Consider the following 57,012-nt stretch of genomic DNA (forward strand, 5'->3'; position numbering starts at 1 on the left):
GATGGCGGTGATCGGGACCACCTGCCGGTCGCGCGAGTAGACGGAGGCGATCACGCCACCCTCGGAGTCCAGGATCGTGGTGCGCTGACTCAGCGGCGGGGTCTTGAGATTGGCCGGGATCTCGTCGAACCCCTCGACCGTGCCCTTCGCCGCCAGACCGAGGGCGCCGGCACCCGGGATCGCGATGCCGGCCAGTACAACTCCGGACAGAACGGACACACCGAGGAACTTGGCGGCCTGCTGACTCCCCGAGAGCCCTCCGCCCGAGCGCTTCTTTGCCATGGGGGCAGCCTACGTTCTCATTCGCCGGACACACACGAATGCCTTGGCCTAAGCTGCTCTCAACTGTCACAGCAGTGTGGTGCCGTATCAACCCCTCGGCTTGATTTTCACCCTTCCCGAATGGGGTGGACTGATGTCCGAATCTCGCGCCTCCCTCTGTTGGCCCCCCGGGGATTCCACCCGAATTGCCGGATAGGTCGGGCATGTCGCTCGATCACTCCGTCGGGTGATCTGCCGCTTACCCATAGTCCGTTCGGACCATTCAAGATTGGGCCCGTCGGGGGTGTTGCACTCTGTCGACCTTCCGTAACGTCCTCAACTGGCAGCGGTGAATATGCCGCTACCGCCGTGGGGGAGCCTCGATTCGGGAGAGGACGGCGCCGGCATGGGCTGGGTTACCGACTGGAGTGCGCAGGCAGCCTGCCGCACTACCGATCCGGATGAACTGTTCGTTCAAGGAGCAGCACAGAACAGGGCCAAGGCGGTGTGCACCGGATGTCCGGTGCGGACCGAATGCCTGGCCGACGCACTCGACAACCGCGTCGAGTTCGGCGTGTGGGGCGGAATGACCGAGCGGGAACGGCGTGCGCTGCTGCGCAGGCGTCCCACCGTCACCTCCTGGCGACGGCTGCTCGAAACCGCGCGCACGGAATACGAGCGCAGCACCGGCATCCTCACCGTGGATGTCGACGCTGACGTGGACATCGCGTACGAAACCTACGCCGCGGCCGGATAGCCGCGGACGTACGCCTACCGATTACCGACCCTCGGCCGGCCGTGATCCGGCAGCCGCGAGTCGTTCACCGATGGCCCGCAGCCCGGCGAGGTCGTGCACATCGCCGGGCAGGGCGGCCACCTCGGCCACCGCCACTTCGGGATGCAGCGAGGTGAAGCGGTCCCGCGTGCGCCGCTCGCGCGCGATCACCTGCATCCGCTCGGCGTGCAGACGCAGAAGTCCCGCGGTCAGCTCGTCCACCGTGGGCCCGTCCGCGTCAGGGGGAGTGTCCGCGTCCGAGCCACGATCTCCAGCTTTCCCGGACTCCTGATCGACAATGCCGCCTTCTTCAAGATTCTCCGCGGCGGTCAGGGCCCGCTCCGCGGACAGCCCCGCGGCACCGCTGCCGTGCACCCGGTTCAGCACCAGGCCCGCCAGCGGCATCCGCTCCGCGGCCAGCCGTTCCACGAAGTACGCCGCCTCGCGCACCGCGTCCGGCTCCGGCGCCGCCACCACCAGGAAGGCCGTGCCGGGAGCCTGCAACAGCCGGTACGTGGCGTCCGCGCGGGTCCGGAACCCGCCGAACATGGTGTCCATCGCCGCCACGAAGGTCTGCACGTCCTTCAGCAGCGAAGCGCCCATCAGCTTGCTGAGCGTCCCCGTCATCAGCGACATGCCGACGTTCAGGAACTTCATCCCGGCCCGGCCGCCCACCTTCGCCGGGGCCATCAGCACCCGGATGAACTTCCCGTCCAGGAAGGACCCCAGCCGCTTCGGCGCGTCCAGGAAGTCCAGCGCGGACCGGCTCGGCGGGGTGTCCACGACGATCAGGTCCCAGTCGTCCCGGGCCCGCAGCTGCCCCAGCTTCTCCATCGCCATGTACTCCTGCGTGCCGGCGAAACCGGCCGACAGGGACTGGTAGAAGGGGTTGTCCAGGATCGCCCGGGCCCGCTCCGCGTCCGCGTGCGCCTCGACGATCTCGTCGAAGGTCCGCTTCATGTCCAGCATCATGGCGTGCAGCTCGCCCCCGGCGTCCCCGCCGCCCACCCCGGCCACCCGCCGGGGGGTGTTGTCCAGCGAGTCGATCCCCATCGACTGGGCCAGCCGCCGCGCCGGATCGATGGTCAGCACCACCACCCGCCGCCCGCGCTCCGCCGCCCGCACCCCCAGCGCCGCGGCCGTGGTGGTCTTCCCCACCCCGCCCGCCCCGCAGCACACCACGATCCGGGTCTTCGGATCGTCCAGCAGCGCGTCCACCGCCAGCACCGGCGGGGTGTCCATGTCCGCCGCCGCCGTCACGACCTCGGCCATCATTCCTCCCCCACCTGCTTGCGCAGCTCGGTCGCCAGCTCGTACAGCCCGGCCAGGTCCATGCCCCGCCCCAGCAGGGGCAGTTCGTACGCCGCCACGTCCAGCCCGGCCAGCACGCCGCGCTGCGCGCGCTCCAGCTCCACCCGCTCGGCGTGCTCCGCCGCCTGCTCCAGCAGCGGACCCACCAGACGCTCGGCCGGCCCACCGTGCCGGGAGCCGGTCAGCCCCGCCCGGGCCAGCGCCGCCGCCACCGCGGCCCGCCGCTCCCCGGACGCGGCCCGCAGCGCACCGCCGTCCAGATGGTGCGGCCGGACCATGTTGACCACCACCCGGCCCAGCGGGAGCCCGGCCTCCCGCAGCTCCGCCATCCCGTCCACGGTCTCCTGCACCGGCATCTCCTCCAGCAGCGTCACCAGGTGCACCGCGGTCTCCGGGGACTTCAGCACCCCCATCACCGCCTGCGCCTGGTTGTGGATCGGCCCGAACCGGGCCAGCCCCGCCACCTCGTCGTTGACGTTCAGGAACCGGGTGATCCGGCCGGTCGGCGGCGCGTCCATCACCACGTGGTCGTAGACGAACCGGCCCGCCTTGTCCTTCCGGCGCACCGCCTCGCAGGCCTTGCCGGTCAGCAGGACGTCCCGCAGCCCCGGCGCGATCGTGGTGGCGAAGTCGATCGCCCCGAGCTTCTTCAGGGCCCGCCCGGCGGAGCCCAGCTTGTAGAACATCTGGAGGTAGTCCAGCAGCGCCCGCTCGGCGTCGATGGCCAGCGCGTGGACCTCCCCGCCGCCCGGAACCACGGCGATCTTCCGCTCCTCGTACGGGAGCGCCTCCGCCCCGAAGAGCTGCGCGATGCCCTGCCTGCCCTCCACCTCCACCAGAAGTGTCCGCCTGCCCTCGCGCGCGAGGGCCAGCGCGAGTGCCGCGGCGACCGTGGTCTTCCCGGTTCCGCCCTTGCCGCTGACCACCTGGAGCCTGCTCACAGCCCACGAGCCTAATTCCTTCCCCCCGCCGATGTTCGGGCGGGCGGGCGGCACCGGCCACAGGCACTACGCTCGGCCCCATGACCAAGAAGTTCGAATACGCGACCGTTCCCCTGCTGGTCCACGCCACCAAGCAGATCCTGGACACCTGGGGCGAGGACGGCTGGGAGCTCGTCCAGGTCGTGCCCGGCCCGAACAACCCCGAGCAGCTCGTGGCCTACCTCAAGCGGGAGAAGGCATGAGCGCGGTCGAGGCGAAGCTCGCCGAGCTCGGGCTGACCCTGCCCGAGGTCGTCCCGCCGCTGGCCGCCTACCAGCCGGCCGTGCGCTCCGGGAACTACGTCTACACCGCGGGCCAGCTCCCGATGGTGAAGGGCTCCCTGCCGGTCACCGGCAAGGTCGGCGCCGAGGTCTCCGCGGAGCAGGCCAAGGAACTGGCCGCGGTCTGCGCGCTGAACGGCCTGGCCGCCGTCAAGTCCGTGGTCGGTGACCTCGACAGGATCGTGCGGATCGTCAAGGTCGTCGGCTTCGTCGCCTCGGCCCCCGACTTCACCGGTCAGCCGGGCGTCCTGAACGGGGCGAGCGAGCTGCTCGGCGAGGTCCTCGGCGAGAAGGGCGTGCACGCCCGCAGCGCGGTCGGCGTGGCCGTCCTCCCGCTGGACGCCCCGGTCGAGGTGGAGTTCCAGGTCGAGGTCTCCGGCTGACGGCCGTCCCCCCTCGTTCTCCCTCGTCCCACCTCGTACCCCCGGTTTTTCCGAGGCGCCCGAACCTCCCCCGTGCGGCAGGCCCGCACCGGAGGTGCCGGGCGCCTCGGCGTTCGCGCACCGCCCGGCCGCGGGCCCGTACCGCGGCCCGCGGCCGGCCCTCGAACATCGGGCCGGATGGCCGTAGCATCCCGCCATGTCCAATGGTCAGCACGGTCCCTCCGCCCAGCCGCCCGGCCGGCCCGCCGGAGGCCAGTGGTACCCGCCCGAGTGGCCCGACCGGATCCGCGCCCTCGCGGACGGCTCGCTCACCCCGGTGGCCCCCAGACGCGCCGCCACCGTGATGCTGCTCCGCGACACCCCCGACGGCCCCGCCGTCCACATGCTGCGCCGCCGCAGCTCCATGGCCTTCGCCGGAGGGGCGTACGCCTACCCCGGCGGCGGAGTCGACCCGCGCGACGAGGACCACCGGATCGGCTGGGCCGGACCCTCCCTCCAGGACTGGGCCGACCGGCTGGGCACCGACCCGGCCACCGCCCAGGCCATCGTCTGCGGAGCCGTCCGGGAGACCTTCGAGGAGGCCGGGGTGCTGCTCGCCGGCCCCGCCGACGGCACCCTGATCCCCGACCTCACCGGGGACGACTGGGAGGCCGACCGGCAGGCGCTGGTCGCCCGGGAGCTGTCCTTCGCCGAGTTCCTCGACCGGCGCGGCCTGCTGCTCCGCTCCGACCTGCTCGGCGCCTGGGCCCGCTGGATCACCCCCGAGTTCGAACCGCGCCGCTACGACACCTGGTTCTTCGTCGCCGTGCTCCCCGAGGGCCAGCGCACCCGCAACGCCTCCACCGAGGCCGACCGGACCGTGTGGACCCGGCCCGGGGACGCGGCCGCCGGCTACGACAAGGGCGAGCTGCTGATGATGCCGCCCACCATCTCCACCCTGCGCTCCCTCCAGCCGTACGCCACGGCCGCCGCCGCCCTGGCCGCCGCCCCCGGACAGGACCTGGCCCCGGTGCTGGCCCGCGCCGCGTTCGAGAACGGCGAGCTGGTCCTCAGCTGGCCCGGCCACGAGGAGTTCACCAAGCGGGTCCGGACGGACGGTGAGCCCCGGTGACCGATGCCGCCGCCCTGCCCGGCCAGCCCCGCGGAGTCGTCGAGTCCGGGCCGGCCACCGCGCGCGCGGTCAACGTGCTGGCGCCCAACGCCTCGGCGATGACCCTCGACGGCACCAACACCTGGCTGGTCTCCGAACCGGACTCCGAGCTCGCCGTGGTCATCGACCCCGGACCGCTGGACGAAGGGCACCTGCGCGCGGTCGTGGCCGCCGCGGAGGCGGCCGGCAAGCGGATCGCGCTGACCCTGCTCACCCACGGCCACCCGGACCACGCGGAGGGCGCCGGCCGCTTCGCGGAACTCACCGGCACCAAGGTCCGGGCCCTGGACCCGGCGCTGCGGCTCGGTGACGAGGGACTGGCCGCCGGACAGGCCGTCCGGGTGGGCGGACTGGAACTGAGGGTGGTCGCCACCCCCGGCCACACCTCCGACTCGCTCTGCTTCCATCTGCCCGCCGACCGGGCGGTGCTGACCGGGGACACCATCCTGGGCCGGGGCACCACCGTGGTCGCCCACCCCGACGGCCGGCTGGGCGACTATCTGGACTCGCTGCGCCGGCTGCGCTCGCTGACCGTGGACGACGGGGTGCACACGGTGCTGCCGGGGCACGGCCCGGTCCTCCAGGACGCGCAGGGGGCGGTGGAGTACTACCTCGCGCACCGGGCGCACCGGCTGGCCCAGGTGGAGACGGCCGTGGAGAACGGGCTCACCACCGCCGCGGCCGTGGTCGCCCGGGTGTACGCGGACGTGGACCGCTCGCTGTGGCCGGCCGCCGAATGGTCCGTCCGGGCCCAGCTGGAGTACCTGCGCGAGCACGGGCTGATCCCGGGGCGCCCCGACTAGACCGCTCAGACCGTGGGACCGGCCGTCTCCGGGGTGTCGCGGGGGCTCCTGGTGCCGTAGCGGGCGCTGTGCTCGTCCGCGAGCCAGGGGCCGAGGTCCTCGACGTAGCCCCGCAGGACCGCCGGGTCCCCGACGGGGTCCAGGGCCTGGGCCGCCGCGGCCCGCATCTGGGCGGCCCGCTCCGGGTGGTAGCGGCCGAAGACCTCGGCGGACTCCACCGGGTCGCTGGTCCAGCCGCCCCAGCGGGGCATCACCAGGGTGAAGCCGGTACGGACCAGCCGGCGGGCGCACCGCCGGACCAGCCGGCGCCGCTCGGCGTCGGTGCGGGCGGCCTCGGCCCGGGCCCGCCAGACGGGCAGCACAGCGGCGAGGTCCCCGTTGCTCTCCCGGGCCAGCAGGGCGTCCGGCCGGTAGCGGGGGAGGTGCTCGGCGAGGTCGGGGCCGAGCAGCGGGGTGCACAGGCAGGCCAGGAACCAGCCCGTGTCGTAACGTTCCTGCTCGCTCAGCAGGCTCTCCCGGGAGCGCAGCAGCAGTTCGGCTCCGTCGATGACCTCGAAGTCCTGGTCGAGGCCCCGGGAGAGGACCTCGGCGATGTCCCGGTCCCGCTGGTCCGGCTGCTGCCGCAGGGCGAGCAGCAGGTTCAGGTCGGAGCGGCCGGGCCGGGCGGTGCCGCGCGGCACGGATCCGTAGAGGTAGGCGCTGTGCAGTCGGCGGCCGTACGCCTCGGCGATCCGGGTGCGGGCCGCGGCGACCGGCGGCCGGAACCCGGCGGGCACCCGGCCCAGGTCGCCCTCGCGCTCGATGAACCCCTGTCCGTCCAGTCCTCGGTGCTCCATGCGGTCCACTGTGCCCGGGTGCGGCCGGCCCGCCCGGGCACCGGCGCCGGAGCCGCCGGAAATCCGGCCCGCGTGGCGGAGCGGGCCGGGCGTGTCGCGGGCGTGTCGGGCCGGTGCAGGGGGCCGGTGCCGGGGCAGGGGGCCGGGGCAGGGGGAGTGCGGGGGTGCGTGCGGGTCCCGGGTACGCGGAAGGGGCCCCGCCGTTCCGGCGGGGCCCCTTCTCCGCTGTTCCGCGCCTCGGCGCGGGCCGGCGTCAGCGCGAGCGCTTCGCCAGCCGCTCCACGTCCAGCAGGATCACGGCGCGGGCCTCCAGCCGGAGCCAGCCGCGACCGGCGAAGTCGGCCAGGGCCTTGTTCACCGTCTCGCGGGAGGCGCCGACGAGCTGCGCCAGCTCTTCCTGGGTCAGGTCGTGGACGACGTGGATGCCTTCCTCGGACTGCACGCCGAAGCGGCGGGACAGGTCCAGGAGGGCGCGGGCCACCCGGCCCGGCACATCGGAGAAGACCAGGTCGGACATCTGGTCGTTGGTCTTGCGCAGCCGGCGCGCGACGGCGCGCAGCAGGGCGGTGGCCACCTCGGGCCGGGCGTTGAGCCAGGGCTGGAGGTCGCCGTGGCCCAGGCCGAGGAGCTTGACCTCGGTCAGCGCGGTGGCGGTGGCGGTGCGCGGGCCCGGGTCGAAGAGCGACAGCTCGCCGATCAGCTCACCGGGGCCGAGGACGGCCAGCATGTTCTCGCGGCCGTCGGGGGAGGTGCGGTGCAGCTTCACCTTGCCCTCGGTCACCACGTAGAGCCGGTCGCCGGGGTCGCCCTCGTGGAACAGGGCGTCACCGCGTGCGAGGGTCACCTCGCCCATGGAGGCGCGGAGCTCCGCGGCCTGCTCGTCATCGAGCGCCGCGAAGAGCGGGGCGCGCCGCAGAACGTCGTCCACGAGTCTCTCTCCTATGTCGACCGGCTCTGGGGACCGTGCTCCCCTATTTTGCCGGACGCTACAAACAGTGCGATCAATCACAAGGATGCCGGACGCGCGAGTGTGCTGTGCGGTGTTACCGGAGGTCCGGCCGGGTGTCATGGCCCGCGCGTGGGCCGATGGAGTGTCCAAGAGGCCTGTGGGACCACAGGCCAAGGGGTTTGCGGGAGTGACCATCCTCGGTGATTCAGCTGTGGGCGAACAGGGGGTTGGTGCCCCCCGAAGCGGCTCCCGAGGTAAAGATTCGGCCAAGAGGGCTGTGCGAAAGCCCAAGCGGGTGACCGGGCGTCAGCCGGCGGGGGTGGCTCCTGGACGACCTCGGCCTCGGTGGCAGGCGGGGCGGGCGGGATCGAGGCCCCTCACGCCAGGCGAATTCGCCCGGTGGCACGGCGCGGCCGCGATCACGCGGCGTAGCCTTCGGTCATGGCAGACAGCAAGGGCCGCAAGGCGGCGCCGAAGCCCGAGACCCATCTGGCGATGGTGCGGCGCGCCCGGAAGATCAACCGTGAACTGGCCGAGATCTATCCCTATGCCCATCCGGAGCTCGACTTCCGGAACTCCTTCGAACTGCTGGTCGCGACCGTGCTGTCGGCGCAGACCACCGACCTGAGGGTGAACCAGACCACCCCCGCGCTGTTCGCGAAGTACCCGACCCCCGAGGACATGGCGGCGGCCGTTCCGGAGGAGCTGGAGGAACTGATCCGGCCGACCGGGTTCTTCCGGATGAAGGCGAAGTCCCTGCTGGGGCTGTCGGCGGCGCTCCGGGACCGGTTCGACGGCGAGGTGCCGGGACGGCTGGAGGACCTGGTCACGCTGCCCGGGGTGGGCCGCAAGACCGCCAACGTGGTGTTGGGCAACGCCTTCGGGGTCCCCGGGATCACCGTGGACACCCACTTCGGGCGGTTGGTCCGGCGGTGGAAGTGGACCGAGCAGGAGGACCCGGAGAAGGTCGAGGCGGAGATCTGCGCGATCTTCCCCAAGAGCGAGTGGACCATGCTCTCCCACCGGGTGGTCTTCCACGGCCGCCGGATCTGCCACTCCCGCAAACCCGCCTGCGGGGCCTGCCCGATCGCCCCGCTGTGCCCGGCCTACGGCGAGGGCGAGACCGACCCGGAGAAGGCGAAGAAGCTCCTCAAGTACGAGATGGGCGGACACCCGGGCCAGCGGCTGAGCCCGCCCGCCGACTACCCGGGCCGGCCGGCCGCCCCGCTGGGCGCGGCCGCCGACTGAGACACGCGCGGGCCGGGGCCCGCCGGAACGAAATGGGCCCCGGCCCGCGTTGCTGCGGGTACGGGCGGTACGAGCGGCACGGCGGTACGAACGGGGTGCGCATGACAGGAGCCGAGCGGAGCGGTCTGACCGCCGAGACGGGCACGGGCGGGACGTACGGGACGGCGGCGGGCGAGCCCTACGGGACGGGGGCCGGCGAGCCCCACGCGACGCCCCGGCCGGACCCGGTGCCGGGCCCCGGGCCGGTACCGGCGCCGGTGCGCGTCAGTGCCCAGGGGCTGCCCGGCTGGCTGGAGCCCGTGGAGCGGGCCGCCCGGACCGTGCGCCCCCGGGAGCTCAGCCGGTTCCTGCCCCCGGCCGACGGCCGCGGCCGGCAGTCCGCCGTACTGATCCTCTTCGGCGAGGGCGCCGACGGCCGGCCCGAGCTGCTGCTGATGGAACGTGCCGGCACCCTCCGCTCGCACGCCGGCCAGCCCTCCTTCCCCGGCGGTGCCCTCGACCCCGAGGACGGGGACCCGGCCACCACCGGCCCGCTGCGGGCCGCCCTGCGCGAGGCGGAGGAGGAGACCGGCCTGGACCCGGCCGGGGTCCAGCTCTTCGGGGTGCTGCCCAGCCTCTACATCCCGGTCAGCGAGTTCGTGGTGACCCCGGTGCTGGGCTGGTGGCACACCCCCAGCCCGGTCGGCGCCGTGGACCCGGCCGAGACCGCCCGCGTGTTCACCGTGCCCGTGGCGGACCTCACGGACCCGGCGCACCGGGTCACCGTGGTCCATCCGGGCGGCCACCAGGGACCGGCCTTCACCGTGGCATCCGCCCTGGTCTGGGGTTTCACCGCCGGGGTGATCGACCGGCTGCTGCACTTCGCCGGGTGGGAACTGCCGTGGGACCGATCACGTGAGGTCCCGTTGGACTGGCGCGCATGAGACGGTGGCCCACGTGAACGTGCTGGACATCCTGTTGCTGGTCGCCGCCGTGTGGTTCGCGATCGTCGGCTACCGCCAGGGGTTCGTCGTCGGCATCCTGTCGGTGATCGGCTTCCTCGGCGGTGGCCTCGTCGCCGTGTCCCTGCTCCCGCTGGTCTGGGACAAGGTGACCGACAACGGGAACCAGGTGTCCACCCCCGTGGTGATCGCCGCCGTGGTCGTGATCATCGTCTGCGCCTCGGTGGGCCAGGCCCTCACCACCCATCTGGGCAACCGGGTCCGACGCCACATCACCTGGTCACCGGCCCGGGTGGTGGACGCCACCGGCGGCGCCCTGGTGAACGTGGTGGCCATGCTGTTGGTGGCGTGGCTGATCGGTTCCGCCCTGGCCGGGACCTCGCTGCCCACCCTCGGCAAGGAGGTCCGCAACTCCAAGGTGCTGCTGGGGGTCTCCCGGATCCTGCCGAACCAGGCCGACACCTGGTTCTCGGACTTCAGCTCCACCCTGGCCCGCAACGGCTTCCCCCAGGTGTTCAGCCCGTTCTCCAACGAGCCCATCACCGAGGTCCGGCCGCCCGATCCGGCCCTGGCCAACAGCCGGGTGGCCGAGCGCGCCAAACGCTCCATCGTCAAGGTGGTCGGCACCGCCCCCGGTTGCAGCAAGGTCCTCGAAGGCACCGGCTTCGTCTTCGCCCCCGGCAAGGTCATGACCAACGCCCATGTGGTCGGCGGGGTCGGCGAACCGACCGTCCAGGTCGGCGGCGAGGGCCGGCTCTACGACGGCCGGGTGGTGCTCTACGACTGGGAGCGCGACATCGCCGTCCTGGACGTGCCCCGACTGAAGGCCGAACCGCTGGAGTTCACCGAGGAGGACGCCACCGGTGGCAGCGACGCGATCGTGGCCGGCTTCCCGGAGAACGGCGCCTACGACGTCCGGGCCGCCCGGGTCCGCGGCCGGATCAACGCCAACGGACCGGACATCTACCACCGGGGCACCGTGCGCCGCGACGTCTACTCGCTGTACGCGACGGTCCGTCAGGGCAACTCCGGCGGACCGCTGCTCACCCCCGAGGGCAAGGTGTACGGAGTGGTGTTCGCCAAGTCGCTCGACGACCCGGACACCGGCTACGCCCTCACGGTCGACGAGATCCGGGACGACATCCGGATCGGCTCGACGGCCCGTCAGCGGGTGGACAGCCAGGGCTGCGCCCTCTGACCGGCCGGCCTCCGCCGGCTCTTCGCCGGACCGTGTTCGGGGCTGCTCGCCGGATCCCCCGCCGCCGGACCCCGGGCCCGGGACGGAGCGCGCACGCCGGGCGTACCGGGTGCGCCCCTGGGGTCATGTGCGCTGATGCCGGATGCGGGCCGAGACCCAGCGGGCCCGGCGGCGCAGGATGAGGGGGATCCCGAGACGGGGGTCGTGCCCCCGTCGGACCGCCCTGTCGCGGGTGCCCGGCGTCGTGGCCGAGCGGGTTTCGCGTGCGGATTCACCGTAGTCGTGCGTCCAGCCCATACTTCGACCTCTGCCCGGGCCCCAAGGTCGGTAACCGCGTTCCGGAGGGCCAATTGGCCTATGCGCCGGGCAATTGATCGATCCTCGTGCGCGTGTGCGAGCCGTCGGGCGGGGTTCTGCCGGACCGTCAGCGGTCGGGTTCGGGGTCCTTCAGCCAGTTCACCAGCTCGGTGGAGAAGGCCTCCGGGTCCTCCTCGTGCGGGAAGTGCCCGAGGCCGTCGAACAGCCGCCAGCGGTAAGGGGCTTCGACGTACTCCCCGGAGCCGGCGGAGCTCCGGGTGCGCATCACCGGGTCCAGCGAGCCGTGCAGATGGAGGGTGGGCACCCGCACCGGGCGCTTCATCCGCCGGTTGAACTGGATGCCGTCCGGCCGGGCCAGCGAGCGGACCATCCACCGGTAGGGCTCGATCGAGCAGTGCGCGGTGGAGGGGATGCAGATGGCCCTCCGGTAGACCTCCAGGTCCTCCTCCACGGGCTGCCGGGGGCCGGACCAGTCCCGGATCAGCTCGCCGGCCAGCGCGCCGCCGTCCGCCTGCAGTTGGCGCTCCGGGATCCAGGGCCGCTGGAACCCCCACACATGGGAGCCGGCCCTGCTCTGCGCCGGGTCCGAGAGCATGGCCGAGCGCCAGCGGCGCGGATGGGGCATGGAGGAGACCACCAGCCGGCGGACCAGCTTGGGCCGCATCACGGCCGCGGTCCAGGCCAGGTAGCCGCCCAGGTCGTGGCCGACGAGCGCGGCGTCCGGCTCGCCGAGGGACCGTACGACCCCGGTGATGTCCAGGGCCAGGTTGGCCGGGTCGTAGCCGCGGGGGGTGCGGTCGCTGCCGCCGACCCCGCGCAGGTCCATGGCCACCGCGCGGAACCCGGCGTCCGCGAGGGCGGTCAGCTGGTGCCGCCAGGTCCACCAGAACTGCGGGAAGCCGTGCAGCAGCAGCACCAGCGGTCCGTCGCCCAGTTCGGCGACATGGAACCGGGCGCCGTTGGCGGCCACGTCCCGGTGGATGACCTGGCGCCCGCCGGGGATCGCGATCCGTACGGCCGACGAGGCGGTCGGCGGGCTGCTGGGGTCCGGGGCGGTCGCTGTCATGACGACGAGCGTGCCACACCCACGGCCTTGTCACTGACCGGCCTCGGGTGCGGCTTCACGGTTCCCACCACGGCCGCGGTCCGCTTGACGGAGGCGATGCTCTTCTCCGGCGGCTTGACCTTCTTGAACTTGGCGACCGCCAGCAGCCCCAGCAGGGTGGCGAGGAGCAGGAAGGCCACGCCCACGATGAGGAAGGACCAGGCCAGGCCCAGCCCCAGGTTGTGGATGCCGTAGGCGGCGGCGAAGCTCAGCACCGGCAGGGAGAACAGCGCCAGCACCCCGGCGACGCCGAGGGCGGTGCCGCCGATGCCGACCCGGCGCACGTCCTGGCGGATCTCCGCCTTGGCGAGGGCGATCTCGTCGTGCACCAGGGCGGACATCTCGGCGGTGGCCGAGGAGACCAGCTGGCCGAGTGTGCGCTCGGCTCCTTGCAGCCCCTGGTCCTCGTTGCTCATCGCGCTCTCCCTCTGTCGTCCTGTCCTGTGCGTCAGTCAGATGATGCCGGACGCGCGGGGCCGGTGCCGGACCCGGTGCCGGAGCCGATGCCCGAACCGGTGCCTGAACCAGTGCTCGGCCGGGCGGCCGCTTCGGCCCTGCGCCGGTGCTCGGCGGCCTTCGCCTCGTGGATGGCGGCCATCCGGAGGTGGTACTCCGGGTTGTGCTCCTCGTAGATGTCCGGGATGCCGTCCCCGTCCTCGTCGCGCTCCTCGGCGCTGGTCAGCGCGCGGTACTTGCGGTCCCGGAGCTTGAGCAGGACGCAGGCGACCAGGGCGGCGATCAGCGAGCCGATGAGCACGGCCGCCTTGATCTCGCTGGTGAGGGCCGGATCCTCGGCGAAGGCGAGTTCGCCGATCAGCAGGGAGACGGTGAAGCCGATGCCGGCCAGCGAGGCCACCGCGAACACGTCCGGCCAGGCCAGGTCCTCGTTCAGCTCGGCCTTGGTGAAGCGGGCGGCCAGCCAGGTGCCGCCGAAGATGCCGAGGGTCTTGCCGAGGACCAGACCGAGGACCACACCGAGGGTCTCGGGGCGGGTGAAGACCTCGGCGACCGCCTTGTCGGAGAGCGAGACCCCGGCCGAGAACAGGGCGAACAGCGGGACGGCGAGTCCGGCGGACACGGGCCGGACCAGGTGCTCGATGTGCTCGCCCGGGGAGTGCTCCTCGCCCTCCCGGCGGGTGCAGCGGAGCATCAGGCCCATGGCCACGCCGGCGATGGTGGCGTGCACCCCGCTGTTGTACATCAGGCCCCAGACGACCAGGGCCAGCGGGACGTAGACGTACCAGCCGCGGACCCCCCGGCGGAGCAGGAACCAGAACAGGGCGAGGCCGACGAGGGCGCCGCCGAGGGCGGCGAAGTCGATCTCGCTGGTGAAGAACACCGCGATGATCATGATGGCGAATAGGTCGTCCACCACGGCCAGGGTGAGCAGGAAGGCGCGCAGGGCGGAGGGCAGCGAGGTGCCGATGACCGCGAGCACGGCGAGGGCGAAGGCGATGTCGGTGGCGGTGGGCACGGCCCAGCCGTCCATGGAGCCGCCGCCGGTGAGGTTGACGACCGCGTAGACCAGGGCGGGGACGGCCATGCCGCAGAGCGCGGCGATCACCGGGAGGGCGGCCGCCTTGGGGTCCTTGAGGTCCCCGGCCACCAGCTCGCGCTTGAGCTCGATACCGGCCACGAAGAAGAAGATCGCCAGCAGTCCGTCGGCGGCCCAGTGCTGGAGCGAGAGGTCCAGGCCCAGGGCGGAGGGGCCGATGTGGAAGCCGATGACGGAGCGGTAGCTGTCGCTGATGGCGGGGACGTTCGCCCAGACCACGGCGGCGATGGCGGCGATCAGCAGCAGGACGCCGCCGACGGTCTCGGTGCGCAGGGCGTTGGCCACGAACCGACGCTCGGGGAGCGAGAGGCGTCCGAGGAGCTTGCGGCTCTGGGGGTCGGTGGGGCTGGGCGTGGCCACGGCGGGCACCTCCGGGTCGGTCGGCGGGTACGACAAACGATCTTGCCGACCAGACTTCCCGGCGCACCTGTGGTTCTTGACGTTTTCCCTACGCTACAGGGTGGGCCACGAGGGGGCGCCGCTTGGTGCGGTGATCACACTTTATGCGCGAAAGGGACATCCGGCGCGCCCGCCCGGATGTCCCCCTCGTCTCCGCCCCGCCTCCGGCGGGGCCGGTCAGTCCTCGCTGGAAGCGCTCGGCAGCTTCGTCTGGATCAGGTCCATGACCGAGGAGTCGGCCAGCGTGGTGACGTCACCGACCGCCCGGTTCTCCGCCACATCGCGCAGCAGCCGGCGCATGATCTTGCCGGAGCGGGTCTTCGGCAGTTCCGCCACCGGCAGGACCCGCTTGGGCTTGGCGATCGGGCCCAGGGTGGCGCCCACGTGGTTGCGCAGCTCCGCGACCAGCGAGTCGTCCTCCGAGGCGGTGCCGCGCAGGATGACGAAGGCGACGATGGCCTGGCCGGTGGTCTCGTCGGCGGCGCCGACCACCGCCGCCTCGGCGACCGCGGGGTGCGAGACCAGGGCGGACTCGACCTCGGTGGTCGAGATGTTGTGGCCCGACACCAGCATGACGTCGTCCACCCGGCCCAGCAGCCAGATGTCCCCGTCCTCGTCCTTCTTGGCGCCGTCGCCGGCGAAGTACTTGCCCTCGAAACGGGACCAGTAGGTGTCGACGAACCGCTGGTCGTCGCCCCAGATGGTGCGCAGCATGGAGGGCCACGGCTCGGTCAGGACCAGGTAGCCGCCACCGCCGTTCGGGACCTCGTTCGCCTCGTCGTCCACCACGGTGGCGGAGATGCCCGGCAGGGCGCGCTGGGCGGAGCCCGGCTTGGTCTCGGTCACCCCCGGCAGCGGGGAGATCATCATCGCGCCGGTCTCGGTCTGCCACCAGGTGTCCACGATCGGGCAGCGGTCGCCGCCGATGTGCTTGCGGTACCAGACCCAGGCCTCGGGGTTGATCGGCTCGCCGACCGACCCGAGGACCCGCAGCGAGGACAGGTCGAACTTCGCGGGGATGTCGTCGCCCCACTTCATGAACGTCCGGATGGCCGTCGGCGCGGTGTACAGGATGGTGACCCCGTACTTCTGGACGACCTCCCAGAACCGGCCCTGGTGCGGGGTGTCCGGGGTGCCCTCGTACATGACCTGGGTGGCGCCGTTGGCGAGCGGCCCGTAGACGATGTAGGAGTGCCCGGTGACCCAGCCGATGTCGGCCGTGCACCAGTAGACGTCGGTCTCCGGCTTGAGGTCGAAGACCGCGTGGTGGGTGTAGGCCGCCTGGGTGAGGTAGCCGCCGGAGGTGTGCAGGATGCCCTTGGGCTTACCCGTGGTCCCCGAGGTGTAGAGGATGAACAGCGGGTGCTCGGCGTCGAAGGCCTGCGGGGTGTGCTCGGTGGACTGGCGTCCGACCAGCTCGTGCCACCAGACGTCGCGGCCCTCGGTGAAGGCGGTGTCCTGGCCGGTGCGCTGGACCACCAGGACGTTCTTGACCTGCGGACACTTGGCGACGGCCTCGTCGATGGCCGGCTTGAGGGCGCTGGGCTTGCCGCGCCGGTAGCCGCCGTCGGCGGTGATGACCAGCTTGGCGTCGGCGTCCTGGATGCGGGAGGCGACGGCGTCGGCGGAGAAGCCGCCGAAGACCACCGAGTGGGCCGCGCCGACCCGGGCGCACGCCAGCATGGCGACGACGGCCTCGGGGATCATCGGCAGGTAGACGGCGACCCGGTCGCCGGCCTGCACGCCGAGCTCGGTGAGGGCGTTCGCGGCCCGCGACACCTCGTCCTTGAGCTGGGCGTAGGTGATCGTCCGGCTGTCGCCGGGCTCGCCCTCGAAGTGGATGGCGACGCGGTCGCCGTGTCCGGCCTCCACATGGCGGTCCACGCAGTTGTAGGCGACGTTCAGCTTGCCGTCCGCGAACCACTTCGCGAAGGGCGGGTTGGTCCAGTCGAGCGTCTCGGTCGGCTCGGTGGCCCAGTGCAGCCGCCGGGCCTGGTCGGCCCAGAAGCCCAGCCGGTCGCTGTCCGCCTGCTCGTACGCCTGCGCCGTGACGTTCGCGGCGGCGGCCAGCGCGGCGGGCGGCGCGAATCGCCGCTCCTCCTTGAGCAGGTTGGCCAGGCTTTCGTTGCTCACGACATCTCCCTTTCCCAGGGTGTCCGTTGTGTCCCGGGCATAGCTCATCAGGCGGATGCCCGGGTGACAAGGGGTAACCGGAAATTGGTTTAGACCTTTTAGGGGTGGGTCCGCAGAAACGGATGGCCCCCTCCCGCAGCCGAGTGCGGGAGGGGGCCATCCGATGGCACGGATACCGGAGCGTATCGGTTCAGGCGGGCGCCGGTGCCGCCGACGGGCTCCGATCGGCCGGAACCACGCTGTCGAAGACCCGGCAGTCGAAGAAGTCCATCCCCTCGGAGAGCAGATAGGCCTGCGCCTCGCCCACGTGGAAGTACATCCCGTGCAGCTCCAGGGTGCCCTCGGCGAGCCGGCGGGCCACCGACTCGTGCGCCTTGAGGTGCTCCAGCTGCTGCACCACGTTGGTCAGGCACAGCTGCTCCACCGCGTCGGCCGGCAGCCGCCCGGAGATCCGCGCCCAGGCGTGGTGCCGGCTGACCATCCGGGCCAGGCTGGGCTGCCCGTGCCGCAGCCAGCGGCGCAGCGGGGTCATCGGTGTCCCCGGCTCGCCGGGCGCCGAGTTGAGGAGGGCCTGCATCGCCCCGCAGCCGGAGTGGCCGCAGACCGTGATGCTGTCCACCTCCAGCACGTCCACCGCGTACTCGATGGCGGCGGCGACCGAATCGTCCCCGGACTCGGCCCCGGGCAGCGGCACCAGGTTGCCGACGTTGCGGACGGTGAACAGGTCCCCCGGACCACTGGAAGTGATCATGCTGGTGACCAGCCGGGAGTCGGCGCAGGTCAGGAACAGCTGGGAGGGCCGCTGACCCTCCCGGGCCAGCCGGGCCAGCTCGTCCCGGACATGCGGGGCGGTGTCGCGCTGGAAGGCGCTGATACCGCTGGCCAGCCGGCCACGGGCGTCGCGGGGCGGCTCGGCCGGCTCCTCGGGCCGCTGGTCGCAGTGGTTCTGCCAGGGGGTCCAGGGGCGGCAGCACTGGTGCGCGCCGCGTCCGCCCTCGCCCTGCTGCTCGCCGATCCGGGCCCCGGAGCGACCGGTGACCTCCACCGAACCGCCGTGTGCCCGGTGGGAGTCCTGCCAGTCGTGCAGGGTCTCGTAGGCGGCGTGGTCCATGAAGGAGCCGTCCAACTCGACCACGGCGTGCCCGTGATGCGGGATCTGGCCGAGCACCCGGCTCAGCCGCGGCACCGCAAGGAAGGTCAACTGCCCGCGCGCGCAGACCTTGTGGACCCCGTCCTGTTCCTCCAGGGTGATCCGGGTCCGGGCCAGCCGGTGCAGGGCCACGGCCACCGCCACGGCGATCCCGATCGCGACCCCTTCGAGCACCCCGCCGAGCACCACGGCCACGATGGTGGTCAGATAGACCACGATCTCCCGGTGCCGGGTGACGCTCCGCAGATGGGTGATGTTCACCATCTGCACCCCGACCGCCATCACCAGCGCGGCCAGCGCGGCCAGCGGGATCAGATCGAGCACCGGCACCAGCAGCGCCGCCGCGAGCATCACCCAGACGCCGTGCAGGATCGAGGACCGGCGGGTGGCCGCCCCCGACTTGACGTTCGCCACGCTGCGCACGGCCACACCGGTGACGGGCAGTCCGCCGAGGGCGCCGGAGACGATGTTGGCCGCGCCCTGCCCGCGCAGTTCGCGGTCGAGGTCGGCTCGCGGCGGGCGGCTCGCGGTGTCCCGCTCGCTCGCGATCAGCTTGTCGAGGGCGACCGCGGACAGCAGCGACTCCACACTGCCGACCAGGGTGATCGTCAGGACCGCGGCGATCAGGCCCAGCACCGGGCCCTCGGGCATCTCGGGCAGTGCGTGGCTGCTCCAGGACGGCAGGTCCACCCGGGGCAGGGTGAGTCCGGCCAGGGCGGCGCCGGCGGTGGCGGTGGCCACCGCGGCCAGGGCCGCGGGGATCTTCCGCAGGGCCCGGCCGGCCCGTCCGGGCAGCCGCGGCCAGGACAGCAGCACCAGCAGGGTCAGCGCGCTGACCCCGAGGGCGGCCGGATGCGGATTCGCCAACTGGGCGGGCAGTCCGAGGACGTTGTCCACGGCCGAGCTCTGCGGGCTGCCGCCGAGCACGATGTGCAGCTGGGCGAGCGCGATGGTCACACCGATGCCGGCCAGCATGCCGTGGACGATGGCGGGGCTGACCATCAGCGCCGACCGGGCCGTGCGCAGCAGGGCGAGACCCAGCTGGCAGACGCCGGCGAGCACGGTGATGGCGCAGGTGGTGCGCCAGCCGTAACGCTGGATCAGTTCGGCGGTGACGACGGTGAGTCCGGCGGCGGGGCCGCTCACCTGGAGCGGGGCGCCGCCCAGCCGCGCGGCCACGATCCCGCCGACCGCCGCGGCCACCAGACCCGCCTGGAGCGGGGCGCCGGTGGCCAGGGCGATGCCGAGGGACAGGGGGAGGGCGATCAGGAATACGGCGATGGACGCGGAGAGATCGGCGGTGCGGGGGTTGCTCACAGGTCCCGTCTCCTCGGGGCAGGGGAGGGTGAAGCGGCGGGAATCTCAACACTCAGTAAATGGATGGTAATGGAGAGTAAAGAAGAATGTTTGACATAACGGTCAAATGGGCTACTTAGTCCCTCTCTTGAGTGAATAGGCATTTATTACGGCTTGTCACACCTTCCTAAAAGAAGACCGCATGGGACGTTGCGCCCCGGAAGTCCCGCACGGGAACCCCGAGGCAGAGGTGGTCGGAACATGGCCGTCACGAAGAAGATCGCCGGCGGCCTGGTCGTCGCCACGGCCCTGGCGCTGGGGCTGGCCGGCTGCAGCGCCCCCGCACCGGGCGGCCCGGTGCCGGCCGGCGGGCCCGGCGCGAAGAAGGGGCCCGCGGCACCCGCCGTACCGGCCCCGGGCAGCGTGCTCCGGCTGATCGGGGACGGCTCCACCTCCTACACCGGCGCCCAGCCCCACGCCGGGACCCCGGCCAAGCTGGCCCCGGGGGAGACGCCCCCGCAGTTCGTGGTGTTCTCCTGGGACGGCGCCGGCGAGGACAGCCAGAAGCTGTTCTCGCACTTCCGCAAGGTGGGCCGGGAGAACAACGCCCGGATGACCTACTTCCTCAGCGGGGTCTACATGCTCCCGGAGGAGAAGCGTTCGCTCTACACCGCTCCCCAGCACGCCTCCGGCCGCTCCGACATCGGCTTCGGCGACCTCCAGGGCATCAAGGACACCGCCACCCAGGTCCGCGAGGCCTGGCAGGAGGGCAACGAGATCGGCACCCACTTCAACGGCCACTTCTGCGGACCCGACGGTGGGGTCGGGACCTGGTCGGTGGAGGAGTGGAAGAGCGAGATCGAACAGGCGAAGTCCTTCGTCAAGAACTGGAAGACCAACGCGGGACTGAAGGGGGAGAAGGCCCTCCCCTTCGACTACGACAAGGAACTGATCGGCGCCCGCACCCCCTGCCTCGAAGGCCAGAAGAACTTCATGCTCGCGGCCAAGGACATGGGCTTCCGCTACGACTCCAGCGGCATCAGCAAGCAGCAGTGGCCCAAGAAGACGGACGGGTTGTGGGACATCCCGCTCCAGCTGGTCCCGATCCCGGGCCGGGCCTTCGAGACGCTGAGCATGGACTACAACTTCATGGTCAACCAGTCCGGGACCACCTCCCAGGGCGACCCCTCCCAGCACACCTACTGGGGCAACCAGATGCGCGACGGCCTGCTCCAGGCCTTCGAGCGGGCCTACAGCGGCAACCGCGCGCCGCTGATCATCGGCAACCACTTCGAGTCCTGGAACGGCGGCACCTACATGCGTGCCATCGAGGAGACCATCGAGACCGTCTGCAACCGGAAGGACGTCCGCTGCGTGCCGTTCCGGGAGCTCGCCGACTGGCTGGACGCCCAGGACCCCCGGCACATCGAGTGGATGCGCACGCTGGACGTGGGCCAGGCGCCGAAGGAGGGCTGGGCCAAGTTCCTGGCCTCCGGCCCGGCGCCGTCCCCGGCCCCCTCGGCGCCCGCGGCGGTCACGCCGGCTGAGGAGCGGGAAGCGGAGTAGCGCCAAGGACGAATCCGGGGTCGACCTGCGCCGACAGGTCGGCCCCGGTCTTCGCGTTGCCCCAGCTCTCGGCGTTCCGCAGGTGGAAGTGGACCATCTGCTCGGTGTAGCGGGCCCAGTCCCGGAGCGCGTAGGAGTCCTCGGCCGCGTCCTGGAGGGCCTGCAGGGCCATCCGGTTGTCCGCCTCCAGCAGCTCGAAGCGCGGCGGGCGGCCCTTCTCCATCGACCGCACCCAGTCCGAGTGCCCGACGGTCACCAGCAGGTCCTCGCCCGCCTCGGCGCGCAGGAACTCGATGTCCTCCGGGCCCTGCACCTTGTTGCCGACCACCTTCAGCGCCACCCCGAAGTCCCGCGCGTACTCCTTGTACTGGCGGTAGACGGAGATCCCCTTGAGGGTCGGCTCGGCGACCAGGAAGGTCATGTCGAACCGGGTGAACATCCCGGAGGCGAAGGAGTCCGAACCGGCCGTCATGTCGACGACCACGTACTCGTCCGGGCCGTCGACCAGGTGGTTCAGGCAGAGCTCCACGGCCCCGACCTTGGAGTGGTAGCAGGCCACCCCGAGGTCGGACTCGGTGAACGGGCCGGTGGCCATCAGCCGGACCGGCTCGCCGTCGAGGACCAGCTCGCGGGCACAGGCCCGGTAGACCGGGTTGTCCTCGCGGACCCCCAGCAGCCGGGAGCCGGCCCCGGGCGGGGTGGTCTTGATCATCGACTCGGCGGAGGCGATCCGCGGGTTGGACCCCCGCAGGTAGTCCTTGATCAGCGGGAGCTGGGCGCCCATCGCGGGCAGCGCGGCGGCCTCCTCCTCGGTCAGCCCGAGGGCGGTCCCGAGGTGCTGGTTGATGTCGGCGTCCACCGCGACCACCGGGGCCTCGTTGGCGGCAAGGTGACGGATGAAGAGCGAGGACAGCGTGGTCTTGCCGCTGCCGCCCTTCCCCACGAAAGCGATCTTCATGTTCACCTAGCGTAGTGCCACGGTGGCTTTGCGTGGTCAAGGTGAGTGAAGAAGACCACTCGAAGGTGGGGTCGGTGCTATGGGGCGGCAGTGCGTAGGCTCCCTGCTTATGAGTACGTCAGCCGATCCGCTCGCCGCCCTCGCGGGCCTGCCGGGCGTGGCCGAGTCCGTGGATTCCGTGCGCAAGGCCGTGGACCGGGTCTACGGACACCGGGTGATGCGCCGCCGCAGCGCCGAGATCGCCGCCGAGGCGGCCCTGCGCGGGGCGCGCGGCAGCGCGGCGCTGTCCGGGGCCGACTGGGCCCTGGAGGAGGTGCGGCGACGCACCGACTTCGGTTCGGAGTCCGAGGCCCGGACCGTGGGCGGGGCGCTGCGCACCACGGCGGAGGCCGGTCAGCTGCTGAGCATCTGGCGGCAGTCCCCGCTGCGGGTGCTGGCGCGGCTGCACCTGGTCGCCGCGGGTTCCGCCGTCGCGGGCGATGTGGTGGGCCGGCCCCGGCTGGCCGGGGAGCCGGTGGACGAGCCGCTGGTGGAGCTTCCGCTGCCGGGGGCCGCGGAGGTGGCGGGCCGGCTGGACGGGCTGTCCCGGCTGATCATCGCGGGCGGGTCCGCTCCTGCGCTGGTCACCGCCGCGGTGGTGCACGGGGAACTGGTGGCGCTGCGGCCGTTCGGTTCGTACAACGGGGTGGTGGCGCGGACCGCCGAGCGGATCGTGCTGATCAACAGCGGGCTGGACCCCAAGGCGGTGTGTCCGGCCGAGGTGGGGCACGCCGAGGAGGGCCGGGCGGCCTATGTCGCCGCGCTGGAGGGTTATGTCTCGGGGACGCCGGAGGGAATGGCGGCCTGGATCGCGCACTGCGGGCGGGCGATCGAGCTCGGGGCCCGGGAGTCCACGGCGGTCTGCGAGGCGCTGCAGCGCGGCGCGGCCTGACCGGGGCGGTTCCGGTCGGCGGTGGTTCGGCCGGCGCGGCCCCGGAAACGGGTTGCGGCGACACCGTCGTACTCATGGTGTCGCCGCTGGCACTCGCGCCCAGTTACCAAGCGTCCTCGATAGTTGCCCATCAGGTCGGGAACTCTGCCCGGTCCCTGGTGCGGCTGGCCCGTAATCGACGGGTCGACGTCGCGTGGGTGCTCGGCGTTCGTGCTTCGGTCCGTGGGGCCTTGCTGCGTTCTAAAGATGATCCTCTCGGATGTCCTTTGGTCTCGCGGGCCGTGAATCCTTTGTACCTCTAACCCGGAGGAAGCGGAACCCCTCGCTCTATTTCCGCTCGGTTCTTTACTTTCGGGATGATCAGGTGGCGAATCGGATGAATCCGGTTCCCGCAGGTCAGGCGGTTCAGGCGGGCCGGGCAAGCCGGGCAGGCGGGCCGGGTGGGTCCGCCGGGCGGGCAGGACCGGCAGGTCAGACGGCGCGGCGCCGCTGGCTCGCGTACCAGACCAGCCCGGCGGTGATCGCGGCCGCCCCGACGGCCGCCGCCGCGACCAGCGCGGGACGGGCCGGCATGGACAGCCCGGGCAGCCGCTGCTTGAGCCGGACCGGGCGGCTGAACACCAGCACCGGCCAGTCCCGGGCCAGCGCCTCGCGGCGCAGCGCCCGGTCCGGGTTCACCGCGTGCGGATGGCCCACCGCCTCCAGCATCGGCACATCGGTGATCGAGTCGCTGTAGGCGTAGCAGCGCGACAGGTCGTAGCCCTCGGACTCGGCGAGCTCGCGCACCGCCTCCGCCTTGGTGGGGCCGTAGGCGTAGTAGTCGATCTCGCCGGTGAAGCAGCCGTCCTCGCCCACCACCATGCGGGTGGCGACGACCCGGTCGGCACCGAGCATCTCGCCGATCGGCTCGACCACCTCGGCGCCCGAGGTGGACACGATGACCACGTCGCGGCCGGCCGTGTGATGGGCCTCGATCAGGGAGGCCGCCTCGTCGTAGATGATCGGGTCGATGAGGTCGTGCAGGGCTTCGGCGACGATCTCCCGGACCTGCTGGACGTTCCAGCCCTTGCAGAGGGCGGAGAGGTACTCCCTCATCCGCTCCATCTGGTCGTGGTCGGCGCCGCCGGCCAGGAAGATGAACTGGGTGTAGGCGGTGCGCAGGACCGCCCGCCGGTTGATCAGCCCGCCCTGGTAGAAGGACTTGCTGAACGTCAGTGTGCTCGACTTCGCAATGACCGTCTTGTCCAGGTCGAAGAAGGCGGCGGTACGGGGCGAGGAGTGCGACAAGGACTGGTTATCCACGCACCGAGCATATGTGCCCACCATTCGGCGTAAGGTGTGGCGCGTGGGTTTGCCTGAGAAGGCTCTCGGGTACACCATGGAAGTCACGGATCGTTCGCGACCGTGCTAACCCGGTCCGACTCCTCCCCCCCCCGAGTCGGCCGTGGGGACGACCCCCGCTCTCCCCCCCGGCGGGGGTCGTCGCATGTCCGGACGCGGTTCGTGTCCCGATCGACGGCTCTGGATCCTCATCTTCCGGCCCTCCTCCTGTGTGTGGCTCGCGTCGTGCGGGCCTTCCTCTCCCCAGAACTCGTCACTCTGTGTAGTGGTTCCCGGACGTTCTGGAACTCACCTCCAGGGGTGATCGAGTTATTCACAGGGTGTTCGCTATCCACAGTTGTGGAGCAAGATCCACTTGATTTCGGGGATGGCGTCACGGTGATTCCGACCGCGAAGTCCGCGGTCAACGGATTTGCCGTGAGAAGGGGGTGGAGATCGTGGCGCGAAACATCTCCCGCGAAGTGTCCGAGTGGCCGGTGCCCGGTGCCGGCAGGCCACTGATCATCACTGAGGACCCGGTGCTGCTGGACGATCTGCTGCGGCTGTGCGCGGCCGCGGGCGCCGAACCCCATGTGCACCATGCGGTGCCAGAGCAAAGCGGGCCGCAAGGGAGCGGTGGGACCAGTGGGGCGGGCGGGGCCGGTGGGGCCGGGCCGCCGGGCGGCGCGGGCTGGGTGGACGCCCCGCTGGTCCTGGTCGGCGAGGACGCGGGCGGCCGGCTGCGCGGCGCGCCCCGGCGCGGCGGAGTGTTCCTCGTCGGCCGGGGCGAGGGCAGCGGCACCGACGATCCCCAGGTGTGGCAGTGCGCGGTGGAGATCGGCGCAGAGCAGGTCATCCGGCTGCCGTACTCCGAGAACTGGCTGGTGGACCGGATCGCCGATGTGGCCGAAGGGGCCGGCCGGCCCGCCCTCGCCGTCGGGGTGATCGGGGGCAGCGGCGGGGCCGGCGCGTCCACCCTCGCCTGCGCCCTGGCGGTCTCCGCCGCCCGCTCCGGGGAGCGGACCATGCTGATCGACGGGGACCCGTTCGGCGGCGGTCTCGATGTGCTGCTCGGCGGCGAGGGGGCGGAGGGGCTGCGCTGGCCGGACTTCGCCGCCTCGCGCGGCCGGGTGGCCGCCGGCGCCCTGGAGGAGTCCCTGCCGGAGCTGCACGCGCTCCGGCTGCTCAGCTGGGACCGCGGCAAGCGGGTGCTGGTTCCCCCGGCGGCCATGCGCTCGGTGCTGGCCGCCGCCCGACGGCGCGGCGGGGTGGTGGTGGTCGATCTGCCCCGGCGGGTCGACGAGGTGGCGGCCGAGGCGCTGGCCCAACTGGACCTGGTGCTGCTGGTGATCCCGGTGGAACTCCGGTCGGTGGCCGCGGCCGGCCGGGTCGCCGACGCCCTACAGGGGCTGGCCCGGGACGTCCGGGTGGTGGTGCGGGCCCGACTGGCCGGCGAGCTCGACCCGGACGAGGTGGCGGGACTGCTGCGGCTGCCGCTGGCCGGGGAGATGCCGGTGGAGCTCGGCGTGTCCGAATGGCTGGCCAGGGGAGAGCCGCCTGGCACCTTCGTCTGGGGCCCGCTGGCCCGCTTCTGCGACGGGTTCTGGCGGCGGGCGCTGGCGCCCGGGCCGGCGGTGCCGTCATGAGCGCCGGACTGCTGGACGCGGTCCGCGCCCGCCTCGCCGAAAGCGGGGCCGAACCCACCCCGGCCCGGGTCGCGGCCGCCCTCCGGGCCCAGGGCCGACTCCTCGGGGACACCGAAGTGCTGGGTACGGCGGCCGAGTTGCGCTCGGAGCTGGTCGGCGCCGGCCCCCTGGAACCACTGCTCGCCGATCCGGCCGTCACCGATGTCCTGGTCGCGGCCCCCGACCGGGTCTGGGTGGACCGCGGCGGCGGCCTGGAGCTCACCGGGGTGACCTTCGCCGACGCGGAGGCGGTGCGCCGGCTCGCCCAGCGGCTCGCCGCCGTGGCCGGCCGGCGGCTGGACGACGCGCGGCCCTGGGTGGACGCCCGGATGCCCGACGGCACCCGGCTGCACGCGGTGCTGCCACCGGTGGCGGTCGGCTCGGCCTGCCTCTCCCTGCGGGTGGTCCGGCCGCGGGCCTTCACCCTGGAGGAGCTGACCCTGGCGGGCACCCTGCCGCCCGGTGGCCGACGGCTGCTCGCCGCCATGGTCGAGGCCAGACTCTCCTTCCTGGTCTCCGGAGGCACCGGCACCGGAAAGACGACCCTGCTGAGCTCGCTGCTGGGACTGGTCGGCGCGGGCGAACGGATCGTGCTGGCCGAGGACTCCGCCGAACTGCGCCCGGACCATCCGCATGTGGTGCGGCTGGAGAGCCGCCCGGCCAACCAGGAAGGGGCCGGCCAGGTCACCCTCGCGGACCTGGTCCGGCAGGCCCTGCGGATGCGGCCGGACCGACTGGTGGTGGGGGAGGTGCGCGGGGCCGAGGTGGCGGATCTGCTGGCCGCGCTCAACACCGGGCACGAAGGTGGCTGCGGCACCGTCCACGCGAACGCCGCCGCCCATGTCCCCGCCCGTCTGGAGGCCCTGGGCAGTGCCGCCGGGCTCGACCGGGCCGCGCTGCACAGCCAGTTGGCCGCCGCCCTCGATCTGGTGGTCCATCTGGTCAGGGAGCGCGGCGGACAGCGCCGGGTGGCCGAGGTGCACGTACTGGAGCGGGACCCGGCCGGGCTGGTGGTCACCGTGCCCGCACTGCGCTGGGGCGCCCGGGGATTCGTGCGCGAGCGCGGTTGGGAGCGGCTCGGCCCGCTGCTGGGCGGTGCGCCGTGAGTCCGCCGGGCCCGGGCGCGGCTTCGGGGATGGCGGTGCTCTGCGCCGGGGCGGCGGTCTGGCTGCTGGCAGGAGCGGGCGGGCCGAGCGGGCGGGCCCGGCTCATGGTGGCCGGGGCGGCCCCCGGCGGATCCGGGCAACGGCCCTGGTGGGAGCGGCTGGTGGTGCCGGTCCGGGTGCGGTCCGGCCGGTGGCCGGACTGGGCCTGCCTGGGGGCCGGGGCCCTGGTGGGCCTGCTGGGCGGCTCGGTGCTGCCGGTGCTGCTGGGGATCGCGGCGGTGCCGGTGGTGCGCTCCCGGTTACGCGCCCGGTCCCGGGAGCGGGACCGGACGGCTCGGGCGGCCGGGGTGGTCGACCTGTGCGGGGCGACCGTGGCGGAGCTGCGGGCCGGGGCCCAGCCCGGCCAGGCGCTGACGGCCGCGATCCGCCGGATGGGCGGGATGGGCGGGATCGGGGCGGAGGAGACCGCGGTGCTGGCCGCGGCGGCTTTCGGCGGGGATGTGCCGGGTGCCCTGCGGGAGTCGGCCCGCGAGCCGGGCGCCGAAGGGCTGGCCGGGCTGGCGGCCTGCTGGCGGGTCTCGGTGGACGGGGGCGCCGGGCTAACGGCGGGACTGGAGCGGCTGGAGAAGGCCCTGCGGGCCGAGCGGGACCGGGAGGAATCGCTGCGGGCCCAGCTGGCGGGGGCGCGGTCCACGGCCGTGGTGCTGGCGCTGCTGCCGCTGGTGGGCCTGCTGATCGGCACCGGGCTGGGCGCGGATCCGCTGCGGATCCTGCTGCACACCCCGATGGGAGCGGTGTGCCTGGTGGTGGGGGCGGTTCTGGAGGGGCTGGGGCTGCTCTGGTGCCGACGGATCGTCCGCATGGGAGGCATGTGATGCACGGATCCGTCATCCACAGGCTGGGGACAGCGGTTCCGTCACCGTCCATGCTGTCGGTGGCCCCGGTGCCGATGGGGCTGCTGTGGCTGATCGGCCTGATCGGGCTGGTCGTGCTGATGTGGCCGGGATGGCTGTGGTGCTCGGGGCGGCGTGCCGGACCGGTCCGGCGGCGGACGGTCCGGCGCAGGGCGACGCTGATGTTCCCGCCGGGGGCGGTCCCGGGCGAGGCCCGGAGACCGGGCTCCGACGGGGGCCGGGGAGCGGGGTGGCCGCGATGGCGCCCCGACCGGTGGCGGCGGTGGCGGCGGTGGCGGGCCGAGCGGGACGCCCGGGCGGGCCCCCGGGAGGCCGAGCGGCAACTGCCCCTGGCCGCTGATCTGCTGGCCGCCTGCCTCGCGGCCGGTGCCGGGCCGGTGGAAGCCGCCGAAGTGGTGGGCGAGTCCCTCGGCGGGCCGGTGGGGGACCGGCTCGCGCTGGCCGGGGCGGAACTCCGGCTGGGCGGCGAACCGGGCTACAGCTGGGGCCGGTTGGCCGAGGTCCCCGGGGCAGGAGCACTGGCCGACTGCCTGGCCCGGGCCGCCCGCACCGGGGCCCCGGCCGCCGAACCGGTCTCCCGGCTCGCGACCGTCCTGCGGGAGAAGCGGGCCCGGCGGGCCACGGCGGGCGCGCAGCGGGCGGCGGTATGGGTGACCGCTCCGGTCGGCCTTTGTTTCCTGCCCGCTTTTCTGGTCGTGGGAGTGGCACCGGTGGTGATCGGAATGGCCTCCGGACTGCTCTCCGGTAACTGAAATCACATCAAGAACAGAAAATCACAGGAGGTTGTCATGAGGATCATCTGGATTCGTCTTCGGGACGCGTTCGCCGGCCGCTCCGGGGACGCCGGGATGTCGACATCGGAATATGCGATGGGGACGATCGCCGCCTGCGCGTTCGCGGCCGTTCTGTACAAGGTCGTGACCAGTGAAGTGGTCTCCGGCGCCCTTCAGTCGACGATCGGAAAGGCGCTCGATGTGCCCTTCTGAGCGAAGGAGGGCAGCCGACCGCGGATTCGTCACGGCGGAGGCGGCCATGGTGATTCCGGCCCTGGTCCTTTTCGCGGCCCTGCTGGTGTGGGCGCTGATGGCGGCGGCCGCGCAGATCCGCTGTGTGGACGCGGCCAGGGCCGGCGCCAGGGCAGCGGCCAGGTCGGAACCGGTCGCCGAGGCGGAGGCGGCGGCCCGGGCCGCCGCCCCGGAGGGCGCCGAGGTGGCGGTGGAGCGCGCGGGGGACCTCTGGGTGGTGCGGGTGGCGGCTCCGGCTCCCGGGCCGGACCGGCTGCCGGTCCGGCTGGGGGCCCGGGCGGTGGCGCTGGCCGAGGACAGCGTCGGAGCGCCGCCATGAGCCGGGACCGGGGCTCGGCGACCGTCTGGGCGACGCTGGTGTGCACGGTGCTGGCGGCCGTCTTCGGCGGGGTCCTGCTGCTCGGGCAGGCCGTGGTGGCCCGGCACCGGGCCGCGGCCGCGGCGGACCTGGCCGCGCTCGCGGCGGCCGCCGCCTGGGCCCACGGGCCCGGCCCGGCGTGCGCGGCGGCGGGCCGGGTGGCCCAGGAGCAGGGCGCCAGGGTGACCGGCTGCGTGGTGGCGGGAGAGGTCGCGGAGATCACCGTCAGAGTCGCAGCGGGCCCCTTCGACCCACCATCCCAAGCCCGCGCCGGCCCACCCCAGGACCCTCCGACACCCCCGGCACCGCCGGATTCCCGGGCACCACCGGAGTCCCCGGCACCGCCGGACTCCCGGGCGCCCTCGGAGCCCCTGGCCCTTCCGGGCTCGCTGGCGCCGCCGGAACCCCCGGCGCCCGGGGAATCCCGGGAGCCCCCAGGTCTGCGGAGCCCGAGGGGCGGCCGGGCGGTCGGGGGTGGCTAGTCCCGGGGGTGGCTACTCCTGGGGGTGGTTCTGGGGGGCTTCGGAGAGGAGGCGGCTGAGGAGGCGGACGGCGCCGCGTTTGTGGAGGGGGTCGTTGCCGTTGCCGCACTTGGGGGACTGGATGCAGGACGGGCAGCCGGCCTCGCACTCGCAGGCGGCGATCGCGTCCCGGGTCGCGGTCAGCCACTGGCGGGCCGTGTGGAAGGCCCGCTCGGCGAATCCGGCGCCGCCCGGGTGCCCGTCGTAGACGAACACGGTGGGCAGCAGGGTGTCCGGGTGCAGCGGCACGGAGACCCCGCCGATGTCCCAGCGGTCGCAGGTGGCGAACAGCGGGAGCAGGCCGATCGAGGCGTGCTCGGCGGCGTGCAGGGCGCCGCCGAGGATCTCCGGGTTGATCCGGGCCTCGTCCAGCTGGTCCTCGGTGACCGTCCACCACACGGCCCGGGTGCGCAGGACGCGGGGCGGCAGGTCCAGTTTGGCCTCGCCGAGGACCTCGCCGGTGATCAGTTTGCGCCGGAGATAGGAGACGACCTGGTTGGTGACTTCCACCGAGCCGTAGCAGAGCCGGGCCGCGCCCCAGGGGATCTCGGCCTCGGTGTCCAGTACCGCGATGGAGGTGGTGTCCCGGGCGGTGGTGGAGAAGGGCGGGTCGGCCTCCTCCACCAGGGCCACCGAGTCCTCCAGGTCCAGCCGGCGCACCAGATAGCTGCGGCCCTGGTGCAGGTGGACCGCGCCCTCGTGGACGGCGGTGTGGGAGGCGGACTCGTCCACGGTGCCCAGCAGCCTGCCGGTGCCCGATTCGACGATCTGCACCGGTCGGCCGCCGCCGCCCCGGATGTCGGCCAGGTCGGCGGCCCGCTCCCGGCGGGTCCAGTGCCAGCCGCCGGTGCGGCGGCGCAGCAGTCCGGCGGCTTCCAGCTGGGGCAGCAGCCCGGGGGCGGCCGGGCCGAAGAGGGCCAGGTCGGCCTCGGTCAGGGGCAGCTCGGCGGCCGCCGCGCAGAGGTGCGGGGCGAGTACGTACGGGTTGTCCGGGTCCAGGACGGTGGCCTCCACGGGCCGCTGGAACACCGCCTCCGGGTGGTGCACCAGGTAGGTGTCCAGCGGGTCGTCCCGGGCGATCAGCACGGCCAGGGCGCCCTGGCCGGACCGTCCGGCCCGGCCGGCCTGCTGCCACAGGGAGGCCCGGGTGCCCGGGTAGCCGGCGATCAGGACGGCGTCCAGGCCGGAGACGTCCACGCCCAGCTCCAGGGCCGTGGTGGCGGCCAGGCCGAGCAGGTCGCCGGAGTGCAGGGCCTGCTCCAGGGCCCGCCGCTCCTCGGGCAGGTAGCCGCCCCGGTAGGCGGCCACCCGGCCGGGCAGCGAGCGGTCCACCGAGGCCAGCCGGTCCTGGGCGATCAGGGCGATCAGTTCGGCGCCGCGCCGGGAGCGGACGAAGGCCACCGTGCGGACCCCCTGGACGACCAGGTCGGTCAGCAGGTCGGCGGTCTCGGCGGTGGCCGTGCGCCGCACCGGGGCGCCCCGCTCGCCGGCGAGCTCGGTGAGCGGCGGCTCCCACAGGGCGAAGACCACCTCCCCGCGCGGGGAGGCGTCGTCGACCACCTCGGTGACCGGCAGGCCGGTCAGCCGGCCGGCGGCGGCCGCCGGGTCGCCGGCGGTGGCCGAGGCCAGCAGGAACACCGGATCCGAGCCGTAGCGGGCGCAGAGCCGGCGCAGCCGGCGCAGGACCTGGGCGACGTGCGAGCCGAAGACGCCCCGGTAGGTGTGGCACTCGTCGATCACCACGTAGCGCAGGGCGCGCAGGAAGGAGGACCAGCGGGGATGGGCCGGGAGGATCCCGGTGTGCAGCATGTCGGGGTTGGTGAGCACGTAGTTGGCGTACTGGCGGACCCACTCGCGTTCCTCGACGGGGGTGTCCCCGTCGTAGACGGCGGGCCGCACGGCATGGCCCAGGGGGGCGGCCAGGGCCCGTACGGCGCGGCGCTGGTCGGCGGCGAGGGCCTTGGTCGGGGCCAGGTACAGGGCGGTCGCCCCGCGGCCGTTCGGGGCTTCGGCGCCCTCCGCGAGGGCGGACAGGACCGGGGCGAGATAGGCCAGCGACTTGCCGGAGGCGGTGCCGGTGGCCACCACCACCGAGGTCCCGTCCAGGGCGTGCTCGGCCGCGGCGGCCTGGTGTTCCCACGGATGTTCGATGCCGGAGGCCTGGATCGCGGCTACGACATCCGTTCGGATGCGGTCGGGCCAGAGGGCATGACGGCCCTCCCGAGGGGGCAGATGCTCCGTATGGGTGATGCGCGCAGCCCGGCTCTGCCCCCCTGAGAGCCGGTTCAGAACCGTACCGGGGGCTGGTCGTGGGTCCGTCGCGGCCGTGGGCCGACCGGGGCGGTGAGTACTGGCCATTGCCTCCGAGTGTGTCACCGCGGTCGGGGAGAATGGACCCAAGGCGTCGTGCGCGCCTGCCGGTAAGTGATTGAATGCCATTGCGGCAGCCAATCCCTCCACTACCTTCGGGTGGGGAGGCCCCTGGGGGGCGCCGCTCGATAGCAAGGTGCTGGAGGATCCGTGGACCTGTCCCTGTCGACTCGCACTGTCGGCGACCGCACAGTCGTCGAGGTGGGTGGCGAGATTGATGTGTATACCGCGCCCAAGCTGCGCGAGCAGTTGGTCGAGTTGGTGAACGACGGCAGCTACCACCTGGTTGTCGACATGGAGCGAGTGGACTTCCTCGACTCCACCGGCCTCGGTGTGCTCGTGGGAGGCCTCAAGCGCGTCCGTGCGCACGAGGGCTCGCTGCGTCTGGTGTGCAACCAGGAGCGCATCCTGAAGATTTTCCGGATCACGGGCCTGACCAAGGTCTTCCCGATCCACACCTCGGTGGACGAGGCCGTCGCCGCCACCGACTGACGGCTCCCGACGCAGTAGCGGGGGCGCCGGGCCGTGAGGGCCCGGGCCCCTGTCAGCACGCCCGTAGTCCGAGGGGGAGTACATGGCGACCGTTGAACTCCGCTTCAGCGCCCAGCCCGAGCATGTCCGGACGGCCCGACTCGTCGCGGCCGCGGTGGCCCGCCGGGCCGGGGTGGAGGAGGCGGTTCTGGACGAGGTGCGCCTCGCCGTGGGCGAAGCCTGCTCCCGCGCCGTCGGGCTGCACCGGGGCAGCGGGGTGGCCGAGCCCGTCAGGGTGCTGCTCACCGAGGAGGAGAAGGTGTTCTCCATCGAGGTCGGCGACGATGTCCCGACCCCGGCCGGCGGGTCCTCCGCCGGTGGTGCGGCGGTCGACCCGGACACCGAGGGCGAGGACGAGATGGGTCTCGCGGTGATCCGCGGACTGGTCGACGACGTCGAGGTGACCCGAGGTGATTCGGGCGGAGTCATCCGGATGAGCTGGCCCACCGCCGGAGCCTCCGAACTCCCGTAGATCATTCTTATTCATAAACGATGAAGGCCCTGCTGAGCAGGGCCTTCATCGTTTTTTCCGGTTGCCCCGGAGATCCATGACCGCGCGTCAATGCTTTTGCCCCATTACCACTTTCGAGCGCATTAGCGTGACGCGATCTTTTGGTGAAGGCCATCCGACGGCCAATTCCGTTTCCCGCGCACTGTTTTGATCGGGTCGGGCTCCCTACAATCCGTCCACATCTTGAGCTCATCACGTCAAGGAGGACGTATGACGGGGCTCTTCACCCCCACTGCATCCGCGGTCCTGACCGATGAAAATCGGCTGATCGTGATCGTCATCGCGGCCGTCGCACTGGCCGCACTCGTCGTCGCCCAGATCCTGGTCCGCCAGGTGCTGGCCGCCGACGAGGGCACCGACCGCATGAAGGAGATCGCGGCGGCCGTCCAGGAAGGCGCCAACGCCTATCTGGGACGGCAGCTCCGCACCCTCGGCATCTTCGCCGTCGTGGTCTTCTTCCTGCTCTTCCTGCTGCCCGCCGACAACTGGTCGCAACGGGCCGGGCGTTCGGCATTCTTCCTGGTCGGCGCGCTGTTCTCGGCCGCCACCGGATACATCGGCATGCGGCTGGCGGTACGCGCCAACGTCCGGGTCGCCGCCGCAGCCCGGGAGGCCACCCCGGCCGAGGGCGAACCCGCCAAGGACCTCACCGACGTCTCCCACAAGGCCATGCGGATCGCCTTCCGCACCGGCGGCGTGGTCGGCATGTTCACCGTCGGCCTGGGCCTGCTCGGCGCCTCCTGCGTGGTGCTGGTCTACGCGGCCGACGCCCCCAAGGTCCTGGAGGGGTTCGGTCTCGGAGCCGCCCTGATCGCCATGTTCATGAGGGTCGGCGGCGGGATCTTCACCAAGGCCGCCGACGTCGGCGCCGACCTGGTCGGCAAGGTCGAACAGGGCATTCCGGAGGACGATCCGCGCAATGCCGCGACCATCGCCGACAATGTGGGCGACAACGTCGGAGACTGCGCGGGCATGGCCGCGGACCTCTTCGAGTCCTACGCCGTCACCCTGGTGGCCGCCCTGATCCTCGGCAAGGCCGCCTTCGGCGACCTCGGCCTCGCCTTCCCCCTGATCGTCCCCGCCATCGGCGTGGTCACCGCGATGATCGGCATCTTCGCCGTCTCCCCCCGCCGCACCGACCGCAACGGCATGACCGCCATCAACCGCGGGTTCTTCATCTCCGCGGTGATCTCCCTGGTGCTGGTGGCCGTCGCCGTCTACGCCTACCTCCCGGCCAGCTACAAGGAGCTCGCCGGCGTCGAGAGCGCCGCCATCACCAACCACTCCGGCGACCCCCGGGTCCTCGCGCTCGTCGCCGTCGCCATCGGCATCGTCCTCGCGGCCCTCATCCAGCAGCTCACCGGCTACTTCACCGAGACCACCCGGCGCCCCGTCCGCGACATCGGGAAGTCCTCGCTCACCGGCCCCGCCACCGTCATCCTGGCCGGTATCTCCATCGGCCTGGAATCCGCCGTCTACACCGCGCTCCTCATCGGACTCGGCGTCTACGGGGCCTTCCTGCTCGGCGGCACCTCCATCCTGCTCGCCCTGTTCGCCGTCGCCCTGGCCGGCACCGGCCTGCTCACCACCGTCGGCGTCATCGTCGCCATGGACACCTTCGGCCCGGTCTCCGACAACGCCCAGGGCATCGCCGAGATGTCCGGCGACGTCGAGGGCGCCGGCGCCCAGGTCCTCACCGACCTCGACGCGGTGGGCAACACCACCAAGGCCATCACCAAGGGCATCGCCATCGCCACCGCCGTGCTGGCCGCGGCCGCGCTCTTCGGCTCGTACAGCGACGCCATCGCGGCCGCCGTCAAGGACGTCGGGGCCAAGGCCGGGGAGATGAACCTCAGCCTGGACATCGCCCAGCCCAACAACCTCGTCGGGCTGATCCTCGGCGCCGCCGTGGTGTTCCTGTTCTCCGGACTGGCCATCAACGCCGTCTCCCGCTCGGCCGGCTCGGTGGTCTACGAGGTCCGCCGGCAGTTCCGCGAGCACCCCGGGATCATGGACTACTCGGAGAAGCCCGAGTACGGCCGCGTCGTCGACATCTGCACCAGGGACGCGCTCCGCGAGCTCGCCACCCCCGGCCTGCTCGCCGTGCTCACCCCCATTGCCGTGGGCTTCTCGCTGGGAGTCGGCGCGCTCGGCTCCTTCCTCGCCGGATCCATCGCCTGCGGCACCCTGATGGCCGTCTTCCTCGCCAACTCCGGCGGGGCCTGGGACAACGCGAAGAAGATGGTGGAGGACGGCCACCACGGCGGCAAGGGCAGCGAGGCGCACGCCGCGACCGTGATCGGCGACACCGTCGGCGACCCCTTCAAGGACACCGCCGGCCCGGCCATCAACCCGCTGCTCAAGGTGATGAACCTGGTGGCCCTGCTGATCGCCCCCGCCGTGGTCCAGTTCAGCTACGGGGACGACGCCAGCGCCCCGGTCCGCGCCGTCATCGCGGTCCTCGCCATCGGGATCATCATCGGCGCGGTCTACGTGTCCAAGCGGCGCGGCATCGCCGGCGGCGACGGGGCCGACGACCCGGCCCTCCGGCGGACGGCCGACCCCGCCGATCCCGCGGTGGTGTCCTGACACCCCGGCAGGTGCCGGAACCCGAACGGGCGTAGGCCCGAAAGGCGGACCGGCGGCGCGGACTGACGCGCCGTCCGTCCGCCTTTGTGCGCGGCTGGATGGCGGCCGTGTATGTTCCGGGCCGAGAGCCTTGGAAGGGACCAATCCGGTGAACAAGAAGCTTGCGGCCGCGGTCTCCGGCGGTGCGGTGCTGATGCTCGTGCTGTCCGGCTGCGGCGACGACAGTGACAAGAAGGCCAGCGACTGGGCCAAGAAGGTCTGCGACCAGTGGCAGCCCCAGTACAAGAAGATCGAGGACGCCAAGCTCGAAATCAAGCGGGTGGCCACCGAGAGCAGCAAGGCCGAGGAGGTCCAGAAGACCGATTCCGCGGCCTTCCAGACCATGTCCGACGCCTTCAAGTCGATCAGTGCCGCGCTGCGCGGAGCCGGGGAGGCCCCGGTGGAGAACGGCAAGGAGACCGTCGAGGCGGCCGCCAAGGGGTTCGACACCACCTCCCAGGGTTACGCCGAACTCAAGACGAAGATCGATTCGCTCGACGCCCAGGACCAGGCGAAGTTCGCCACCGGTCTCCAGGACCTGTCGACCGGCCTGGACAAGGTCGCCGACGAGGAGAAGGCGGCCAAGGAGACGCTGAAGGCCGGAGGCCTCGACAAGCCGATGGCCGAGCAGCCGGCCTGCCAGATCACCACGCCCTCGCCCGCGCAGAGCTGACCGGCGAAACCGGACGACGGCAGAACCCGGAGCGGCCGGGGTCCCACCGGATCCCGGCCGCTCCGCCGTGTCCGGCCCCGCTCCGCCGCCTCGGGCCCCGCCCCGCCGCGTCCGGGCCCGTGCCCGGGCGGTCGCACCGGAGGGCGGCGGCAGCCGACACAATGGGCGGGTGAGTACCCGCAGCCTTCCCTCCCCCGACCGCGCGGCCGCCCTGCGTGCCGCCCTGCTCGCCGCCGGCTTCACCGCCGACGGACTCCTGGACCTGCTCGGCGCGCCGGCGTACGCCGCCCTCGCCCGCAGCGAGACCGTGCCCGCGCTGCGGGCCACCCGCGGCGACGGCCCGCTGCCGAGCCTGGTGCGGCTGTTCCTGCTGCAGCAGCCGGTGCCGTACGTGCACGCGGCCGCCGCCCTGCCGGTGGAGGAGGCGCTGGCCGACGGCTGGCTGCGCCGCGAGGGCGACGAGGTGCACGCCACCGTCGACGTGCGGCCGTACGGCGGGGACGACGGCGAGGACTGGTTCATCGTCTCCGACCTGGGCTGCGCCGTCGGCGGGGCCGGCGGCATCGGCAGCCAGGAGGAGGCCGTGGTGCTCGGTGTGGGCGGCGCGTCCACCACCCTGGCCGGGATCACCGTCCGCACCCCGGTCGGCACGGCCCTGGACCTCGGCACCGGATCCGGCATCCAGGCCCTGCACGCGTCCCGGCACGCCACCCGGGTCACCGCCACCGACGTCAACCCGCGGGCCCTGGAGTTCACCCGGCTCACCCTGGCCCTGTCGGGCGCCCCCGAGGCCGAGCTCCTGGCCGGCTCGCTGTTCGAGCCGGTCGGCGACGCCCGGTACGACCTGATCGTCTCCAACCCGCCGTTCGTGATCTCCCCGAACGCCCGGTTGACCTACCGGGACGGCGGAATGGGCGGCGACGACCTCTGCCGCACCCTGGTCCAGCAGTCCGGCGACCACCTCAACCCCGGCGGCTACGCGCAGTTCCTGGCCAACTGGCAGCACGTCGAGGGCGAGGACTGGCGGGACCGGCTGCGGTCCTGGGTGCCGCGCGGCTGCGACGCCTGGATCGTGCAGCGCGAGGTGCAGGACGTCACCCAGTACGCCGAGCTCTGGCTGCGGGACGCCGGCGACCACCGGGCGGACCCGGCGGCGTACCGGCAGCACTACGAGGACTGGCTGGACGAGTTCGAGGCCCGCGGGACCAAGGCCGTCGGCTTCGGCTGGATCGCCCTGCGGCGCAGCGACGCGGCCGAGCCCTCGATCGTGGTCGAGGAGTGGCCGCACCCGGTGGAGCAGCCGCTCGGCGAGACCGTACGCGCCCATTTCGCCCGCCAGGACTATCTGCGCGAGCACGATGACGCCGCCCTGCTGGAGGGCTACTTCCTGCTGACCGCCGAAGTGGTGCAGGAGCAGGTCGGGGCGCCCGGCGCGGAGGACCCGGAGCACGTGGTGCTGCGGCAGAACCGCGGGATGCGGCGGGCCACCAAGGTGGACACGGTCGGCGCGGGCTTCGCCGGAGTGTGCGACGGCTCACTCAGCGCCGGCCGGATCCTGGACGCGATCGCCCACCTGGTGCAGGAGGACCCGGTGCTGCTGCGGGACCGCACCCCGGAGGCGATCCGGCTGCTCGTGGAGCAGGGATTCCTGGTGCCGGCCGCCCTCGGGGGCACTCCGGAACGCTGAGTTCACCGGGGATTCGCCCGCCGTACCCGAACGGCTGCCAGGCTCGCCCGCAGACGGGATCCGGGGGGATTCCGGGAGCGGCTCCGGGGAAGGGGTGCGGCATGGACGGCGTTCCGGCGATCTTCGCGGCCACGGTGTTCCTGCTGTTCGGAGCCGCTCTGTTGACATGGACGGGGGCGCGCGCACTGCATCGCGCGCCCGTCGTCGAAGGCGTGCGCCCCGGGGTCGCGCTCCCGCTGGCACTGCTGTCGGCACTGCTCTCGCTGGCCCTCGGCGCCTGGTGTCTCGGCCGGCTCTGACGGATTCCGCCGGGGCCCTCCCGCAGACCCGGCCGAGGACGGAGCGGGCGGCCCCGCGGGCCCTGCCGGACGGCCCGCGGACGGTCCGGGCCGGCCACCGGGACGTGCCGTGCGCGGCATCCGGGCGGCACGAATGGCACTAGTCGGGTTACCGTTCGAGTGGCCGTTGCGGGCTTGTGCCGTTTGACACGGGGGCGGGTTGTACCGTCACACTCCGCAGCGTCGCCGTACTGCGACCGAGTGCCGACCGGAGAGAAGACCAAGTTGTCCCCGACTAGCGAGACCGCAAAGGGCGGCCGCCGACTCGTCATCGTCGAGTCCCCTGCCAAGGCGAAGACGATCAAGGGCTACCTCGGCCCCGGATACGTCGTCGAGGCGAGCGTCGGGCACATCCGCGACCTCCCCAACGGCGCGGCGGAAGTGCCCGAGAAGTACACGGGTGAGGTGCGCCGGCTCGGCGTGGACGTCGAGCACGACTTCCAGCCCATCTACGTCGTCAACGCGGACAAGAAGGCCCAGGTCAGGAAGCTCAAGGAGCTGCTGGCCGAGTCCGACGAACTCTTCCTCGCCACCGATGAGGACCGCGAGGGCGAAGCCATCGCGTGGCACCTGCAGGAAGTCCTCAAGCCCAAGGTCCCGGTCCACCGGATGGTCTTCCACGAGATCACCAAGGACGCCATCCGGGACGCGGTGGCCAACCCGCGCGAGCTCAACCAGCGCATGGTCGACGCCCAGGAGACCCGCCGCATCCTCGACCGCCTCTACGGCTACGAGGTCTCGCCGGTCCTGTGGAAGAAGGTCATGCCCCGGCTGTCGGCCGGCCGCGTCCAGTCCGTCGCCACCCGGCTCGTCGTCGAGCGCGAGCGCGAGCGCATCGCCTTCCGCTCCGCCGAGTACTGGGACCTGACCGGCACCTTCGCCACCGGCCGCGCCGGCGACGCCTCCGACCCGTCCTCGCTGGTCGCCCGGCTCAACACGGTCGACGGCAAGCGGGTCGCCCAGGGCCGCGACTTCGGTTCCACCGGGCAGCTCAAGAGCGAGGTGCTGCACCTGGACGAGGCGAACGCCCGCGCCCTGGCCGCCGCGCTCGCCGAGACCTCCTTCGCGGTCCGCTCGGTCGAGTCCAAGCCGTACCGGCGGTCCCCGTACGCCCCGTTCCGCACCACCACGCTCCAGCAGGAGGCCTCGCGCAAGCTGGGCTTCGGTGCGAAGGCGACCATGCAGGTGGCCCAGAAGCTGTACGAGAACGGCTTCATCACCTACATGCGCACCGACTCCACCACCCTCTCGGAGACCGCCGTGACGGCGGCCCGGGCCCAGGTCACCCAGCTGTACGGGGCGGACTACCTGCCGCCGCAGCCCCGGGTCTACGCGGGCAAGGTCAAGAACGCCCAGGAGGCGCACGAGGCGATCCGCCCCTCGGGTGATCGTTTCCGCACCCCGGCCGAGACCGGACTGACCGGCGACCAGTTCCGGCTCTACGAGCTGATCTGGAAGCGGACCGTCGCCTCCCAGATGAAGGACGCCACCGGCAACTCGGTCACCGTGAAGATCGGCGGCCGGGCCTCCGACGGCCGGGACGCCGAGTTCAGCGCCTCCGGCAAGACGATCACCTTCCACGGGTTCATGAAGGCCTACGTGGAGGGCGCCGACGACCCGAACGCCGAGCTCGACGACCGCGAGCGGCGCCTGCCGCAGGTCGCCGAGGGCGACGCGCTGACCGCCGAGGAGATCACGGCGGACGGCCACTCCACCAAGCCGCCGGCCCGCTACACCGAGGCCTCGCTGGTCAAGGAGCTGGAAGAGCGCGAGATCGGCCGCCCGTCCACCTACGCCTCGATCATCGGCACCATCCTGGACCGCGGCTACGTCTTCAAGAAGGGCACCGCCCTGGTGCCCTCCTTCCTGTCCTTCGCCGTGGTCAACCTGCTGGAGAAGCACTTCGGCCGGCTGGTCGACTACGACTTCACCGCCAAGATGGAGGACGACCTCGACCGCATCGCCCGCGGCGAGGCCCAGTCCGTGCCGTGGCTGAAGCGCTTCTACTTCGGCGGCGAGGCGGCCGCGGCCGTCAAGGACGCCTCCGCCGCCGGCAACGGCGACGGCGACCACCTCGGCGGCCTGAAGGAACTGGTCACCGACCTCGGCGCCATCGACGCCCGGGAGATCTCCTCCTTCCCGGTCGGCGACGGAGTGGTGCTCCGGGTCGGCCGCTACGGTCCGTACGTCGAGCGCGGCGAGAAGGACGCGGAGGGCCACCAGCGGGCCGACGTCCCCGAGGACCTCGCCCCGGACGAGCTGACCGTGGAGTACGCGGAGGAGCTCTTCGCCAAGCCCAGCGGCGAGTTCGCGCTCGGCGCGGACCCGGTCAGCGGCAACCAGATCGTCGCCAAGGACGGCCGCTACGGGCCGTACGTGACCGAGATCCTGCCCGAGGGCACCCCGAAGACCGGCAAGAACGCGGTGAAGCCGCGGACCGCCTCGCTGTTCCAGTCGATGTCCCTGGACACCGTCACCCTCGCCGACGCGCTCAAGCTGATGTCCCTGCCCCGGGTCGTCGGCGCGGACGCGGAGGGCGTGGAGATCACCGCCCAGAACGGCCGCTACGGCCCGTACCTGAAGAAGGGCACGGACTCGCGGTCCCTGGAGACCGAGGACCAGCTGTTCTCGATCACCCTGGACGAGGCCCTCGCCATCTACGCCCAGCCCAAGCAGCGCGGCCGGGCGGCCGCCAAGCCGCCGCTGAAGGAACTGGGCACCGACCCGGTCAGCGAGCGCCCGGTGGTCGTCAAGGACGGCCGGTTCGGCCCGTACGTCACCGACGGCGAGACCAACGCGACCCTGCGCCGGGACGACGACGTCGAGACCATCACCCCCGAGCGTGGCTACGAGCTGCTCGCCGAGAAGCGGGCGAAGGGACCGGCGAAGAAGACCGCCAAGAAGGCCCCGGCGAAGAAGGCCCCGGCCAAGAAGGCGCCCGCCAAGAAGGCCACCGCCACGGCCGCCAAGAAGACGGCGGCGAAGAAGACGACCGCCACGGCGGCCAAGAAGACGGCCGCGAAGAAGACCACGGCCACGGCGGCCAAGAAGACCACCGCCGCAGCCAAGAAGACGGCCGCCGCGGCCGCCGTCGAGGAGTAGCCGTCCGGGCCGGACGGCCCGCGACGAACCCGCGCGCACCACGCCGCGCCGGACGCCTTTCGGCGGTCCGGCGCGGCGTCCGCGCTTTCCGGCCCGGTCCTCGACCCCCGGCGGGGCGGGTGCAGCGGATAGGCTGGGCGGATGACGCGAGCCGAGCAGCCGACGGTCGTGCCGTCCGGGAAGGACCCCGTGAACCCCACCTACGACGAAGCCCTGGCCGCGGACTCCCGCGAACGGGCGGTGCGCGCCCTGTTGCGCACGCCCCGGCTCCGACGGCTGTGGAGCGCCCAGCTGGTCAGCGGGATCGGCGATGCCCTCGCCCTGCTGGTCCTGGTCCTGCTCGCCCTCCAGGCGGCCGTCGGCCAGGCCGCCTTCGGCGGCGGCTACCGGGGCGCGGCCCTCGCCGTCACCGCCGTCTTCGCCGTCCGCATCCTCGCCACCCTGCTCTTCGGCGCCGTGCTGCTGGGCCCGCTGGCCGGGCTGCTCGCACCACGGGAGCACGGCGGCCGGCTGGACCGCCGCTGGACCATGATCGGCGCGGACGGCTTCCGGCTCGCCCTGTTCGTGGTCGCCCCGCTCTGGATCGACTGGATCCCCGAACACGCCCTGATCGCGCTGCTCGCCACGGTCTTCCTGGCCGGCATCGCGGAACGGCTGTGGATCCTCGCCAAGGAGTCCGCCGCCCCCGCCCTGCTGCCCGAGCCGCCGCCCGAGGGGGCGACCGTACGGCCGCTGCCCGACCACCTCGACGCGCTGCGCCGGCTGTCCCTGCGCACCTCGTTCGGCGCGCTGCCCGCGGCCGCCGCCGTACTGCTCACCGCCACCCTGATCGGGGAGGCCCTCGGCCTGGGCGTGGACTGGTTCGCGGAGAACCGGGCCGCCTTCGGCTCCTACGTGGCGGCCGGACTGTTCGCCGCCTCCGTCTCGCTGCTGCTGCCGCTGGTGCTGCCCGACGCGAAGACGCCCCGCCCGCGTTCCCCGCTGGAGGGGCTGCGGGCCCCCAAGGACGGCGACCGTCCGGAGAAGGGCCGCACCGGCGCGATCCCGCTGCTGGTGCTGGCCTGCGCGGCCGTCGCCGGGGCCATCGCCTGCGCGGTGGCCGTCTCGGCGCTGCACGCCTTCGACCTGGGCGGCGGCCCGGCCGGCTTCGCCCTGCTGGTCCTCGCGCTCAGCGCGGGCACCGCCGCCGGCATCCGGGCCGGCCAGGCCGGCAAGGTGCTGCCCGGCCTCTCCCGCCGCCGGCTGCTGGCCCTGGCCATAGCGACCACCGGCCTGGCCCTGCTGCTGATGGGCCTGGTCCCGGACCTGGCCACCGTGCTGTTCCTGGCCGTGCTGGCCGGAGTCGCCGCCGGGGTCGCCGCCAACGCCGGACACACCCTGATCGACCAGGAGACCGAGGAGTTCCGCCGGGACCGGGTCACCGAACACCTCCAGGCCGTGGTCCGCGTCGCCGTGGCGGTCGGCGCGGTCGTCGCGCCCGCGCTCGCCGCCCTGATCGGCCCGCACCGCCTCGGCGGCTCCGAGGTCGTCTTCGCGCACGGCGGCGCAGCCTTCACCCTGATGCTGGTCGGCGCCCTGCTGCTGCCGGTCGCGGTGACCGTGCTGGCCCGCGCCGACGACCGCGGCGGGGTCCCGCTGCGCCGCGACCTGAAGGAAGCGCTGCGCGGCGGCGAGCCCGGCCCGGCCCTGTCCGGCACCGGCTTCTTCATCGCCCTGGAAGGCGGCGACGGAGCCGGCAAGTCCACCCAGGTGCAGGCACTCGCCGACTGGATACGGGGCAAGGGACACGAGGTCGTGGTGACCCGCGAGCCCGGCGCCACCCCGGTCGGCAAGCGGCTGCGCTCGATCCTCCTCGACGTGTCCTCGGCCGGCCTGTCGAACCGCGCCGAGGCCCTGCTCTACGCGGCGGACCGTGCCGAGCACGTGGACACCGTGGTCCGGCCCGCCCTGGAACGCGGCGCGGTGGTCATCTCCGACCGCTACATCGACTCCTCGGTGGCCTACCAGGGCGCCGGCCGCGACCTGTCGCCGACCGAGATCGCCCGCATCTCCCGCTGGGCCACCGACGGGCTGGTGCCGAACCTGACCGTGCTGCTGGACGTGTCCCCGGAGGCCGCCCGCGAGCGGTTCACCGAGGCACCCGACCGGCTGGAATCGGAGCCGGTGGAGTTCCACCAGCGGGTCCGCGCCGGATTCCTGACCCTGGCCGCCGCCGACCCCGGGCGCTATCTGGTGGTCGACGCCGGACAGGAACCGGAATCCGTCACCACGGTGGTCCGGCACCGGCTGGACCGGATACTGCCCCTGTCCGAGGCCGAGATCCAGGCCCGCGAGGAAGCCCGACGGCAGGCCGAAGCGGAAGCCAAGCGGAAGGCCGAGGAAGAGGCCCGGCGGAAGGCCGAGGAAGAAGCGGCCCGGATCGCGGCCGAGGCCGAGGCCAAGCGGAAGGCCGAGGAGGAGCGGCTCGCCGCCGAGGCCGCCGAACGCGCCCGCGCGGAGGCCGAGGCCGCCCGCAAGGCGGAGGAGGAGCGGCTGGCCGCCGAGGCCGAACGGGCCCGGCTGGAGGCCGAACGGCTGCGCGCCGAGGCGGAGGAGAAGGCCCGCCGGGCCGAGCAGGAACGCCAGCGGCTGGCGGCCGAGGAGGAGGCCCGGGTGCGGGCCGAGGCCGAGGAGAAGCGGCGGGAGAAGCAGCGGCGGGCCGAAGAGGCCCTGCTGAAGGCGGAGGAGGCGCGCCGGCTGGCGGCCGCTCAGGCGGCCGCCGCGGCCGCGGCCGCAGCTCAGGCCGCGGCGGCACAGGCCGCCGCCGCTCAGGCCGCCTCGGCTCAGGCCGCCGCTGCCGCCCCGGCGGGCGGGCGTCCGCGGGTTCCGCAGGGCGAGGAGGACGTGACGGTGGAGACCCCGATGGTCGCCACCGGGTCCGACCGGCGGCTGCTCAAGCCGGACGACGTCACCGAGACCGTGCCCGTCCCCAAGGTCGTCCCCGGGTCCGACCCGGCGGCCGAGACCTCCGTACTGCCGCCGGTCCGCCCGGCCGGTGCGGCGGCGGCGGACGAGACCGCCGTGCTGCCGCCGGTGCGTCCGGCCGGTGCGGCGGAGGAGACGGCCGTGCTGCCTCCCGTACGGGGGACCGACCCGGCCGCGGAGACCTCCGTACTGCCTCCGGTCCGTCCGGGGGAGCGGCCCACCGACCGGGTGCCGCCGGGGATCTTCCGGGACTCCGGGCCCGCTGCGTCCTCCGCGCGCTCGGCGTCTTCTGCGTCCTCCGCGTCCTCCGGGCGGGGCGAGGACGCCACCCGGGAGCTGCCGGTGCTCGACGCCGACGGCAACCCGGCAGCCCGGGGGACCGGATCCGGGACCGGGACCGGGACTGGGGGACGGGCGCCGCGGCGCCGTTCCGACTGGGCGGAGGAGACCCCGCTCGACGACCTCCCGACCCTCGCGGACGAACTCCTCGGCCCGCGCCGGGACGAGGACGAACAGGACGGCGACCCGCGCCGCCGGCGCTGACCCGCCGCGGCCCGCGCGCGAGGGTGCCGGCACCCGTTGTCGGCGCCAGGCGCCACAATGGACCGGACGGACCCGGGCCCGGCGGACAGGCACGGCGGGTGGCGGCGGACAGGCACGGCGACGGGTACGACCGGGAGGTGGCGGCGGGATGACGGTGTGGGACGACGTGGTGGGGCAGGACCGCGTCCAGACGCAGCTGGCCGCCGCCGCGCGGGACGCCGACGCGCTGGTCACCGCCATCGGCGCCGGTGAGAGCCCGCCGCTCACCGGCTCCCGGATGACCCACGCCTGGCTGTTCACCGGGCCCCCCGGCTCCGGCCGGGCCACCGCCGCCCGCGCCTTCGCCGCCGCCCTCCAGTGCACCAGCCCCGACCGAGCCCTCGGCGGCGCCCCGGGCTGTGGGTTCTGCGAGGGCTGCCACACCACCCTGGTCGGCACCCACGCGGACGTGGAGATCGTCCGCACCGACCTGCTCTCCATCGGTGTGAAGGAGACCCGGGAACTGGTCCGCCGGGCCCAGCTCTCACCGGCCGTGGGCCGCTGGCAGGTGATCGTCCTGGAGGACGCCGACCGGCTCACCGAAGGCGCCGGGAACGTCCTGCTGAAGGCCGTCGAGGAGCCCGCCCCGCGCACCGTGTGGCTGCTTTGCGCGCCCTCCCTGGAGGACGTGCTGCCCACCATCCGCTCCCGCTGCCGCCACCTCACCCTGCGCACCCCGCCGGTGGAGGCGGTCGCCGAGGTGCTGGTCCGCCGGGACGGCATCGACCCGGCCACCGCCGCCGCGGCCGCCCGCGCCACCCAGGGCCACATCGGCCGGGCCCGCCGGCTGGCCACCGACGAGCGGGCCCGCTCCCGGCGGGCCGCCGTGCTCCGGCTGCCGCTGCGGGTGGACGACGTGGGCGCCTGCCTGAAGGCCGCCCAGGAACTCGTCGACACCGCCGCTGAGGACGCCAAACAGGTCGCGGAGGAGGTCGACGTCAAGGAGACCGAGGACCTCCGGGCCGCGCTCGGCGCCGGCGCCGGTACGGGCGGCCGGATGCCGCGCGGCACCGCCGGGGTCATGAAGGAACTGGAGGACCGGCAGAAGCGCCGCCGCACCCGCACCCAGCGCGACAGCCTCGACCTCGCCCTCACCGACCTCACCGGCTTCTACCGGGACGTGCTCGCCCTCCAGCTCGGCACCTCGGTGGCCCTCGCCAACGAGGAGATACGGCCCGACCTGGACCGGATCGCCCGCTCCGGCGGCCCCGAGCGGACCCTGCGCCGTATCGAGGCGATCATCGCCTGCCGGAACGCCCTCGACCGGAACGTGGCCCCGCTGCTCGCGGTGGAGGCCATGACCATGGCCCTGCGGGCCGGCTGACCCCGCCCGGCAGCTCCGTCCGGCAGCTCCGTCCGGCCGGGGCTCCGGCCCGCCGCGGCTCGGCCGTCCCGTACACGGCCGGTTGACGGCTCACCCGTACGGGCGGTCGGCCGCGCCGAGCGGGTGGCGAGCACCGGCCGGCCGGGCCACCGACCGGCCATGATCGGGCCCGCCGGCCCGGCAGGACGTAGGCTCCGGGAATGGACACCAGTCGTCTGCTGCGCACCACCGGGACCGTGATGGCGGCCGCCGGGCTGCTGATCTCCGGCTGCACCACCGGTGGGCCCGCCCCCAAGGCCTCGGCGTCCTCCGGCGGCCCCGGCACCGCCCGCCCCGCCAGCCCCTCCGGCAGCGCGGCCGCGGCCGCCGCGCTCCGCCCGTACTACGAGCAGAAGCTCAAGTGGCGGGACTGCGGTGTGCCCGGGTTCCAGTGCGCCACCATGAAGGCCCCGCTGGACTACGCCGACCCCGGATCCGGCCAGGACATCGACATCGCGGTGGCCCGCAAGAAGGCCACCGGCCCCGGCAAACGACTCGGCTCCCTGCTGGTCAACCCCGGCGGACCCGGCGGCTCCGGCATCGGATACCTCCAGGCGTACGCGGGCATCGGGTACCCCGCCCCGGTCCGCGCCCAGTACGACATGGTGTCCTTCGACCCGCGCGGAGTGGCCCGCAGCGCCCCCGTGGAATGCCTCACCGGACCGCGCATGGACGCCTACACCCAGGTCGACCAGACCCCCGACGACAAGGCCGAACAGGACCGCCTCGTCGCCGCGTTCAAGGAGTTCGCCGGCGCCTGCCAGGAACGATCCCGCCGGGTGCTGCCGCACGTCTCCACCGTGGAGGCCGCCCGCGACATGGACCTGCTGCGCCAGATCCTCGGCGACGAGAAGCTGAACTACGTGGGCGCCTCCTACGGCACCTTCCTCGGCGCCACCTACGCCGACCTCTTCCCCGACCGGGTCGGCCGGCTGGTCCTGGACGGCGCCCTGGACCCGGCGCGCACCGCCGTGGACCTCAACCGGGACCAGACCGCCGGATTCGAGACGGCCTTCCGCTCCTTCGCCCAGGACTGCGCCAAGCAGCCCGACTGCCCGCTCGGCCAGGGCACCCCGGAGGAGGTCGGCCGACGGCTGAAGGACTTCTTCGCCAAGCTCGACGCCCAGCCGGTGCCCACCGGCGAGGCCGCCCGCCCGCTGGGCGAGGCCCTGGCCACCACCGGGGTGATCACGGCCCTGTACGACGAGAGCGCCTGGCCGCAGCTGCGCGAGGCCATCACCCAGGCCATGGACGGCGACGGGGCCGGCCTGCTGGCCCTGGCCGACAGCTACTACGAGCGGGACCCGGACGGCAAGTACGCCAACCTGATGCCCGCCAACGCGGCCGTCAACTGCCTCGACCAGCCCTCCGCCTTCAACGGCCCGGCCGCCGCCGAGGCAGCCGTCCCCTCCTTCGAGAAGGCCTCCCCGGTCTTCGGCAAGGGCTTCGCCTGGGCCGCCCTGAACTGCACCTACTGGCCCGCCAAGGCCACCGGCACCGCCCGCCCCCTGCACGCCAAGGGCGCCGCCCCGATCCTGGTGGTCGGCACCACCCGCGACCCGGCCACCCCGTACAAGTGGGCCGAGGCCATGGCCTCCCAGCTCGACTCCGGGGTCCTCCTCACCTACGACGGCGACGGCCACACGGCGTACGGCCGCGGCAGCGACTGCATCGACACCGCGATCAACCGCTACCTCCTGGAAGGCACCGCACCGAAGAACGGCACCACCTGCTGACCAGCCCGGACCGTCCCCTCCGGTCCGGGGCACTCCGGCCGACCCTGTAGACTTAGCGCCGCTGCTCATGAGAGCCCTCCCCTGCGGGAGGACTGTCTGCGCGGCTTGCCGCCTTAGCTCAGTTGGCCAGAGCAACGCACTCGTAATGCGTAGGTCTCGGGTTCGAATCCCGAAGGCGGCTCTGTGGAAGCCCCAGGACTCACTCGCCGTGACCTGGGGCTTTTGCTTGTCCGGGGGTGGGTGGGCGGTTAGGCGGGGAAGAGTTTGTTCTGTTCGGCGCGGAGGGTGTCGACCAGGCGGCCGGGGGGCAGGGCGACGTCGGCGTAGCCGATCACGGAGTCCTTGGGGAGCGGGCGGAGCAGGACGCAGCCCTCGGAGATGCCCATCGGGAGCAGGTCCTCGGCTCGGGTGGCGGCGTGGGACTCGGCCACGCCGAAGGTGTCGTAGCCGCCGATGCCGTCCAGGACGGTGCCGGCGGGGAGGTCGCGTTTGGCCTTGGCGACCACGTCCACATGGGGGCCGGCCGGTGGGGTGAGGGCGGCGTCGCCGAAGTCCACCGCGCGCACCACGGTGTTCGGCACCTCGAAGTGGCACAGGTGGTAGGGGGTATAGAAGCTGTACAGGGGGCCGCGGCCGAGTTTGTAGAGCTCCAGGTAGGCGTGCTGGGCGGGGTCGTCGTGGGTGCCCAGGACGTAGACGCCGGGGGCGGGTTTGGCGCCGACCACGTAGTCCACGATGCCGCCGGAGGCGCGGAGTTCGTCCACGTCGTACATCTGGGTGAGCTCGTCGATGTGGCCGCTGTGGTCGCGGCCGTACATGCCGCGGCGGGGGACGGTGAAGCCGAAGGCGTTGGCGACGATGGCCTGCTCGAAGGAGACCTTGGTGCCGTCGGTGAAGCTGGTGATCATATGGACGTTCTGGCCCCAGCGGTCGGCGAACGGCTGCTGGGTGGTGGGGGTGCGGTACTCGTCCTGGAAGCCCTTGACGTTCCCGGCCACCAGCGGGGTCACGCCGAGGCTCCGGACGAAGCGGAGGAGGTTGGCCTGGACGGCGGGCTGGTCGCCGTCCGCGCCGGTCAGGACCACTCCGGCGGAGCGGGCCCGGTGGGCCAGCAACGGGCCTACGGTGCAGTCGAGTTCGGCGTTCATGGTCACCACCGGCAGGCCCCGTTCGATGGCGGCGACGGTGATCCGGGCGCCGAACTCCACCGCACCGGTGACGTCCACCAGGCAGTCGATGCCCTCCGCGTCGATCAGGGCGAACGGGTCCTCGGTGACGACCGGCCGGCCCCGGGCCACCGCCGCCGAGATCGCCTGTGCGGTGTCGGCCCGCAGCGGGGCCAGTCCGGCCGCGGTATAGGCGAGTTCGGCGTTGGCCGGATTGCGGTTGGAGATGGCGGCCACCCGCATTCCGGGGACCGAGGTGGAGATGTGCCGCACCAGACCCCGCCCCATGTACCCGGAGCCCACCATGCCTACGCGTATCGGCCGGCCCTCTTCCGCGCGCCGGCGCAGCGCGGTGTCGACGATCATCATCGGCTGCCCGCCCGAACGGTGGGACGAATCTGCATGGCGAATCTCCGATACCCGTCGAAGCGTCTCATGGAAGCGCGAGGCTAGGTCGGTGACCGGAGAAGGGGCAACATCGTCCCGGGCGGTCCCGGGGGCCTTCGACTGCCGACCGTCAGCAGTCGAACGGGGAACGCCGTGGTCGACCGGGCGTCCGCGCGCACCGGCCGGCCGGGTTGACCGACCGTCCGGAGATCGCGATACGTTCGCGCAATGCGCCCGCTCCCCGTCGCAGATGCAGGAAATCCCGAGTTCCGTTCCCCCTCCCGGTACCTGCTGTGGCTCGCGGGCCGCATCGCCTGGCCGCTGGCCGCGGCCGCCCTGCTGGGTGTGCTCTGGCTCGGCTCGCAGGCGCTCGTACCGGTGGTGGTCCGCGAGGCCATCGACGGGGGACTGGTCCCCGGGGACATGGGGGCGGTGCTCCGGTGGTCCGCCGTACTGCTGGCCCTGGGCGTGGTGCAGGCGGTGTCCGGTACGGTCCGCCGCCGGCTGAGCATGCACAACGCGCTGGCCGCGGGCTTCCGTACGGTGCAGCTGGTGGTGGGGCACGCGGGCCGGCTCGGTGCCGGGCTGGAGCGGCGGGTGGACGACGGGGAGCTCGTCAGCGTCGGCACCTCGGACATGACCACCATCGGCAACGCCTTCGACATCTTCGGCCGGGCCTTCGGGGCGCTGGTGTCCATGCTGCTGGTCGCCTTCGTGCTGCTCGACCAGTCCCCGTCCCTGGGCCTCATGCTGATCGTGGTCCTGCCCCTGATCATCCTGGTGATGGGCTACACCCTGCGCCCGCTGCACCGCAGACAGAGCGCCTACCGGGAGCTCCAGGGCGATCTGACCTCCCGGCTCACCGATGTGGTGGTGGGGCTGCGGGTGCTGCGCGGGGTCGGCGGGGAGACCTCCTTCGCCCGCTCCTACCGCGAGCGCTCCCAGCGGGTGCGCGCGGCCGGTGTGGAGGTGGCGGGAGCGGAGGCGCTGATCCGCGCGGTGCAGGTGCTGCTGCCCGGTCTGCTGGTCGCCGCCGTCACCTGGATCGGTGCCCGGGCCGCGCTGAACGGCACGGTGAGCGCCGGGGAGCTGGTGGCCTTCTACGCGTACGCCGCGTTCCTGATCGAACCCATCGCCATCTGCACCGACACCGCCGACCGGTTCGCCCGGGCCCATGTGGCCGCCCGCCGGGTGGTCGCGGTGCTGGCGCTGCCGGCCGGGCCGGACGGCACGGGCGGGCCGGGCGGGCCGGGCGGGCCGGGCGGGTCCGCCGACGGGGCGGACGGGCGGCGGCCGGTGCCCGCCGAGGGGCAGGAACTGGTGGACGAGACCAGCGGGCTGGCGGTCGCCCCCGGCTCGTTCCTCGCGGTGGTCGCGCCCTCGGCGGAGGGCGTGCACCTGGCCGACCGGCTGGCCGGCTACACCGAGGGGCCCGTCCGCTACGCCGGGCTGCCGCTCGCCGAGCTGCACACCGGGCAGCTGCGCGAGCGCATCCTGGTGGTCGACAGCCGCTACCGGCTCTTCCGCGGCCCGCTGCGGGACAGCCTGGACCCGCACGGCCGGGCCTCCGACGAGCAGGTGCGGGCCGCGCTGCGGGTGGCCGCCGCGGAGGACATCGTCGAGGTGCTGCCGGATGGCCTGGACACCGAGATCACGGCCGACGGAGGGCGTTTCTCGGGCGGTCAGCGGCAGCGGCTGATGCTGGCCCGGGCGGTGCTCGCCGATCCCGACGTGCTGATCGTGGTGGATCCGACCTCCGCCGTGGACGCGCACACCGAGGCCCGGATCGGCCGCCGGCTGCGGGCCGCCCGGGAGGGCCGCACCACCGTGCTGGTCAGCGCCAGCCCGCTGCTCCTCGACCACGCCGAACGGGTCGCGTTCCTCGCCGACGGGCGGATCGCGGCCACCGGCAGCCACCGGGAGCTGCTGGGCAGCAGCGCGCGGTACCGGCTGGTCATCCAGCGGGAGACGGGGGAGATGCGGGAGACGGGGGAGACGGGGGCGCCAGGGGAGGCCGCCGTGATCTCCGGACCGGCCGGCGCATCGGCCGGTGCACCCGCCACCGCCACCGCCCCCGGTCTCCTCGGCGAAGGGCCCGTGGCATGAGCCGGACCACCCTGCCCGTCGCCGACGCGGGCGAAGTGCGCCGGCACGCGCGCGCCCTGGCCCGTCGGCACCGCGCCGACCTCGGCTGGATGCTGACCCTGCACGGACTGGCCGCGGTGTGCGCGCTGATCGCCCCCTGGCTGATCGGGCGGCTGATCGACGGGGTGGCCGACGGCAACACCACCGCCACCGTGGACCTGATCGGTCTCGGCCTGCTGGTGTCCCTGGTCTCCCAGGCCGCGCTGACCTACTGGGCCGTCCAGCGGTCCTGCCGGTTCGGCGAGAAGATCACGGCGGAGGTCCGGGAGGACTTCGTCGACCGGGTGGTGGCGCTGCCGCTGTCCACCGTGGAGGACGCCGACCCCGGCGATCTGCTCACCCGCGCCTCACGGGACACCGACGCCCTCACCAACACCGTCCGCTATGCCGCCCCGGAAACCCTGATCGCCACACTGACCTGCGTGTTCACCTTCGGCGCGCTGATCCTCGTCGGACCGCTCACCGCCCTGCCCAGCCTGCTCGTGGTCCCGCTGCTGTGGCTGGGGACCCGCTGGTACCTGCGCCGCTCCGGTGCCGCCTACCGCAGGCGGGGGGCCAGTTACGTGGCGCTGGGCGACAGCCTCGCCGAGACGGTGCCGGGGGCCCGTACGGCCGAGGCCTTCGGCCTCCAGCAGTGGCGCCGCAAGGCGCTCGACCGGGATCTCGCGGAGGCCTACCGGGCGGAGCACCACGCCATGTGGCTGCGCAGCTCCTGGTACCTGACGGTGGAACTCAGCTACGCCGTACCGCTGGTGGCCACCCTGGCCATCGGCGGCTACCTCTACACCCACGACCTGGCGTCGCTGGGGCAGGTCGTCGCCTCCACCCTCTACGTGCGCCAGCTGATCTTCCCGCTGGACGACATCCTGAGCTGGACCGACGAGCTCCAGATCGGCTCGGCCTCGCTGGCCCGGGTGCTCGGTGTGAGCAAGCTGCCCGCCGACCGGGAGCCCACCGGGGCCCGGCCGGCCGGCCAGGAGCTCACCGCCCGGGCGGTCACCTACTCCTACGAGCCCGGGCTGGACGTCCTGCACGGCATCGACCTGGACCTGGCACCGGGCGAACGGCTCGCCGTGGTCGGCCCGTCGGGCTCCGGGAAGTCCACCCTGGGCAAGCTGCTCGCCGGGATCTACCACCCGGGCTCCGGCACCGTACGGGTCGGCGGGGTGCCGCTGGTCGAGCTGGGCACCGACGAACTGCGCGGCCGCATCGCCCTGGTCACCCAGGAGCACCACATCTTCCGCGGCACCCTCCGGGAGAACCTCACCCTGGCCCGGCCGGACGCCGACACCGCCGAGGCGGTCCGGGCCCTGGAGGTGGTCGGCGCGGCCGGCTGGGCCGCGGCACTGCCGGAGGGCCTGGACACCCCGGTGGGATCCACCGGCCACGAGCTCACCGCCGCGCAGGCCCAGCAGATCGCCCTGGCCCGGCTGGTGCTCGCCAACCCGCACACCCTGGTGCTCGACGAGGCCACCGCGCTGCTGGACCCGGCCACGGCCCGCACCACCGAGCGGGTGATGGCCGCCGTGCTCGGGGACCGCACCGTCATCGCCATCGCGCACCGGCTGCACACCGCCGAGGACGCCGACCGCATCGCCGTGGTCGAGTCGGGCCGGATCACCGAACTGGGCAGCCACAAGGAACTCCTCGCTGCGGACGGCGTCTACGCCGCATTGTGGCGGGCCTGGCAGGGCGAATAGCGAAAAGCGTCCGGACGGCGAATGGACATATTGCGGCCGACACGGCCCCGGTCCTAGCCTGGGCATTATGAAACCGAAGCAGCCGCATGTGGATTGGGACGCACTTTTCGGCGACGACTACGACTATTTCGACCTTCCCGACCTCACTCCGGAACTGAGTGGGAAGGAAGTGGCGCGCATGGTCGAACTCGGTGGATTCGAACCGGGGACGGACCTGCTGGACGCGCCCTGCGGGCACGGCCGCCATGCCAACGTACTGGCTGGTCAGGGCTATCGGGTCGTGGGCATCGACCGTGACGAGCGATTCCTTTCGATGGCCCGCCGAGAAGCCGAGGAAAAAGGCGTCAAGGTGGATTACCGCCATGTCGACCTGCGGGAGATGTCTTTTTCCGCAGAGTTCGACGCCGCCGTCTCCTGGTACAGTTCCTTCGGATACTTCGACGACGAAACCGACCGGGACATCCTGCGGCGATATCGCCGCGCACTGCGTCCCGGCGGCCGGTTCCTGCTCGATATGCATTCCCCGTACCGGCACATTCCCAGCGTGCTGGCCAACCACGAGATGCACGTCGACATCCTGCGCCGCGGAGCGGACATGGCCGTGGACATCCAGGAACTGGACGCCGAGGCCAGCCGCTACTACGCCGAGAAGATCACCATCCGGGACGACAAGGTGGAGCGGGCCCGCTACAGCGTCCGCATGTTCACCGCGCCCGAGATCCTGGAGTGGTTCCGGACCGCCGGGTTCTCCCACGCGCGGGTCATGGACGAGACCGGCGGCACCTTCACCGTCAGCAGCCGCCGGCTCATGGTGCTCGGCACCGCCTGACCCCCGGCCCCGCACGCGCCGTCCCGCGAAACCCACCGTGCCCACCCATCCGTGAAAGAGGGGTTCCCGTGGCAACCGACTCCGTCCTCCCCAAGCTCACCACCGACCGGTTCCGCACCTCCGCCGCCGACCTCGGCACCGCCGGGCTCCGCGACCACTACTCCGCCCACCGGTGCGCCCAGTTACCGCAGGTGGTCGACGTGACCGCGCTCCGGGCCGCGGCCCTGTCCGCGTACCACCAGCTCAGCGCCGAGCCGGTGCTCGACGCACAGGAGCACGCCTCCGACGGCGGCTCGCTCGGCTACGGCTTCCGCATGCTGCGCATCGACGCCAAGTCCGACTCCCCCGAGCACACCGAACGCGTCACCACCGTCTTCCGCGAGCACGGCCTGCTCGACTGGGCCGAGCACGCGGCCTCCCAACTGCTGCCCGTGGTCGAGGAGATCACCGGCCGCAAGCTCCACTACGAGCGGGTGTTCCTGCTGGCCTACCGGGAGGGCGACTACATCGGCCCGCACGGCGCCGAGGAGGACACCGACCTCGACCGGTTCAACCTCCAGTTCCCGCTCTGCTACGACACCGTGGGCTCCATGCGGATCCTCCGCCAGGGCTATCTGGAACCGCTCTACGACCGCGACGGCGACGCCCGGCTGCTCGGCCCGCGGATGTGGCACGAGGTGCCGCCGCTGCTCCGGCTGCCCGGCGGACCCGACCCGCTGCGGCTGGTCGTCTCACTGCGGCTGATGGCCCACGGATGACCGGCACCACGACCGGAGCGGACCGCGCGGCCCACGCCGCGCGGACCGCCGCCGTGGCCGCCGGGGTCTTCCGGCAGCACGGCGTGCCCTTCGGCACCGCCCGCCGGGCGGCGGGCTGGACCAACGCCACCTGGCTGGGCGGCGGCATCGCCGTCCGCGTCGCGGGCTCCGCCGCCGCCCAGGACCTGGTGCGGGAGACCCGGCTGGCCCGGCTGCTGCCCCCCGAGGTGGGCTACCCGACGGTGCTCGACACCGGCGAGACCGACGGCTACGAATGGGTGGTCACCCGCGAGATCCCGGCCGGCAGCCTGGACCGGGCCTGGCCCGGCCTGGACGGCGCCCGGCGGGTGGCCGCGATCCGCCGGCTGTGGGCCCGGGCCCGCGCCGCGCACGGCACCGACCCGGCCGCCGTGGAGAACGTGGTCCGCCCCCGCAACCCCTTCTACCCGCAGGACCCGGACGAGGGCGCGGCCGGCCTGCGCCGGCTGTACGCCGCGGGGGTCCTCACCGGCCCCGAGCACGCCCGGCTCGGCGCCGCCCTCGACCGCCACTGGGCGGCCCTGCCCGGCGCCCCCCGGGTCCTCAACCACGGGGACCTCTCCCCGGTCAACGCCCTCTGGGACGGCACCGACGTGGTGTCCCTGCTGGACTTCGAGTTCGCCGTCCTCGCACCGGTGCAGCTGGACGTCAACGAGCTGGTCAAGACGGCCTACGCGCCCGGCGACCGCACCCCCGGCCGCCCGGAGCGGACGGCGGCGGAGACGGCGGACCGGGAGCTGCTGAGGGAGGCGGTGGGTGAACTGGCCCGCCCCCACCTGCGCACCGACGCCGAGATCGACCTGCTGATCGGGCACTCCGTCCTGCTGGAGACCTGGGGCCTGGAGCGCGAGCTGGCCAAGCCGGGCCGGGAGGCGTACCGGGACTGGGAGTCCCACCGGATGCTCGCCGCCCTGGCGCGCACCGACGGCGGCTGCTACGCGCCCCTGCTGGCGGGGGGTTCGCCGTGATCCGGACCCTGTTCGTGGACGCCGGCGGGGTGCTCTACAACAACATCAACGAGGAGACGGACTTCCTCGACCGGGTCGCCGACCGCTACGGGGTGGACCGCGCGGAGTTCGCCCGCCGGGTCGAGGAGTCGGCGCCCGTGTACGAGAGCGGGGAGAGCCATGTGCACCGGGTGCTCGCCGGGCTCGCGGCGGACGGAGGGGCCCCCGCCGACCCGGGTCCGCGGGAGGCGGCCTGGCTGGACCGCGCCTATCTGGACAGTGTGCGCGCCTACGGGGACAGTTTCCGGGTGCTGCGCGAACTGCGGGAGCGGCGGCCGGAGCTCTCGGTGGTCCTCACCAACAACGAGGCGGAGCACTGGGACCGGATCAAGGACCGGGAGCACGGGCACTTCGGGCTCTTCGACACCCTGTGCTCCTCCTGGCGCACCGGCCGGGTGAAGCCGGCGCTGTCGTTCTTCACCGAGGCCCTGCGCGGATGCCGTGCTACGGCCGCCGAGACCCTGCTCATCGACGACCGTGTGCCGGTGCTGCGGGTGGGGGCGGCGCTGGGGATGCCCACCCTGCACGTGTCGACCCCGGAGGTCCTCGCGGACCGGCTCGGCACGACCCTGCGCGGCTACGCGCTGCCGTACCTGAGGTGACCCCCGCTCAGCGGGGGACCTCCCGGAGGTGGTCCAGGACCTTCCGGAACGCCAGGGCGATGTCCTCGATCGCGTCGAGCGGGGCCAGCAGCACCTCGTGGCCGAAGCTCACCACGCTGTCGTGGACGCTCTTGGCGACCGGGAGGTCGAACCGGGAGGGGTCCACCCGCTCCAGATAGCCGGGGTCGGTGGCGAACCGGCGGCGGGAGGCGGGACGGTTCAGCGGGTTGTCGTTGAGCGGCCGGTGGGTCTGGGACACCGGGAAGCCCAGTTCGGCGGTGAGGGCGTGGGCGATCCGGTCCACCGGGGCCACCGCCAGCACCTCGTCGGGGAGCCGCACCATGTAGCGGTAGTAGGCGCGGGCGGTGGTCCCCGGCGAGGTCGCCTGGGCGGTCATGCCGAGGCCGGCGAGCCGGTCGGTGAGGTGGTCGGCGGCCC

At 73.1% G+C, this 57,012-nt stretch carries 48 protein-coding genes and 1 tRNA gene (2 of these 49 cut by a window edge); 34 read left to right on the forward strand and 15 right to left on the reverse strand.

Going from position 1 to position 57,012, the window contains the following annotated elements; translation table 11 throughout:
- Positions 1-282: the start of a transglycosylase domain-containing protein gene (locus ACZ50K_RS17710; protein WP_468903660.1), read on the reverse strand. 2,043 nt of this gene lie to the left of the window's left edge; 282 of the gene's 2,325 nt are visible here — the first part of the coding sequence; the start codon lies at positions 280-282; its stop codon lies off the left edge, out of view.
- Positions 283-667: 385 nt separating this feature from the next.
- Between ACZ50K_RS17710 and ACZ50K_RS17715 the strand changes: the two genes are divergently transcribed.
- The gene (locus tag ACZ50K_RS17715) at positions 668-1,018 is read left to right on the forward strand and encodes a WhiB family transcriptional regulator (protein ID WP_468903662.1); all 351 of its coding nucleotides are present in this window, start codon (positions 668-670) and stop codon (positions 1,016-1,018) included.
- Positions 1,019-1,039: 21 nt separating this feature from the next.
- On the opposite strand, the gene bagB is transcribed toward ACZ50K_RS17715, so the two are convergent.
- Positions 1,040-2,308: an ATPase BagB gene (gene bagB / locus ACZ50K_RS17720; RefSeq protein ID WP_468903999.1), complete on the reverse strand. Its 1,269-nt coding sequence runs from the start codon at positions 2,306-2,308 to the stop codon at positions 1,040-1,042.
- Positions 2,308-3,288, reverse strand: a complete 981-nt coding sequence (gene bagA, locus ACZ50K_RS17725; protein ID WP_468903664.1) for an ATPase BagA — start codon at positions 3,286-3,288, stop codon at positions 2,308-2,310. The genes bagB and bagA overlap by 1 nt, the downstream gene beginning before the upstream one ends.
- Positions 3,289-3,368: 80 nt before the next feature.
- Between bagA and ACZ50K_RS17730 the strand changes: the two genes are divergently transcribed.
- The 4 genes from ACZ50K_RS17730 (at position 3,369) to ACZ50K_RS17745 (ending at position 5,944) form a co-directional block, all read left to right on the forward strand.
- Positions 3,369-3,530: a DUF4177 domain-containing protein gene (locus ACZ50K_RS17730; RefSeq protein ID WP_007264966.1), complete on the forward strand. Its 162-nt coding sequence runs from the start codon at positions 3,369-3,371 to the stop codon at positions 3,528-3,530.
- Complete coding sequence (locus tag ACZ50K_RS17735; protein WP_468903667.1) at positions 3,527-3,991, forward strand: RidA family protein; 465 nt, start codon at positions 3,527-3,529, stop codon at positions 3,989-3,991. Before ACZ50K_RS17730 ends, ACZ50K_RS17735 begins: the two co-directional genes overlap by 4 nt.
- A gap of 196 nt (positions 3,992-4,187) precedes the next feature.
- Complete coding sequence (locus ACZ50K_RS17740; protein ID WP_468903670.1) at positions 4,188-5,102, forward strand: NUDIX hydrolase; 915 nt, start codon at positions 4,188-4,190, stop codon at positions 5,100-5,102.
- Positions 5,099-5,944, forward strand: a complete 846-nt coding sequence (locus ACZ50K_RS17745; protein WP_468903672.1) for an MBL fold metallo-hydrolase — start codon at positions 5,099-5,101, stop codon at positions 5,942-5,944. Before ACZ50K_RS17740 ends, ACZ50K_RS17745 begins: the two co-directional genes overlap by 4 nt.
- Before the next feature lie 5 nt (positions 5,945-5,949).
- Here ACZ50K_RS17745 and ACZ50K_RS17750 read toward each other — a convergent pair whose 3' ends face one another.
- Positions 5,950-6,780 carry a nucleotidyltransferase gene (locus ACZ50K_RS17750; RefSeq protein ID WP_468903674.1) on the reverse strand — a complete coding sequence of 277 codons (831 nt, stop codon included), beginning with the start codon at positions 6,778-6,780 and terminating at the stop codon, positions 5,950-5,952.
- Positions 6,781-7,033: 253 nt separating this feature from the next.
- Complete coding sequence (locus tag ACZ50K_RS17755) at positions 7,034-7,708, reverse strand: Crp/Fnr family transcriptional regulator (RefSeq protein ID WP_003981529.1); 675 nt, start codon at positions 7,706-7,708, stop codon at positions 7,034-7,036.
- A 462-nt stretch (positions 7,709-8,170) separates the two neighbouring features.
- Between ACZ50K_RS17755 and nth the strand changes: the two genes are divergently transcribed.
- The 3 genes from nth (at position 8,171) to ACZ50K_RS17770 (ending at position 11,116) form a co-directional block, all read left to right on the forward strand.
- A complete protein-coding gene (nth, locus tag ACZ50K_RS17760) occupies positions 8,171-8,977 on the forward strand; it encodes an endonuclease III (protein WP_468903675.1) in 807 nt (268 codons plus the stop codon).
- Between the two features lie 101 nt (positions 8,978-9,078).
- Positions 9,079-9,900, forward strand: a complete 822-nt coding sequence (locus tag ACZ50K_RS17765; RefSeq protein WP_468903678.1) for an NUDIX hydrolase — start codon at positions 9,079-9,081, stop codon at positions 9,898-9,900.
- A 13-nt stretch (positions 9,901-9,913) separates the two neighbouring features.
- A complete protein-coding gene (locus ACZ50K_RS17770) occupies positions 9,914-11,116 on the forward strand; it encodes a MarP family serine protease (RefSeq protein ID WP_468903680.1) in 1,203 nt (400 codons plus the stop codon).
- 424 nt (positions 11,117-11,540) lie between these two features.
- On the opposite strand, the gene ACZ50K_RS17775 is transcribed toward ACZ50K_RS17770, so the two are convergent.
- The 5 genes from ACZ50K_RS17775 to ACZ50K_RS17795 form a co-directional block, all read right to left on the reverse strand.
- Complete coding sequence (locus ACZ50K_RS17775; protein ID WP_468903682.1) at positions 11,541-12,500, reverse strand: alpha/beta fold hydrolase; 960 nt, start codon at positions 12,498-12,500, stop codon at positions 11,541-11,543.
- Positions 12,497-12,955 (reverse strand): phage holin family protein, encoded by a 459-nt coding sequence (locus ACZ50K_RS17780; RefSeq protein WP_468903685.1) that lies wholly within the window; start codon positions 12,953-12,955, stop codon positions 12,497-12,499. Before ACZ50K_RS17780 ends, ACZ50K_RS17775 begins: the two co-directional genes overlap by 4 nt.
- A gap of 32 nt (positions 12,956-12,987) precedes the next feature.
- Positions 12,988-14,454: a Na+/H+ antiporter NhaA gene (gene nhaA / locus ACZ50K_RS17785; RefSeq protein ID WP_468903687.1), complete on the reverse strand. Its 1,467-nt coding sequence runs from the start codon at positions 14,452-14,454 to the stop codon at positions 12,988-12,990.
- Positions 14,455-14,670: 216 nt separating this feature from the next.
- Positions 14,671-16,674 (reverse strand): acetate--CoA ligase, encoded by a 2,004-nt coding sequence (gene acs / locus ACZ50K_RS17790; protein WP_468903689.1) that lies wholly within the window; start codon positions 16,672-16,674, stop codon positions 14,671-14,673.
- A gap of 142 nt (positions 16,675-16,816) precedes the next feature.
- On the reverse strand, positions 16,817-19,093 hold the full coding sequence (locus tag ACZ50K_RS17795) for a bifunctional SulP family inorganic anion transporter/carbonic anhydrase (protein ID WP_468903691.1): 2,277 nt from the start codon (positions 19,091-19,093) through the stop codon (positions 16,817-16,819).
- A 240-nt stretch (positions 19,094-19,333) separates the two neighbouring features.
- Between ACZ50K_RS17795 and ACZ50K_RS17800 the strand changes: the two genes are divergently transcribed.
- Positions 19,334-20,638, forward strand: a complete 1,305-nt coding sequence (locus tag ACZ50K_RS17800; RefSeq protein ID WP_468903693.1) for a polysaccharide deacetylase family protein — start codon at positions 19,334-19,336, stop codon at positions 20,636-20,638.
- On the opposite strand, the gene ACZ50K_RS17805 is transcribed toward ACZ50K_RS17800, so the two are convergent.
- Entirely contained in the window at positions 20,607-21,596 is a 990-nt protein-coding gene (locus ACZ50K_RS17805) for an ATP-binding protein (RefSeq protein ID WP_468903695.1), read from the reverse strand. The genes ACZ50K_RS17800 and ACZ50K_RS17805 overlap by 32 nt on opposite strands.
- A 109-nt stretch (positions 21,597-21,705) precedes the next feature.
- On the opposite strand from ACZ50K_RS17805, the gene ACZ50K_RS17810 reads away from it, so the two are divergent.
- Entirely contained in the window at positions 21,706-22,527 is an 822-nt protein-coding gene (locus ACZ50K_RS17810) for a Fic family protein (RefSeq protein WP_468903697.1), read from the forward strand.
- A 471-nt stretch (positions 22,528-22,998) separates the two neighbouring features.
- Here the strand turns inward: ACZ50K_RS17810 and ACZ50K_RS17815 are convergent, their stop codons facing one another.
- A complete protein-coding gene (locus tag ACZ50K_RS17815) occupies positions 22,999-23,853 on the reverse strand; it encodes an HAD family hydrolase (protein ID WP_468903699.1) in 855 nt (284 codons plus the stop codon).
- Between the two features lie 452 nt (positions 23,854-24,305).
- Between ACZ50K_RS17815 and ssd the strand changes: the two genes are divergently transcribed.
- Genes ssd through ACZ50K_RS17850 form a run of 7 tightly spaced genes read left to right on the forward strand, consistent with a single transcriptional unit; the run spans position 24,306 to position 29,417 of the window.
- On the forward strand, positions 24,306-25,493 hold the full coding sequence (gene ssd / locus ACZ50K_RS17820) for a septum site-determining protein Ssd (RefSeq protein ID WP_468903701.1): 1,188 nt from the start codon (positions 24,306-24,308) through the stop codon (positions 25,491-25,493).
- The gene (locus tag ACZ50K_RS17825) at positions 25,490-26,638 is read left to right on the forward strand and encodes a TadA family conjugal transfer-associated ATPase (RefSeq protein WP_468903704.1); all 1,149 of its coding nucleotides are present in this window, start codon (positions 25,490-25,492) and stop codon (positions 26,636-26,638) included. The genes ssd and ACZ50K_RS17825 overlap by 4 nt, the downstream gene beginning before the upstream one ends.
- Before the next feature lie 29 nt (positions 26,639-26,667).
- Positions 26,668-27,513 carry a type II secretion system F family protein gene (locus ACZ50K_RS17830; RefSeq protein ID WP_468903706.1) on the forward strand — a complete coding sequence of 282 codons (846 nt, stop codon included), beginning with the start codon at positions 26,668-26,670 and terminating at the stop codon, positions 27,511-27,513.
- A 50-nt stretch (positions 27,514-27,563) separates the two neighbouring features.
- Positions 27,564-28,304: a type II secretion system F family protein gene (locus ACZ50K_RS17835; RefSeq protein WP_468903707.1), complete on the forward strand. Its 741-nt coding sequence runs from the start codon at positions 27,564-27,566 to the stop codon at positions 28,302-28,304.
- Positions 28,305-28,340: 36 nt separating this feature from the next.
- Positions 28,341-28,538, forward strand: coding sequence for a DUF4244 domain-containing protein (locus ACZ50K_RS17840; RefSeq protein WP_468903709.1), 198 nt, complete (start codon positions 28,341-28,343; stop codon positions 28,536-28,538).
- Complete coding sequence (locus tag ACZ50K_RS17845; protein WP_468903711.1) at positions 28,525-28,896, forward strand: TadE family type IV pilus minor pilin; 372 nt, start codon at positions 28,525-28,527, stop codon at positions 28,894-28,896. The genes ACZ50K_RS17840 and ACZ50K_RS17845 overlap by 14 nt, the downstream gene beginning before the upstream one ends.
- Positions 28,893-29,417, forward strand: coding sequence for an Rv3654c family TadE-like protein (locus tag ACZ50K_RS17850; RefSeq protein WP_468903714.1), 525 nt, complete (start codon positions 28,893-28,895; stop codon positions 29,415-29,417). Before ACZ50K_RS17845 ends, ACZ50K_RS17850 begins: the two co-directional genes overlap by 4 nt.
- 12 nt (positions 29,418-29,429) lie before the next feature.
- Here the strand turns inward: ACZ50K_RS17850 and ACZ50K_RS17855 are convergent, their stop codons facing one another.
- On the reverse strand, positions 29,430-31,895 hold the full coding sequence (locus tag ACZ50K_RS17855; protein WP_468903716.1) for a DEAD/DEAH box helicase: 2,466 nt from the start codon (positions 31,893-31,895) through the stop codon (positions 29,430-29,432).
- An 81-nt stretch (positions 31,896-31,976) separates the two neighbouring features.
- Here ACZ50K_RS17855 and bldG point away from each other — a divergent pair, with 81 nt between their 5' ends.
- The 11 genes from bldG (at position 31,977) to ACZ50K_RS17910 (ending at position 48,122) form a co-directional block, all read left to right on the forward strand.
- Positions 31,977-32,318: an anti-sigma factor antagonist BldG gene (bldG, locus tag ACZ50K_RS17860; protein ID WP_004571875.1), complete on the forward strand. Its 342-nt coding sequence runs from the start codon at positions 31,977-31,979 to the stop codon at positions 32,316-32,318.
- Between the two features lie 82 nt (positions 32,319-32,400).
- Positions 32,401-32,829 carry an ATP-binding protein gene (locus ACZ50K_RS17865; protein WP_468903717.1) on the forward strand — a complete coding sequence of 143 codons (429 nt, stop codon included), beginning with the start codon at positions 32,401-32,403 and terminating at the stop codon, positions 32,827-32,829.
- Positions 32,830-33,078: 249 nt separating this feature from the next.
- Entirely contained in the window at positions 33,079-35,457 is a 2,379-nt protein-coding gene (locus tag ACZ50K_RS17870; RefSeq protein ID WP_468903719.1) for a sodium-translocating pyrophosphatase, read from the forward strand.
- 148 nt (positions 35,458-35,605) lie between these two features.
- Complete coding sequence (locus tag ACZ50K_RS17875; protein WP_468903721.1) at positions 35,606-36,169, forward strand: small secreted protein; 564 nt, start codon at positions 35,606-35,608, stop codon at positions 36,167-36,169.
- A 169-nt stretch (positions 36,170-36,338) separates the two neighbouring features.
- Entirely contained in the window at positions 36,339-37,856 is a 1,518-nt protein-coding gene (locus ACZ50K_RS17880; protein WP_468903723.1) for a DUF7059 domain-containing protein, read from the forward strand.
- 101 nt (positions 37,857-37,957) lie between these two features.
- Positions 37,958-38,155, forward strand: a complete 198-nt coding sequence (locus ACZ50K_RS17885; RefSeq protein ID WP_468903725.1) for a hypothetical protein — start codon at positions 37,958-37,960, stop codon at positions 38,153-38,155.
- Between the two features lie 264 nt (positions 38,156-38,419).
- Positions 38,420-41,296, forward strand: coding sequence for a type I DNA topoisomerase (gene topA / locus ACZ50K_RS17890; protein WP_468903727.1), 2,877 nt, complete (start codon positions 38,420-38,422; stop codon positions 41,294-41,296).
- A 141-nt stretch (positions 41,297-41,437) separates the two neighbouring features.
- Positions 41,438-44,803: a dTMP kinase gene (gene tmk / locus ACZ50K_RS17895; RefSeq protein WP_468903729.1), complete on the forward strand. Its 3,366-nt coding sequence runs from the start codon at positions 41,438-41,440 to the stop codon at positions 44,801-44,803.
- 148 nt (positions 44,804-44,951) lie between these two features.
- Positions 44,952-46,166: a DNA polymerase III subunit delta' gene (locus ACZ50K_RS17900; protein WP_468903731.1), complete on the forward strand. Its 1,215-nt coding sequence runs from the start codon at positions 44,952-44,954 to the stop codon at positions 46,164-46,166.
- A gap of 200 nt (positions 46,167-46,366) precedes the next feature.
- Positions 46,367-47,941, forward strand: a complete 1,575-nt coding sequence (locus tag ACZ50K_RS17905) for an alpha/beta hydrolase (protein ID WP_468903733.1) — start codon at positions 46,367-46,369, stop codon at positions 47,939-47,941.
- A gap of 107 nt (positions 47,942-48,048) precedes the next feature.
- Positions 48,049-48,122 (forward strand) — tRNA-Thr (locus ACZ50K_RS17910).
- 67 nt (positions 48,123-48,189) lie between these two features.
- Here the strand turns inward: ACZ50K_RS17910 and ACZ50K_RS17915 are convergent.
- Positions 48,190-49,476: an NAD(P)H-dependent oxidoreductase gene (locus ACZ50K_RS17915; protein ID WP_468903735.1), complete on the reverse strand. Its 1,287-nt coding sequence runs from the start codon at positions 49,474-49,476 to the stop codon at positions 48,190-48,192.
- Between the two features lie 246 nt (positions 49,477-49,722).
- On the opposite strand from ACZ50K_RS17915, the gene ACZ50K_RS17920 reads away from it, so the two are divergent.
- The 6 genes from ACZ50K_RS17920 to ACZ50K_RS17945 all read left to right on the forward strand — a co-directional run bounded on the left by ACZ50K_RS17920 (position 49,723) and on the right by ACZ50K_RS17945 (position 56,574).
- Positions 49,723-51,600 carry an ABC transporter ATP-binding protein gene (locus ACZ50K_RS17920; RefSeq protein WP_468903737.1) on the forward strand — a complete coding sequence of 626 codons (1,878 nt, stop codon included), beginning with the start codon at positions 49,723-49,725 and terminating at the stop codon, positions 51,598-51,600.
- Entirely contained in the window at positions 51,597-53,339 is a 1,743-nt protein-coding gene (locus ACZ50K_RS17925) for an ABC transporter ATP-binding protein (RefSeq protein ID WP_468903740.1), read from the forward strand. The genes ACZ50K_RS17920 and ACZ50K_RS17925 overlap by 4 nt, the downstream gene beginning before the upstream one ends.
- A gap of 67 nt (positions 53,340-53,406) precedes the next feature.
- On the forward strand, positions 53,407-54,168 hold the full coding sequence (locus ACZ50K_RS17930; RefSeq protein WP_468903742.1) for an SAM-dependent methyltransferase: 762 nt from the start codon (positions 53,407-53,409) through the stop codon (positions 54,166-54,168).
- A 68-nt stretch (positions 54,169-54,236) separates the two neighbouring features.
- Positions 54,237-54,926 carry a StsF protein gene (locus ACZ50K_RS17935; RefSeq protein ID WP_468903744.1) on the forward strand — a complete coding sequence of 230 codons (690 nt, stop codon included), beginning with the start codon at positions 54,237-54,239 and terminating at the stop codon, positions 54,924-54,926.
- Positions 54,923-55,933, forward strand: coding sequence for a phosphotransferase (locus ACZ50K_RS17940; protein ID WP_468903747.1), 1,011 nt, complete (start codon positions 54,923-54,925; stop codon positions 55,931-55,933). Before ACZ50K_RS17935 ends, ACZ50K_RS17940 begins: the two co-directional genes overlap by 4 nt.
- Positions 55,930-56,574 (forward strand): HAD family hydrolase, encoded by a 645-nt coding sequence (locus ACZ50K_RS17945; protein ID WP_468903749.1) that lies wholly within the window; start codon positions 55,930-55,932, stop codon positions 56,572-56,574. Before ACZ50K_RS17940 ends, ACZ50K_RS17945 begins: the two co-directional genes overlap by 4 nt.
- Before the next feature lie 7 nt (positions 56,575-56,581).
- Here ACZ50K_RS17945 and ACZ50K_RS17950 read toward each other — a convergent pair whose 3' ends face one another.
- Positions 56,582-57,012, reverse strand: partial view of a DegT/DnrJ/EryC1/StrS aminotransferase family protein gene (locus ACZ50K_RS17950; protein ID WP_468903751.1) — the final stretch only. Its footprint extends 844 nt past the window's final position; 431 of the gene's 1,275 nt are visible here — the last part of the coding sequence; the start codon falls outside the window, past its right edge — the gene reads right to left on this strand; it ends in the stop codon at positions 56,582-56,584.

Source organism: Streptomyces sp. NPDC033845 (genome assembly GCF_055576225.1).

Coding starts and splice junctions, on each gene's coding strand:
- ACZ50K_RS17830 (WP_468903706.1), top strand. CDS start 26,668: ATGGCGGTGCTCTGCGCCGGGGCGGCGGTCTGGCTGCTGGCAGGAGCG.
- ACZ50K_RS17765 (WP_468903678.1), top strand. CDS start 9,079: ATGACAGGAGCCGAGCGGAGCGGTCTGACCGCCGAGACGGGCACGGGC.
- ACZ50K_RS17730 (WP_007264966.1), top strand. CDS start 3,369: ATGACCAAGAAGTTCGAATACGCGACCGTTCCCCTGCTGGTCCACGCC.
- ACZ50K_RS17740 (WP_468903670.1), top strand. CDS start 4,188: ATGTCCAATGGTCAGCACGGTCCCTCCGCCCAGCCGCCCGGCCGGCCC.
- ACZ50K_RS17715 (WP_468903662.1), top strand. CDS start 668: ATGGGCTGGGTTACCGACTGGAGTGCGCAGGCAGCCTGCCGCACTACC.
- ACZ50K_RS17900 (WP_468903731.1), top strand. CDS start 44,952: ATGACGGTGTGGGACGACGTGGTGGGGCAGGACCGCGTCCAGACGCAG.
- ACZ50K_RS17775 (WP_468903682.1), bottom strand. CDS start 12,500: ATGACAGCGACCGCCCCGGACCCCAGCAGCCCGCCGACCGCCTCGTCG.
- ACZ50K_RS17885 (WP_468903725.1), top strand. CDS start 37,958: ATGGACGGCGTTCCGGCGATCTTCGCGGCCACGGTGTTCCTGCTGTTC.
- ACZ50K_RS17925 (WP_468903740.1), top strand. CDS start 51,597: ATGAGCCGGACCACCCTGCCCGTCGCCGACGCGGGCGAAGTGCGCCGG.
- nth (WP_468903675.1), top strand. CDS start 8,171: ATGGCAGACAGCAAGGGCCGCAAGGCGGCGCCGAAGCCCGAGACCCAT.
- ACZ50K_RS17870 (WP_468903719.1), top strand. CDS start 33,079: ATGACGGGGCTCTTCACCCCCACTGCATCCGCGGTCCTGACCGATGAA.
- ACZ50K_RS17810 (WP_468903697.1), top strand. CDS start 21,706: ATGAGTACGTCAGCCGATCCGCTCGCCGCCCTCGCGGGCCTGCCGGGC.
- ACZ50K_RS17805 (WP_468903695.1), bottom strand. CDS start 21,596: ATGAAGATCGCTTTCGTGGGGAAGGGCGGCAGCGGCAAGACCACGCTG.
- ACZ50K_RS17850 (WP_468903714.1), top strand. CDS start 28,893: ATGAGCCGGGACCGGGGCTCGGCGACCGTCTGGGCGACGCTGGTGTGC.
- ACZ50K_RS17840 (WP_468903709.1), top strand. CDS start 28,341: ATGAGGATCATCTGGATTCGTCTTCGGGACGCGTTCGCCGGCCGCTCC.
- acs (WP_468903689.1), bottom strand. CDS start 16,674: ATGAGCTATGCCCGGGACACAACGGACACCCTGGGAAAGGGAGATGTC.
- ACZ50K_RS17825 (WP_468903704.1), top strand. CDS start 25,490: ATGAGCGCCGGACTGCTGGACGCGGTCCGCGCCCGCCTCGCCGAAAGC.
- ACZ50K_RS17815 (WP_468903699.1), bottom strand. CDS start 23,853: ATGGTGGGCACATATGCTCGGTGCGTGGATAACCAGTCCTTGTCGCAC.
- bagB (WP_468903999.1), bottom strand. CDS start 2,308: ATGGCCGAGGTCGTGACGGCGGCGGCGGACATGGACACCCCGCCGGTG.
- ACZ50K_RS17735 (WP_468903667.1), top strand. CDS start 3,527: ATGAGCGCGGTCGAGGCGAAGCTCGCCGAGCTCGGGCTGACCCTGCCC.
- ACZ50K_RS17940 (WP_468903747.1), top strand. CDS start 54,923: ATGACCGGCACCACGACCGGAGCGGACCGCGCGGCCCACGCCGCGCGG.
- ACZ50K_RS17865 (WP_468903717.1), top strand. CDS start 32,401: ATGGCGACCGTTGAACTCCGCTTCAGCGCCCAGCCCGAGCATGTCCGG.
- ACZ50K_RS17915 (WP_468903735.1), bottom strand. CDS start 49,476: ATGATGATCGTCGACACCGCGCTGCGCCGGCGCGCGGAAGAGGGCCGG.
- tmk (WP_468903729.1), top strand. CDS start 41,438: ATGACGCGAGCCGAGCAGCCGACGGTCGTGCCGTCCGGGAAGGACCCC.
- ACZ50K_RS17920 (WP_468903737.1), top strand. CDS start 49,723: ATGCGCCCGCTCCCCGTCGCAGATGCAGGAAATCCCGAGTTCCGTTCC.
- ACZ50K_RS17750 (WP_468903674.1), bottom strand. CDS start 6,780: ATGGAGCACCGAGGACTGGACGGACAGGGGTTCATCGAGCGCGAGGGC.
- ACZ50K_RS17905 (WP_468903733.1), top strand. CDS start 46,367: ATGGACACCAGTCGTCTGCTGCGCACCACCGGGACCGTGATGGCGGCC.
- ACZ50K_RS17835 (WP_468903707.1), top strand. CDS start 27,564: ATGCTGTCGGTGGCCCCGGTGCCGATGGGGCTGCTGTGGCTGATCGGC.
- ACZ50K_RS17800 (WP_468903693.1), top strand. CDS start 19,334: ATGGCCGTCACGAAGAAGATCGCCGGCGGCCTGGTCGTCGCCACGGCC.
- ACZ50K_RS17930 (WP_468903742.1), top strand. CDS start 53,407: ATGAAACCGAAGCAGCCGCATGTGGATTGGGACGCACTTTTCGGCGAC.
- ACZ50K_RS17855 (WP_468903716.1), bottom strand. CDS start 31,895: ATGGCATTCAATCACTTACCGGCAGGCGCGCACGACGCCTTGGGTCCA.
- ACZ50K_RS17780 (WP_468903685.1), bottom strand. CDS start 12,955: ATGAGCAACGAGGACCAGGGGCTGCAAGGAGCCGAGCGCACACTCGGC.
- ACZ50K_RS17845 (WP_468903711.1), top strand. CDS start 28,525: ATGTGCCCTTCTGAGCGAAGGAGGGCAGCCGACCGCGGATTCGTCACG.